At 57.4% G+C, this 56,168-nt stretch carries 57 protein-coding genes and 1 riboswitch (2 of these 58 running past the window's edge); of the genes, 8 read left to right on the forward strand and 49 right to left on the reverse strand.

Going from position 1 to position 56,168, the window contains the following annotated elements; genetic code table 11:
* From ACFPPD_RS03740 to ACFPPD_RS03830, 19 genes are all read right to left on the reverse strand, one after another.
* Positions 1-522, reverse strand: the 5' portion of a protein-coding gene (locus ACFPPD_RS03740; protein ID WP_209743258.1) for a nucleoside recognition domain-containing protein. Its footprint begins 114 nt before the window's first position; 522 of the gene's 636 nt are visible here — the first part of the coding sequence; the start codon lies at positions 520-522; the stop codon falls past the left edge of the window.
* 4 nt (positions 523-526) lie between these two features.
* On the reverse strand, positions 527-1,765 hold the full coding sequence (locus tag ACFPPD_RS03745) for a D-alanyl-D-alanine carboxypeptidase family protein (protein WP_378081263.1): 1,239 nt from the start codon (positions 1,763-1,765) through the stop codon (positions 527-529).
* Between the two features lie 117 nt (positions 1,766-1,882).
* Positions 1,883-2,362, reverse strand: a complete 480-nt coding sequence (ytfJ, locus tag ACFPPD_RS03750) for a GerW family sporulation protein (RefSeq protein ID WP_209743260.1) — start codon at positions 2,360-2,362, stop codon at positions 1,883-1,885.
* 126 nt (positions 2,363-2,488) lie between these two features.
* Positions 2,489-3,178 carry a DUF2953 domain-containing protein gene (locus ACFPPD_RS03755; RefSeq protein ID WP_209743262.1) on the reverse strand — a complete coding sequence of 230 codons (690 nt, stop codon included), beginning with the start codon at positions 3,176-3,178 and terminating at the stop codon, positions 2,489-2,491.
* 46 nt (positions 3,179-3,224) lie between these two features.
* Positions 3,225-3,842 (reverse strand): SMC-Scp complex subunit ScpB, encoded by a 618-nt coding sequence (gene scpB, locus ACFPPD_RS03760; RefSeq protein WP_209743264.1) that lies wholly within the window; start codon positions 3,840-3,842, stop codon positions 3,225-3,227.
* Positions 3,811-4,596, reverse strand: coding sequence for a segregation and condensation protein A (locus tag ACFPPD_RS03765; protein ID WP_209743684.1), 786 nt, complete (start codon positions 4,594-4,596; stop codon positions 3,811-3,813). The genes scpB and ACFPPD_RS03765 overlap by 32 nt, the downstream gene beginning before the upstream one ends.
* A gap of 52 nt (positions 4,597-4,648) precedes the next feature.
* The gene (ribH, locus tag ACFPPD_RS03770; RefSeq protein WP_209743267.1) at positions 4,649-5,119 is read right to left on the reverse strand and encodes a 6,7-dimethyl-8-ribityllumazine synthase; all 471 of its coding nucleotides are present in this window, start codon (positions 5,117-5,119) and stop codon (positions 4,649-4,651) included.
* A 68-nt stretch (positions 5,120-5,187) separates the two neighbouring features.
* Entirely contained in the window at positions 5,188-6,408 is a 1,221-nt protein-coding gene (locus ACFPPD_RS03775) for a bifunctional 3,4-dihydroxy-2-butanone-4-phosphate synthase/GTP cyclohydrolase II (RefSeq protein ID WP_378081266.1), read from the reverse strand.
* A 14-nt stretch (positions 6,409-6,422) separates the two neighbouring features.
* Positions 6,423-7,094, reverse strand: a complete 672-nt coding sequence (ribE, locus tag ACFPPD_RS03780) for a riboflavin synthase (protein WP_209743269.1) — start codon at positions 7,092-7,094, stop codon at positions 6,423-6,425.
* Positions 7,095-8,195 (reverse strand): bifunctional diaminohydroxyphosphoribosylaminopyrimidine deaminase/5-amino-6-(5-phosphoribosylamino)uracil reductase RibD, encoded by a 1,101-nt coding sequence (gene ribD, locus ACFPPD_RS03785; protein ID WP_209743271.1) that lies wholly within the window; start codon positions 8,193-8,195, stop codon positions 7,095-7,097.
* Between the two features lie 262 nt (positions 8,196-8,457).
* Positions 8,458-8,650, reverse strand: a riboswitch (FMN riboswitch).
* Between the two features lie 330 nt (positions 8,651-8,980).
* Complete coding sequence (locus ACFPPD_RS03790; RefSeq protein ID WP_209743273.1) at positions 8,981-9,406, reverse strand: peptidylprolyl isomerase; 426 nt, start codon at positions 9,404-9,406, stop codon at positions 8,981-8,983.
* Positions 9,407-9,436: 30 nt separating this feature from the next.
* Positions 9,437-10,768: a diaminopimelate decarboxylase gene (lysA, locus tag ACFPPD_RS03795; RefSeq protein WP_209743275.1), complete on the reverse strand. Its 1,332-nt coding sequence runs from the start codon at positions 10,766-10,768 to the stop codon at positions 9,437-9,439.
* 155 nt (positions 10,769-10,923) lie between these two features.
* Positions 10,924-12,432 (reverse strand): spore germination protein, encoded by a 1,509-nt coding sequence (locus ACFPPD_RS03800; protein WP_209743689.1) that lies wholly within the window; start codon positions 12,430-12,432, stop codon positions 10,924-10,926.
* A 335-nt stretch (positions 12,433-12,767) separates the two neighbouring features.
* Positions 12,768-13,193, reverse strand: a complete 426-nt coding sequence (locus tag ACFPPD_RS03805) for a stage V sporulation protein AB (RefSeq protein ID WP_209743277.1) — start codon at positions 13,191-13,193, stop codon at positions 12,768-12,770.
* Positions 13,186-13,842, reverse strand: coding sequence for a stage V sporulation protein AA (locus ACFPPD_RS03810; protein WP_378081269.1), 657 nt, complete (start codon positions 13,840-13,842; stop codon positions 13,186-13,188). Before ACFPPD_RS03810 ends, ACFPPD_RS03805 begins: the two co-directional genes overlap by 8 nt.
* 146 nt (positions 13,843-13,988) lie before the next feature.
* Positions 13,989-14,747, reverse strand: coding sequence for an RNA polymerase sporulation sigma factor SigF (sigF, locus tag ACFPPD_RS03815; RefSeq protein WP_209743279.1), 759 nt, complete (start codon positions 14,745-14,747; stop codon positions 13,989-13,991).
* Positions 14,748-14,772: 25 nt separating this feature from the next.
* Positions 14,773-15,219: an anti-sigma F factor gene (gene spoIIAB, locus ACFPPD_RS03820; RefSeq protein ID WP_209743281.1), complete on the reverse strand. Its 447-nt coding sequence runs from the start codon at positions 15,217-15,219 to the stop codon at positions 14,773-14,775.
* On the reverse strand, positions 15,216-15,569 hold the full coding sequence (spoIIAA, locus tag ACFPPD_RS03825; protein WP_209743283.1) for an anti-sigma F factor antagonist: 354 nt from the start codon (positions 15,567-15,569) through the stop codon (positions 15,216-15,218). The genes spoIIAB and spoIIAA overlap by 4 nt, the downstream gene beginning before the upstream one ends.
* 166 nt (positions 15,570-15,735) lie before the next feature.
* Positions 15,736-16,896: a D-alanyl-D-alanine carboxypeptidase family protein gene (locus tag ACFPPD_RS03830; protein ID WP_378081361.1), complete on the reverse strand. Its 1,161-nt coding sequence runs from the start codon at positions 16,894-16,896 to the stop codon at positions 15,736-15,738.
* Between the two features lie 222 nt (positions 16,897-17,118).
* Between ACFPPD_RS03830 and ACFPPD_RS03835 the strand changes: the two genes are divergently transcribed.
* Entirely contained in the window at positions 17,119-17,355 is a 237-nt protein-coding gene (locus tag ACFPPD_RS03835) for a hypothetical protein (protein ID WP_209743287.1), read from the forward strand.
* A gap of 57 nt (positions 17,356-17,412) precedes the next feature.
* Here the strand turns inward: ACFPPD_RS03835 and ACFPPD_RS03840 are convergent, their stop codons facing one another.
* The 5 genes from ACFPPD_RS03840 to ald all read right to left on the reverse strand — a co-directional run bounded on the left by ACFPPD_RS03840 (position 17,413) and on the right by ald (position 21,891).
* Entirely contained in the window at positions 17,413-18,240 is an 828-nt protein-coding gene (locus ACFPPD_RS03840) for a purine-nucleoside phosphorylase (protein ID WP_209743289.1), read from the reverse strand.
* Positions 18,241-18,268: 28 nt separating this feature from the next.
* Positions 18,269-19,444, reverse strand: coding sequence for a phosphopentomutase (locus ACFPPD_RS03845; protein WP_209743291.1), 1,176 nt, complete (start codon positions 19,442-19,444; stop codon positions 18,269-18,271).
* Positions 19,445-19,496: 52 nt separating this feature from the next.
* Positions 19,497-20,420, reverse strand: a complete 924-nt coding sequence (locus ACFPPD_RS03850) for a tyrosine recombinase (RefSeq protein ID WP_209743293.1) — start codon at positions 20,418-20,420, stop codon at positions 19,497-19,499.
* A gap of 57 nt (positions 20,421-20,477) precedes the next feature.
* Positions 20,478-20,711: a DUF4227 family protein gene (locus tag ACFPPD_RS03855; RefSeq protein WP_209743295.1), complete on the reverse strand. Its 234-nt coding sequence runs from the start codon at positions 20,709-20,711 to the stop codon at positions 20,478-20,480.
* A 64-nt stretch (positions 20,712-20,775) separates the two neighbouring features.
* A complete protein-coding gene (ald, locus tag ACFPPD_RS03860) occupies positions 20,776-21,891 on the reverse strand; it encodes an alanine dehydrogenase (protein ID WP_209743297.1) in 1,116 nt (371 codons plus the stop codon).
* A 154-nt stretch (positions 21,892-22,045) separates the two neighbouring features.
* Between ald and ACFPPD_RS03865 the strand changes: the two genes are divergently transcribed.
* Positions 22,046-23,161 (forward strand): S8 family peptidase, encoded by a 1,116-nt coding sequence (locus ACFPPD_RS03865; protein WP_209743299.1) that lies wholly within the window; start codon positions 22,046-22,048, stop codon positions 23,159-23,161.
* 72 nt (positions 23,162-23,233) lie between these two features.
* Here ACFPPD_RS03865 and ACFPPD_RS03870 read toward each other — a convergent pair whose 3' ends face one another.
* Both ACFPPD_RS03870 and ACFPPD_RS03875 read right to left on the reverse strand, forming a co-directional pair.
* On the reverse strand, positions 23,234-23,698 hold the full coding sequence (locus tag ACFPPD_RS03870; protein ID WP_209743301.1) for a glutathione peroxidase: 465 nt from the start codon (positions 23,696-23,698) through the stop codon (positions 23,234-23,236).
* Between the two features lie 19 nt (positions 23,699-23,717).
* Positions 23,718-24,164, reverse strand: a complete 447-nt coding sequence (locus ACFPPD_RS03875; RefSeq protein ID WP_209743303.1) for a MarR family winged helix-turn-helix transcriptional regulator — start codon at positions 24,162-24,164, stop codon at positions 23,718-23,720.
* Positions 24,165-24,326: 162 nt separating this feature from the next.
* On the opposite strand from ACFPPD_RS03875, the gene ACFPPD_RS03880 reads away from it, so the two are divergent.
* Positions 24,327-24,809, forward strand: a complete 483-nt coding sequence (locus tag ACFPPD_RS03880; protein WP_209743305.1) for a glutathione peroxidase — start codon at positions 24,327-24,329, stop codon at positions 24,807-24,809.
* Positions 24,810-24,899: 90 nt separating this feature from the next.
* Here ACFPPD_RS03880 and fur read toward each other — a convergent pair whose 3' ends face one another.
* From fur to ACFPPD_RS03900, 4 genes are all read right to left on the reverse strand, one after another.
* Positions 24,900-25,370, reverse strand: coding sequence for a ferric iron uptake transcriptional regulator (fur, locus tag ACFPPD_RS03885; RefSeq protein WP_209743307.1), 471 nt, complete (start codon positions 25,368-25,370; stop codon positions 24,900-24,902).
* 67 nt (positions 25,371-25,437) lie between these two features.
* Positions 25,438-26,103, reverse strand: a complete 666-nt coding sequence (gene spoIIM / locus ACFPPD_RS03890; protein ID WP_209743309.1) for a stage II sporulation protein M — start codon at positions 26,101-26,103, stop codon at positions 25,438-25,440.
* Between the two features lie 67 nt (positions 26,104-26,170).
* Entirely contained in the window at positions 26,171-27,385 is a 1,215-nt protein-coding gene (locus ACFPPD_RS03895; RefSeq protein ID WP_209743311.1) for an endonuclease Q family protein, read from the reverse strand.
* Entirely contained in the window at positions 27,385-27,954 is a 570-nt protein-coding gene (locus tag ACFPPD_RS03900) for an NUDIX domain-containing protein (RefSeq protein ID WP_209743312.1), read from the reverse strand. Before ACFPPD_RS03900 ends, ACFPPD_RS03895 begins: the two co-directional genes overlap by 1 nt.
* 102 nt (positions 27,955-28,056) lie before the next feature.
* Here ACFPPD_RS03900 and mciZ point away from each other — a divergent pair, with 102 nt between their 5' ends.
* On the forward strand, positions 28,057-28,215 hold the full coding sequence (gene mciZ / locus ACFPPD_RS03905) for a Z-ring formation inhibitor MciZ (RefSeq protein ID WP_209743692.1): 159 nt from the start codon (positions 28,057-28,059) through the stop codon (positions 28,213-28,215).
* A gap of 54 nt (positions 28,216-28,269) precedes the next feature.
* Here mciZ and ACFPPD_RS03910 read toward each other — a convergent pair whose 3' ends face one another.
* Positions 28,270-29,400 carry a M20/M25/M40 family metallo-hydrolase gene (locus ACFPPD_RS03910; RefSeq protein ID WP_209743314.1) on the reverse strand — a complete coding sequence of 377 codons (1,131 nt, stop codon included), beginning with the start codon at positions 29,398-29,400 and terminating at the stop codon, positions 28,270-28,272.
* A gap of 75 nt (positions 29,401-29,475) precedes the next feature.
* Here ACFPPD_RS03910 and prli42 point away from each other — a divergent pair, with 75 nt between their 5' ends.
* Positions 29,476-29,571, forward strand: coding sequence for a stressosome-associated protein Prli42 (gene prli42, locus ACFPPD_RS03915; protein WP_209743316.1), 96 nt, complete (start codon positions 29,476-29,478; stop codon positions 29,569-29,571).
* Here prli42 and lipB read toward each other — a convergent pair.
* The 5 genes from lipB to lpdA form a co-directional block, all read right to left on the reverse strand.
* The gene (gene lipB / locus ACFPPD_RS03920; protein ID WP_209743318.1) at positions 29,543-30,235 is read right to left on the reverse strand and encodes a lipoyl(octanoyl) transferase LipB; all 693 of its coding nucleotides are present in this window, start codon (positions 30,233-30,235) and stop codon (positions 29,543-29,545) included. The two genes, prli42 and lipB, sit on opposite strands and share 29 nt — an antisense overlap.
* A 110-nt stretch (positions 30,236-30,345) precedes the next feature.
* A complete protein-coding gene (locus ACFPPD_RS03925) occupies positions 30,346-31,671 on the reverse strand; it encodes a dihydrolipoamide acetyltransferase family protein (protein WP_209743320.1) in 1,326 nt (441 codons plus the stop codon).
* A 39-nt stretch (positions 31,672-31,710) separates the two neighbouring features.
* Complete coding sequence (locus ACFPPD_RS03930) at positions 31,711-32,697, reverse strand: alpha-ketoacid dehydrogenase subunit beta (RefSeq protein ID WP_209743322.1); 987 nt, start codon at positions 32,695-32,697, stop codon at positions 31,711-31,713.
* Positions 32,698-33,726: a thiamine pyrophosphate-dependent dehydrogenase E1 component subunit alpha gene (locus ACFPPD_RS03935; RefSeq protein WP_209743324.1), complete on the reverse strand. Its 1,029-nt coding sequence runs from the start codon at positions 33,724-33,726 to the stop codon at positions 32,698-32,700.
* Positions 33,727-33,913: 187 nt separating this feature from the next.
* Positions 33,914-35,344: a dihydrolipoyl dehydrogenase gene (lpdA, locus tag ACFPPD_RS03940; protein WP_209743326.1), complete on the reverse strand. Its 1,431-nt coding sequence runs from the start codon at positions 35,342-35,344 to the stop codon at positions 33,914-33,916.
* Positions 35,345-35,842: 498 nt separating this feature from the next.
* Between lpdA and ACFPPD_RS03945 the strand changes: the two genes are divergently transcribed.
* Both ACFPPD_RS03945 and ACFPPD_RS03950 read left to right on the forward strand, forming a co-directional pair.
* Positions 35,843-36,772, forward strand: coding sequence for a transposase (locus ACFPPD_RS03945; RefSeq protein ID WP_209743328.1), 930 nt, complete (start codon positions 35,843-35,845; stop codon positions 36,770-36,772).
* Between the two features lie 510 nt (positions 36,773-37,282).
* Positions 37,283-37,615 carry a DUF2627 family protein gene (locus ACFPPD_RS03950; protein ID WP_209743330.1) on the forward strand — a complete coding sequence of 111 codons (333 nt, stop codon included), beginning with the start codon at positions 37,283-37,285 and terminating at the stop codon, positions 37,613-37,615.
* Between the two features lie 114 nt (positions 37,616-37,729).
* Here the strand turns inward: ACFPPD_RS03950 and ACFPPD_RS03955 are convergent, their stop codons facing one another.
* The 3 genes from ACFPPD_RS03955 to ACFPPD_RS03965 all read right to left on the reverse strand — a co-directional run bounded on the left by ACFPPD_RS03955 (position 37,730) and on the right by ACFPPD_RS03965 (position 40,242).
* On the reverse strand, positions 37,730-37,987 hold the full coding sequence (locus tag ACFPPD_RS03955; RefSeq protein ID WP_209743332.1) for a D-alanyl-D-alanine carboxypeptidase family protein: 258 nt from the start codon (positions 37,985-37,987) through the stop codon (positions 37,730-37,732).
* Positions 37,988-38,101: 114 nt separating this feature from the next.
* Positions 38,102-39,289, reverse strand: coding sequence for a peptidylprolyl isomerase (locus ACFPPD_RS03960; RefSeq protein ID WP_209743334.1), 1,188 nt, complete (start codon positions 39,287-39,289; stop codon positions 38,102-38,104).
* 71 nt (positions 39,290-39,360) lie between these two features.
* Positions 39,361-40,242 (reverse strand): helix-turn-helix domain-containing protein, encoded by an 882-nt coding sequence (locus ACFPPD_RS03965; protein WP_209743336.1) that lies wholly within the window; start codon positions 40,240-40,242, stop codon positions 39,361-39,363.
* Positions 40,243-40,373: 131 nt separating this feature from the next.
* Between ACFPPD_RS03965 and yicI the strand changes: the two genes are divergently transcribed.
* Positions 40,374-42,707, forward strand: a complete 2,334-nt coding sequence (gene yicI, locus ACFPPD_RS03970; protein WP_209743338.1) for an alpha-xylosidase — start codon at positions 40,374-40,376, stop codon at positions 42,705-42,707.
* A gap of 71 nt (positions 42,708-42,778) precedes the next feature.
* Here the strand turns inward: yicI and ACFPPD_RS03975 are convergent, their stop codons facing one another.
* The 10 genes from ACFPPD_RS03975 to ahrC form a co-directional block, all read right to left on the reverse strand.
* Positions 42,779-44,488 (reverse strand): extracellular solute-binding protein, encoded by a 1,710-nt coding sequence (locus ACFPPD_RS03975; RefSeq protein ID WP_209743340.1) that lies wholly within the window; start codon positions 44,486-44,488, stop codon positions 42,779-42,781.
* A complete protein-coding gene (locus ACFPPD_RS03980; RefSeq protein WP_209743342.1) occupies positions 44,485-45,885 on the reverse strand; it encodes a response regulator transcription factor in 1,401 nt (466 codons plus the stop codon). The genes ACFPPD_RS03975 and ACFPPD_RS03980 overlap by 4 nt, the downstream gene beginning before the upstream one ends.
* Positions 45,878-47,635 (reverse strand): sensor histidine kinase, encoded by a 1,758-nt coding sequence (locus ACFPPD_RS03985; RefSeq protein WP_209743344.1) that lies wholly within the window; start codon positions 47,633-47,635, stop codon positions 45,878-45,880. Before ACFPPD_RS03985 ends, ACFPPD_RS03980 begins: the two co-directional genes overlap by 8 nt.
* Positions 47,636-47,775: 140 nt before the next feature.
* Entirely contained in the window at positions 47,776-49,623 is a 1,848-nt protein-coding gene (locus tag ACFPPD_RS03990) for a type 2 periplasmic-binding domain-containing protein (protein WP_209743346.1), read from the reverse strand.
* A gap of 67 nt (positions 49,624-49,690) precedes the next feature.
* Positions 49,691-50,587 carry a carbohydrate ABC transporter permease gene (locus tag ACFPPD_RS03995; protein WP_209743348.1) on the reverse strand — a complete coding sequence of 299 codons (897 nt, stop codon included), beginning with the start codon at positions 50,585-50,587 and terminating at the stop codon, positions 49,691-49,693.
* A 12-nt stretch (positions 50,588-50,599) separates the two neighbouring features.
* Positions 50,600-51,559, reverse strand: a complete 960-nt coding sequence (locus ACFPPD_RS04000; protein ID WP_209743350.1) for an ABC transporter permease — start codon at positions 51,557-51,559, stop codon at positions 50,600-50,602.
* Positions 51,560-51,815: 256 nt separating this feature from the next.
* A complete protein-coding gene (gene spo0A / locus ACFPPD_RS04005) occupies positions 51,816-52,625 on the reverse strand; it encodes a sporulation transcription factor Spo0A (protein ID WP_209743352.1) in 810 nt (269 codons plus the stop codon).
* Positions 52,626-52,882: 257 nt separating this feature from the next.
* The gene (spoIVB, locus tag ACFPPD_RS04010; protein ID WP_209743354.1) at positions 52,883-54,211 is read right to left on the reverse strand and encodes a SpoIVB peptidase; all 1,329 of its coding nucleotides are present in this window, start codon (positions 54,209-54,211) and stop codon (positions 52,883-52,885) included.
* A gap of 124 nt (positions 54,212-54,335) precedes the next feature.
* The gene (gene recN, locus ACFPPD_RS04015; protein ID WP_209743356.1) at positions 54,336-56,021 is read right to left on the reverse strand and encodes a DNA repair protein RecN; all 1,686 of its coding nucleotides are present in this window, start codon (positions 56,019-56,021) and stop codon (positions 54,336-54,338) included.
* A gap of 38 nt (positions 56,022-56,059) precedes the next feature.
* On the reverse strand, positions 56,060-56,168 hold the final stretch of the coding sequence (gene ahrC, locus ACFPPD_RS04020; RefSeq protein ID WP_209743358.1) for a transcriptional regulator AhrC/ArgR. The gene runs 341 nt beyond the window's last position; 109 of the gene's 450 nt are visible here — the last part of the coding sequence; its start codon lies beyond the right edge, outside the window; it ends in the stop codon at positions 56,060-56,062.

Genomic DNA, 56,168 nt, shown 5'->3' on the forward strand with positions numbered 1-56,168 from the left:
CGCCGTCGCCAGCAGCGTCGGCGCGACGATATCCGCGGGATGCAGCGACCCGAAATTCATTCGGATCGCGATTATCGTCGTCGGGACGATCGTAATGCTCGCCGTGTTAAGCGCCAGCAGCGTACACATGGCGGGCGTCGCCACCGTCTTGTCGGGGTTCAGCTTCTGAAGCTCCTGCATCGCCTTGATGCCCATCGGCGTCGCGGCGTTGCCGAGGCCGAGCAGGTTAGCGCTCATGTTGGACAGAATGTATCCCATCGCCGGATGCTCCCGGGGTACGTCCGGGAACAACCGGCGAACGATGGGCGCGAGCAGCTTCGCCAGCTTGCCCACGAGTCCGGCCGCTTCGGCGATGCGCATGAGCCCCATCCAGAAGACGAGGACGCTGATCAAACCGAGACAGACGGTCACCCCCGTCTGCGCGCCTCCGAACGCCGCCTCGGCGACTTTCTCCATCTTGCCGTTTGCCGCTCCGAATAGGACGCTGAATACGATCATGCCGAGCCATATCCAGTTGACCATCCGATCACCCTCCTCCTGGCAAGAACAGCGCTTTAACCGCGGTTCGGAACGACTCCGCAAACGAGCGGCCCGCGGTTGCGGTCGCTGGCATCATCCGGCTTGCCGCGTCGCCCGAACTTCCCTCTGCCTCGGCCCCCGCCGCCGGAGCGGCTTCGACGAGCGGCACCGAGCCGATTCTTTTGCCGTCCAGAACGAATCGGATTTGGCCGCGGTAGCCGAGCTTGAAATCCGCTGTTCCTTCGATCAGAGGCGCCAATCTCAACTCGAGCCGTTCCCTCTCGCCCTTTGCGAACGGATAGACGAATTTACCGGCGACTTTATACGGATAGCCGTTCACCGTCTGGCCGGATTCGGCGACCGTCTCCAATGGGTAATTCGCGAACCCGTAGTCGAGCAGCCTGCGATGGTCGATCCAATCGTCCCTGTCGTTCAACGTGACCGCGACGAGCTGTTGGCCTTCCCTGGTCGCCGAGCTGACGAGCGTGCGGAGAGCTTGCTTCGTATAGCCGGTTTTCACGCCGTCCGCTCCGTCGTACATGTTCAGCATTTTGTTTTTGTTTACCCATTCGTAGTCCCAATTATCGTGCGGGTTAGGCGCTTTCTTCACTTTCGTCGCCACGATTTGCTTGAACGTCGGATTGCGAAGGGCGTATACCGTCAGCTTGGCGAGATCGTTCGCGGACGAATAGTGGCCCTGCTCGTCCAACCCGCTCGGATTCATGAAATGGCTGTTCGATAGCCCGATTTCTTCGGCTTTCTTGTTCATGAGAAAAACAAACCCTTCGACCGAACCCCCGACGTGCTCCGCGATCGCCGTCGCCGCGTCGTTCCCGGAACGAAGCATAAGCCCATAAAGGGCGTTGCGAAGCTTCATCCGCTCGCCGGCTTTCAAATAGATCGACGAACCTTCCATTTTCGACGCCTTGTCGCTTACTTTAAGCGTGCCGTCCAGGTTCGCGTGTTCGATCGCGACGATGGCGGTCATGATTTTCGTCAGGCTCGCGATTTTCATGCGTTCGTCCCCCCGTTCGTTAAACAGGATGCGGCCGGAGACGACGTCCGCGAGCGCAGCCGCGCGGGCGGAATTGCCCGGAGGCGACGGGAGCGCCTGAACTGCCGCCTTGGCGGATAGAGCAGCCGCATGAGAGCCCGAAGCCGGGAACGCGAATAACGCCGCCATGACGCAAACGGCCACGCTCGTCCATCTCGCGCGGGCGCGGCGGGAACAGACCCATTTCAACATGCGCGAATTTCCTCCTCGGAGAATGACTTGTACCATTTTATGTCCAACCGGCGGAAAGTATGTAAACGGGAAACGGCCGCGCGGGCGGATGCCTGCGCGGCCGTTTCGGGGCTTGCGTCACATGATCGTGTTGGAGTCGGAAGGTACGGTTTTCACCGAGTGCTCGCTCTCTTGCGGCCTTTGGAACACGCCCTTCAGTTTGTCCACCCAGCCTGGCGCGGCGTCGATCAATCGTTCCATCAGATGGGTTTGATTGTCGAGCGGCACGACTTTCACGCCGTGGGCGCCCACGACCAAGAAAGCGATCGGCGTAATCGAGACGCCGCCGCCGCTGCCGCCGCCGAACGGAAGCGAGACGGAGGCATTGTGGGCGTCCTGCCCTCCCTGCTTCTGAGCGGAGCCGGATCCCGAGCCGTCTTCCATGGCGGCGTATTCGCTCCCCCCTGCCGCGAAGCCGAAGCCGACTTTGCTGATCGGAAGAATGACGCTGCCGTCAGGACACTGGACAGGTTCTCCGACTATCGTAGAAACGTCCACCATGTCCTTGATGTTTTCCATGGCGGTTTGCATAAGGCCGTTAATCGGATGCTGTGACATGTATACTCCTCCTTTCGTGTACCTAATGTTCCCGAGCGGGCGGCGTGTTTATTCGTGCCAACGGCGAACAACTTTGTCGGCGACGCTCCTCGGCAACTACGCTAAGTAGCCCAGCCTATACGGACTTCATACTTGCTCCGGCGGAGACAGCCAGCTTCGCCAAGCCCGGATCGCCCGACCGATCCTTACCGTCCTGAACCCGAGCTTCATGACGGCGGCGATCGCCGTGCCGAACCGTATGCCGAAATCGGCTTCCCATACGACCGCGAATTCGGAAGATGCGTAATTCGGAACGACTTCGCCGCGAGGGGGCGCCTTCAGCCGAAGGAAATGGCTCGCCGCGCCGGTCGCGCAACCCGAAGCCGCCCATAACAAACCGACGACGACCGCCGTTGACGCCGCGTTTCCGGTGCCGACGCGGAAGTCGAGTCGCCAACGGGTGCATTCGATTTTCTTGAGCGCGTAAACGACCCATCGCTTGAATCGGACCGTGGAGCGCAGCAACGCCTTTGCCGCTTTTCGGTTGCGCCGAAGCTTGCCGAATCCGAACATCCTTTTCTTCGGGAATTCTTTGCCTTTAATTCCGGGGATGCCTCCCTGAGGCTTCTCGGCGTAGACGACTCCGCTTTTCTCTAGTTTGATCGTCGGAATGACGATCTGGCGAGAGACGATCCCGTACAGCGCCTGAACGACGACGACGAGCTGGTCGAGCTTGCCGCTGCGGGAGTAACGGACGCGGACGCGAATGCGGGAGACACACGCCAAGACGATGAGGGCGACGACGACAGCGCATGCGTACAAAAGCCAGAAGGCCATTCTTCCCCCGCCTTTCCTAGGGGTAGTATGACCTTCTGGCAAATGTTCATTCCGTATCCAATTGTTTGTCGAGATCCTCCATCGAAAGCTGGCGGCCTTCGATCCGATCGAACAGCAGCTTCGTTCTTTCTTCCAATTCCTCGTCGGCGTCGAGCGCGGAGGGCTCGGGCAAACTCGTAATGGAAGGCAAACCGAAGTAATCGAGGAACGCTTTCGTCGTGCCGTACAGAATCGGACGTCCGAGCGCTTCGGCGCGGCCCTTCTCCTCGATCAAGTCTTTATTGACCAAGTTATGCAACGGGCGATCCGCCTTGACCCCGCGAATTTCCTCGATCTCGACCCGCGTAATCGGCTGCCGGTACGCGATGATCGCGAGCGTCTCGAGCGCCGCCTGCGACAACGAGGAACGCGACGGCGAATAGGCCAGCTTCTCGAAATACGGCGCATGCTCGATGACCGTCGTCAGCCGGTACCCGCCCGCGACTTCCGCGATCCGGATGCCCCGGTTTTTCTTGGAGAGCTCCTTCTGCAAATCCTTCAGCACGTCCTTGACGACGTCCACGTCCGTCTCGACGACTTCCGCGGCCGTCTTGGCGCTGATGCCCTCGTCGCCGGATACGAACAGAAGGCCTTCAAGTACCGATTTCAATGTCGAGTAATCCATCGTTATCCTCTCTCCCCGTCCACGTCAACACGATCTCGTCGAACAAAGCGCTCTGGTGGCAAGACACCCACCTGCGCTTCATCAATTCGAGGATGGCGAGGAAAGTGACGACGATTTCCTCCCGTTCGTCCCCGTCGCCCAGCAACTGGGAAAACAACAGCCGGCCTTCGTTCGATCGGCGCTTCAGCGTATCGACGATGTCGCGGATCCGGTCCTTTACAGAAATTTCATCCTTGCGGATCGACGATACCCGATTTCGCCCGGCAAGCCGTCTCATCGCTTTCCGGAAGGCGTTCACCAAGTCGTCCACGTGCAAGCCTTCGACCGGATTGACGTCCGGCTTCTTCTCGAACGGCGTCAGATCGGTCGGCTCGCGCGTATACACCTGGCTGCGGTCCCATTCCTTCTCCCTTAGCTGTCCGGCGACCGACTTGAACTTCCGGTACTCGATCAGCTTGCGGATCAATTCCTCGCGCGGATCTAATTCGTCGTCCTCGTCGACGGTCAGCCACGGCTCGTCGGTTACGGGCGGCTTCGGCAGAAGGCCGCGGCTCTTGATCGACAGCAGCGTCGCGGCCATGACGAGAAATTCGCTCGTGATGTCGAGCTCAAGCTCTTGCATCGCCCCGAGATATTCCATGTACTGTTCGGTAATCTCGTTGACCGAAATATCCTGAATATCGATCTCCGCTTTATCGATCAAGTGCAACAGCAAATCGAGCGGCCCTTCGAACGTCTCCAGCTTGTACGACATCGTCGCCAATCGAATTTCTCCCCTTGCTTCCCCGTTTGCTATCGAGAACGTATTATCCGATGATCGCTCTCGTCAAATTCGCCATCTCGATCGCCGTCGCGGCCGCTTCCCAGCCTTTGTTGCCGGCTTTCGTGCCCGCGCGTTCGACCGCTTGCTCGATGCTATCCGTCGTCAGCACGCCGAAAATCGTCGGAACGCCCGTTTTCAGATTGATCGCGCTAACGCCCTTGGCCACTTCGCTGCACACGTAGTCGAAATGCGGCGTGGAGCCGCGAATGACCGCGCCGAGCGTAATGACCGCGTCGTATTTGCCGCTTTCCGCCATCTTCTGCGCGATAAGGGGAAGTTCGAAGGCGCCCGGCACCCAAGCGACTTCGACTTCGTGATCTTCGGCGCCGTGGCGCTTAAGCGCGTCAAGAGCGCCTCCGAGCAGCTTGGACGTGATGAATTCGTTAAACCTACCGACGACGATCCCGTATTTGAACCCATGCGAAATTAAATTTCCTTCGTAAACGACTGCCATGTCTTTTATCCTCCCGATGTTGCGCGAACGAATCGCGATATTTGGATTTCGTGACTTCTTTCTATCGATCAGCTAAGCTCGCCTTCGAATTGGAGCATATGGCCGAGCTTCGCTTTTTTCGTATGAAGGTAACCGGCATTGTCTTCGTTCTCCGACATTTGAATCGGCACGCGCTCGACGACGTTCAGACCGTAGCCTTCCAACCCTTTGATTTTTCTCGGATTGTTCGTGAGCAAGCGGATTTCCCGGATGCCGATGTCTTTCAAGATTTGCGCGCCGATGCCGTAATCGCGAAGATCTGGCGCGAAGCCGAGCTTCGCGTTCGCTTCGACCGTGTCCAGTCCTTGTTCTTGCAGGTGGTAGGCGCGAAGCTTGTTGATCAAGCCGATGCCGCGTCCTTCCTGACGCATGTAGAGCAGCACGCCGTTGCCTTCCGCCTCGATCTGTCTGAGCGCCGCTTCGAGCTGCGGACCGCAGTCGCAGCGGTGGGAGTGGAACACGTCCCCGGTCAAGCATTCCGAATGGACGCGGACGAGAACGGGCTTGGAGCCGTCGATGTCGCCCTTGACGAACGCGACGTGTTCCTTGCGGTCGACGTCGTTCGTATAGGCGATCGCATTGAACGTGCCGAAGTCGGTCGGCAAGCGAACTTCGACTTCTCGTTTGACAAGCTTTTCTTTCTCGTTGCGGTAATGGATCAGATCTTTGATCGTGATTAGCTTCAGGGCGTGTTGTTCCGCGAACTGCTGCAAGTCGGGCAACCGGGCCATCGTGCCGTCTTCCTTGATCACTTCGCAGATGACGGCCGCTTCCGCGGAATCGCACATCCGGGCCAGATCGACCGCCGCCTCCGTATGTCCGGTGCGTCTAAGGACGCCGCCTTTCTTGGCGATAAGCGGGAAAATATGGCCGGGCCGGCGAAAGTCGGACGGCTTGGCGTCCGGATCGATCAGCGCCTGCACCGTCAGCGAACGCTCGTGCGCGGAAATGCCGGTCGTCGTCGACACGTGGTCGACGGAGACGGTAAACGCCGTACCGTGATAATCCGTATTGTGACTGACCATCGGCGGCAGGTCAAGAGCTTCGGCTCTTTCCGGCGTAATCGGCACGCACAGAAGCCCTCTCGCTTCCCTGATCATGAAGTTGATGACGTCGGGCGTCGCTTTGTCGGCGAGCGCGATCAGATCGCCTTCGTTCTCGCGGTCCTCGTCGTCGACGACGATGATGACCTTGCCGGCTTTCAAATCCTCTATCGCTTCTTCGATTCGGTCGAACAATGGTTGCGTCATTGCGAATGCCTCCTTCACATGAATCCGTTGTCGCGCAGGAACGATTCCGTCAGCTTGCCGGCGCCGCCCGCGGCTTCCTTGCGATTATCCCTTTGGTTCAGCAGATGATCGATATACTTGCCTAATATGTCGCATTCGATGTTGATCGTGTCGCCGGGATGCTTAAGCTGCAGCACCGTCTCCCGAAGCGTAAGCGGAATGATCGACACCGAGAATCTGCCCGCTTCCCGGTCGACCGCAACGATCGTCAAGCTGATGCCGTCCAGCGTGATCGAGCCCTGCTTCACGACGTGCCGCATCAAATCTTCATCGTCCGGTTCGATCTCGAACACGACGGCGTTCGCTTCGGACGTTCGGCCTCTGATCGTGCCTGTGCCGTCGACGTGCCCTTGAACGATATGGCCGCCGAATCTCCCGCTCGCCGGCATGGCCCGCTCCAAGTTGAGCGGACTGCCCGCGCGGATCGCGCTCAAGTTCGTATGCCGGTACGTTTCCGGCATGACGTCTACGGAGAAGGAGCCGCGGTCGTACGAGACGACCGTCAAGCAGACGCCGTTCACGGCGATGCTGTCGCCGAGCTTCACGTCGTCCATGATCTTGCTCGCCCCGATATCCAAGATCATCGCTTCGCCCCGTCTTTGGGCGGAGCGGAGCACGCCCATTTCTTCGATTAGTCCCGTGAACATTCAATTCCCCTCCGGATATCCCGTCATGCACCAATCGTCCCCGAATCGTTCCATCGACACGCGATTCAGCCTGAGCGCTTCCGACATTTTCTCGGGCCCTTCGAAAGCGAACGCGGAAGGCGCCCCTTCGCCGCCGACGATGATCGGCGCGTAGAACAGCATCATCTTGTCGACGAGTCCGGCTTTCAGCATGGCGCCGTTCAGGACGCCGCCGCCTTCGAGCAGAATCGAACCGATGCCCATTTCCCCGAGCAACGCCATCGCCTTCGTCAGATCGACCCTATCGCCGTCGCCGCATCGCAGTACTTTGGCGCCTTTCGCTTCGAGCCGATCGGCTTTGCCGGCGTCCGCACGCTCCGACGCGAGCAAAATCGTATCGGCTTCCCCGTTCAACACTCTGGCGTCTTCGGGGATCGCGAGCTTGGCGTCGACGACGATTCGCGCCGGATGAAGCCCCGGCACGCTTAACCGCGTCGTCAGCTCCGGATCGTCGGCCTTAATCGTCCCGATGCCGACCATGATCCCTTGGTGCTTATGGCGAAGCGTGTGAACGGCTTCTCTCGACTGTTCGCCGGTAATCCATCGGCTATGGCCGGTTCGCGTGGCGATTCGTCCGTCCATCGTCATCGCCGTCTTCAGCGTGACGAAAGGAACTCCATGGACGATATACTTGTTGAACTTCTCGTTCAGAGCCGTCGATTCGCTCTCCAACAAGCCCGTATCGACTTGAATGCCCGCTTGGCGAAGTCTCTCGATGCCCCGTCCCGACACGCGCGGATTCGGGTCAGTCGCGGCGACGACGACTCGCGAGACGCCTTCCGCGATGAGGCGCTCGCAGCAAGGCGGCGTCAGCTTGCCGGTATGGCTGCAAGGCTCCAGCGTCACGTACGCGGTGGCGCCCTTGGCATGTGCCCCGGCCATATTCAGCGCGTTCACTTCGGCATGCCCTTCGCCGCGCCTCAGATGCGCGCCGAGACCGACGACGCGCCCCTCGTTCACGACGACGCAGCCGACGACGGGGTTCACGCCGGTTTGCCCGGATGCGCCTCCCGCCATGTTCAGCGCAAGCCTCATATACGTTTCGTCGTTCAACAGATCCATTCTTTCGCTCCTCTCCCGGACGCGCGCCGCGAACGCGACGCCGCCGTCTATTGGCCTTGCGGTCAGTTACTACAAAAAAACCCCGAGGGCTTCGGCCCCGGGGGTTGAAGAAACACAGCGCGAAAAAACAAGCGTCCATGGAGATGCAGAAATAGACCGTCGCGTCGATGGCATGTGAAAAAAAGAACAATCGTCTGCGATGAATTCTTCTTTCACGCGCCGAACGCACGAATGCCTGCATATGGACAGTAAACTGCCGCTGCGCTTCCTTCTCCCATCCAGACTGTAACTGTCGGTCCCGGAATTGCACCGGGTCCACCGAAACCGCGCCGCCGGGTTACCGGAAGAGACGATTGCGGGTCACGGACTGACGGCCGCCGCGCCCGGCGCAAGGCCGGAACGTTGGCAAGCCGATCACCGCCGGTGGGGAATTACGCCCCGCCCCGAAGGTAAGCAACTGATTGTATGAAAGTGTAACATCCTGCCTCTTAAATTGCAAGCAACCGACTTGGAATTCATTACCTGCAACAACGCTTCGACTACCCGGGCGAAATTAGAGGTCTGCCGGGACGTTATTTCGGCGAATCAAGGGAATCCGAGACTGTTAGCGGTCTGGCAGGACGTTATTTCGGCGATCTCGGGCTGTTCGGCTGGATTTAGCGGCTTGGTGAGGCAATACCATGTGCCAACGGGGAAAAGCCCCTCAACGCGATCCTGTCGGATTGCATTGAGGGGCTAAGATTCTCGCGCGACTTCTCGCTTAAGGCGACTGCCGTTTTATGAAATTAGCTTACGCGGATCGATTCCATTTTTTCTTGGCCTTTCAGCGCTTCCACGTGCTCCATGCCGGACGTCACTTTGCCGAAGACGGTATGGACGCCGTCCAGATGCGGCTGCGGGTTATACGCGATGTAGAACTGGCTGCCGCCCGTGTTCGGGCCGCGGTGCGCCATTGCCAGGCTGCCTCGCTCGTGCTTATTTTTGTTGTGCTCGCACTTGATCGAGTAACCGGGTCCTCCGGTTCCGTTGCCGTTCGGGCATCCGCCTTGCGCGACGAATCCCGGAATGACGCGGTGGAACGGAATGCCGTCGTAAAATCCTTCGTTCGCGAGCTTCTCGAAGTTCGCGACCGTGTTCGGCGCGTCTTCGTCGAACAATTCCAGCTCGACTTCTTGACCGGTAGCCAATTTGATGACCGCTTGCTTAGACATGTAGGGATTCCTCCTATCGTTATGTGCCGATTAGTTCGATACGGTTTGCTTCTGCAACCGGGCCGGAATCAAGTCGTTGCCGACGATGTTGCCGTACGTTTCGCGGGCGACGACGAGATCCGCTTGGCCGTCTTTCACGAAGACGACGGCCGGACGGCGGATGCGGTTGTAATTGCTCGCCATGGCGTAGTTATATGCTCCCGTGCAGAATACGGCAAGCAAATCGCCGGTTTGCACTTCCGGAAGCTTCAAGTCCCAGATTAACATGTCGCCGCTTTCGCAGCATTTGCCGGCCACGGATACGACTTCTTCGAGGGCGTCGTTCGCGCGGTTCGCGAGCACCGCCTCGTATTTGGACTCGTACAGCGCGGGACGCGGATTATCCGTCATGCCGCCGTCGACGGCGACGTATTTGCGCACGCCGGGAATGTCTTTGCTTGTCCCGACCGTGTACAGCGTCGTGCCCGCGTCGCCGATAATGCTGCGGCCCGGTTCGATCCATACTTCCGGCAGCGGGAAATTCGCGTTCTCGCAAGTCGTGCGCACGGCGCCGGCGATCGCTTCGACGTAAACGCCGAGCGGAAGAGGTTGGTCGCCGTCCACGTAACGGATGCCGAAGCCGCCGCCGAGATTCAGCACGGTGAACGTGTGATTCAGCTTGTCGCGAATTTCGACCGCGAACGCGGACACTTTCTCCACCGCCATGCGGAAGCCTTCGACTTCGAAAATCTGCGAGCCGATGTGGGAGTGAACGCCGAGAACCTTCAAATTCGGCAAGCCGATAGCCGTCTCGATCGCCTTGAACGCCGTTCCGTTGCCCAAGTCGAAGCCGAACTTCGAATCTTGTTGGCCGGTGGAAATGTAGTCGTGCGTATGCGCTTCGACCCCCGGCGTGATGCGGAGCAGCACGTTGACGCGCTTGCCTTTGTCCGCAGCCAGAGCGTTAAGCAGATGAAGCTCGACGAAGTTGTCGACGACGAAGCAGCCGATGTTGGCGTCGAGCGCCATGTTGATTTCTTCCGGCGTCTTGTTGTTGCCGTGGAAGTGGATGCGCTCGGCGGGGAAACCCGCTTGAAGCGCCGTATACAGCTCTCCGTCGGACACGACGTCGAGGCTCATTCCTTCTTCTTCCGCGACGCGGCACATCGCCATGACGCAGAACGCTTTGGACGCGTACGCCACTTGGTGGCGAAGGCCCGTGGCGCGGAACGCTTCCATGAATTCGCGTGCGCGTTGGCGCACGAGCGCCTCGTCCACGATATAGAGCGGAGTGCCGAATTCTTTGGCCAGATCCGTAACGTCGCAACCGCCGATTTCGAGATGACCTTTGGCGTTTATTTTACTCGTACCATGCAAGAACATTAATGATTTCCCCTTTAGCGAAATTCGGGCGGCGACATTCGACCGTTCTCCCGGCGTTTGCACTTATAGCATGAGTATAGCCGAATTTCGCCGGCGGGGAAATGGAGGAATCGCCACATCATTTGCATTTTTGCCGCTTGCCTCGCGACGTCAAGCTACACGGGCTGTTTCCTGTTTTTCTTCGTCCGGTAGATCGACAGCCGCTTTTTGTTCGCGAACAACGGCTTTCGGATCAGAATGTCGCGAAAAGCGGCTGCGTTGAACGGGAGGAAAGGCCACAAATACGGCGCATTGAAGGAACGCTCGAACGCCAAGTATAGGAAGACGAGCGTTATGCCGACGACAAAGCCGATTTCGTGGAAGACGGACACCGCGACGAGCAAGCCAAGCCTGACGATCCGGTTGGCCAGCCCCAGCTCGTAGCTCGGCGTCGCGAACATGCCGACCGCCGACACGGACATATACAGAATGACCTCGTTGATGAATAGGCCGGTTTTGACCGCGATGTCCCCGATCAGGATAGCCGACAACAGCGTCATCGCCGTGACGAGCGGCGCGGGCGTATGGACGGCCGCGAGCCTCATCAAGTCGACGCCGACCTCCGCGATGATGAATTGCAGGATAATCGGGATTTGCCCGGACTTGTCCGCGCCGACGAAGCTGAGCCATTCCGGGCGCAAATAGCGCTCCTGGTTAAAAAGAAACCACAGCGGCATCAAGAACAGCGATACGGAAATGCCGAAGTACCTCACCCATCTCATGTACGTGCCCATGAACGGATTTTGGCGGTTCTCCTCCGCGTGCTGGACGAGATCGAAATAAGTCGTCGGCAGCAAAATCGCGCTCGGGGACGTGTCCACGATGACCGTCACGCTGCCGTCGAGCAACTGCGCCGCGACGACGTCCGGCCTTTCCGTGTACCGGACAAGAGGAAACGGGCTCCATCTGCTCCCGACCGTCATCTCCTCCAATTGCTTGTCCGCGAGCGGAAGGCCGTCGATGTCGATCGCTTTCACTTTGTCCCGAATCGATTCGACGAGATCCGTGTTCGCGATGTCGTCGATATATCCGATACAGACATCCGTTTGCGTACGTCGGCCGACTTTCATAATTTCGAAGCGCAGGTTCGGATCCCTCAGCCTGCGTCTGACGAGCGCAACGTTGACGAGAAGCGTTTCCGTGAAGCCGTCCTGGCTGCCCCTGACGACTTTCTCGAGCGAAGGTTGCTCCGGATTCCTGCTTGGATAACTCTTGGCGTCGATCAGCAGCACCGCCGGTTCCCCATCCACGTAGAAAGCGGTATTGCCCATTAGCACCTCGTCGATCATCAGCGGGAAGGAATCCGTCTTCTTGACTTGAACGGCCGGAACGTAATTCTCCAGGAACATGTGCATCGCGTCGTGATCAAGGCTGCTGTTCGGCTCCAAGTACGTCAGACGCTTAATGATCTCGGTAAGCGCCGTGTCCTTCGCGAACACGCTGAGGAACAACAAGGCGACGCGCCTTCCGCCGAACACCATCTCCCGGACTTGCACCTCGAAGCTTTTATCGAGCCCAATCGTAACGGCGAGCAACTTTTTCCAGGATTCCATATCGTCCGGAATTCGCTTCTGCGGCTTGCGGGACTGCTCGGAATCCGACGGCGCGGGCCCTTTCGCCTTCATGCCTTCTTCCTCCGGCGCTTCTTGGCCTCCCGTTCCGTCGTCTTTCCTATTGCCCTCCCTCTCGCCCTCGTGCTCTCCCTCGCTCCCGCCCGAAGCCGAAGCCGAGAAGTCGTCGAGATCCCGTTTCTCCTCTCCGCGTCTATCCCGCCTTCTCCTTCTTTTCCGTTCGCCTTCGCTTTTCTCGCCGTCCCCGTTTTTCCCCGGCTCTTCTCCGTTAGCAAGCAAGTCCGGGTGACCGGCATGCTCCAGATCCATGCTGCCGTGCTCGGTTCGTTCCACCGCTATCACGCTCCTCCGTAAAAAGTCTCATCCGATTCCGATATAGCGAATAACGATTACGGCTGCAGCCAAAGCCAATCGACGAGCGACCCCGTCACCTTCCCGAGCACGAGCGCGATCAGCAGCGAGAATAGATTCGGCTTGAGGCGGAATCTCTTCGCGACGATCGGCAGCACGTTCAACACTTCCGTAAGCGCCGCGGCGAACATGCCGACGAACAGCCCTTGGAAGACGGCGGGCACCAGCAGCGTCCACCCGGGAAGCCGGACGCCCCAGCCGAATTGATCCGCGCACACCCAATATAAAGAACCGCTCAGGATGGCCGACTCGAAGACGCCGGATAGCCGATGGGCCCGCGTCAACTGCACGAGGCGGGGAATAAGGTCGAGCACGATGAGGAGGGCGACGTAGGCGCTGCCGACCGCGAAACCTCCCGCCAAGCCTATTGTGCCGAGCAGAACGCCGCGAGCGATATCAAACACCCGCTCCTCCCTCCCTTTCTTCGTGTTTCTTGCGGTACTCCTCCGTTATGACGTAGTGGTTGACGTTTTCCTGGTACATGAACATCTCGACCTCGAGAGGGTTCGGCTCGTCGTTGAGCCGCTTGCGCAGCACGCGGTTGAAGAAAAGCAACATGCCCAAGCCGACGCCGAGCGAATAGGGAACCTGGAACAACCACGGGTGAGGCCCGGCGCCCCCGGTAATCAGCTCCGTGATTCTGCGCTGAACGGCGGGCATGTTCACGTCGGCGTGAAAGTTCATCATGGCCATGCCCGAGCCGAAGAAGAGCAATAACCACGCAAGCCCGAGTATGCCTTTTCTCGGCTTCACCTCTCCGGCCGGCGCGATCTCGAGCAACGCGTGCGGCTCCCCGAACGTCTCGATCATCGTTCCCGGCGAATGTTCGCGGATCGCCTTGACGACCTGAAGCATGTCGATCAGCAATAGATTGCCGTCTTTGTCGGTCACCTTATGCAACGGAATGCCTTTCAATCGCTCAAGAAGTCCCGGTTCCGTCACGAGCCTCGCGACGTCGCCGAGCAGAACGACCGAACCCGGACGGACGACGGCCCTTCTGCGCATGCGGACGTAGACGACCTTCGAATCGTCGGTCTCCGTCGTCGATGCCACTGTCGTTCCCCTCCCTTTGCCAGCATTTCGCTTAGTATGGTTCGAACGGAAGCGCAATAGTCCGCGCGGACGCAAAAAAGCGGTCCGCCTCCCGCCAAGGTTCGCGAACCGCTTTTTTATCGTAGACCGCCAGCCGCGCGTTTCGGCTACTGGGCGATTTGTTCTTTGATGCTCTGCAATATTTTTTTCTCCAGGCGGCTAACCTGCACTTGAGAGATGCCGAGCCTGCCCGCGACTTCCGATTGGGTCTGGTCCCGGAAGTAGCGTAAGTAGACGATCAACCGTTCGCGATCGCTCAAACCTTGGATCGCTTCCGTCAGCGCGAGCTTGTCGAACCACCGTTCCTGGGAGTCGTCGGCGATCTGATCCATTAACGTGATCGGATCCCCGTCGTTCTCGAACACCGTTTCGTGAATCGACGACGGCGGTTTATTCGCTTCTTGGGCGAACACGATTTCTTCCGGCGTCACGCCGATTTCCTCGGCTACCTCGCCGATCGTCGGCGCGCGGCCCAATCTTTTCGAAAGCTCGTCCTTGACCTTGCGCACTTTGTTGGCCATTTCCTTCAGCGAACGGCTCACCTTCAGCGTGCCGTCGTCGCGCAGGAAACGCTGGATTTCGCCGATGATCATCGGCACCGCGTAAGTCGAGAACTTGACGTCGTAGCTCAGATCGAACTTGTCCACGGACTTAAGAAGCCCGATGCAGCCGATCTGAAAAAGGTCGTCGCTGTCGTAGCCGCGGTTCGAGAACCGTTGCACGACGGACCAGACGAGCCGGATGTTGCTGCTGACGAGCGTGTCCCGCGCGGTCGTATCCCCGGACTGGCTCAGCGCGATAAGTCTTTTCACTTCGCTGTCATCCAGGTAAGCCGGCGGAGACGAACGTTTCCACTCTGATTCCATGCCTCCAACCCCTGCCGCGCGTCGATTAGTTGAACAGCGCTTTTTTCGATTCGATCCGTTTTCTCATCCGCAGAGAAGTACCGCCGTTTTCCGAGCTGACGACGTCGAATTCGTCCATGAAATTTTCCATGATCGTGAACCCCATGCCCGACCGTTCGAGCTCCGGCCTTGACGTGTACAGAGGCTGCCGGGCGAGTTCCAAATCCTCGATACCCTTGCCCTCGTCGCTGACCGAGATTTGCACCATGTCCCCTTCGATCGTCGCTTCGACCGTTACGACGCCGTCCGTCCCGCCGTCATAGCCGTGGATGATCGCATTCGTCACCGCTTCGGATACGACCGTCTTGATTTCGTCCAACTGTTCCAGCGTCGGGTCCAGCTGCGAGATGAAAGCGGCGACGGCGATCCGCGCGAACGATTCGTTCTCGGAACGGCTGGAGAAGCTCAGACTCATTCGGTTGCTTCCGCTCATGACACGACCTCCAGACTGGAGACCGCTAACCGCTCGGTGTCGTAGAATGATAGAATCTTGAACAAGCCCGATAGCTCGAACAACCGCCTGACGCCCGTTTGCACGTCGCACACGACCATTTTGCCCCCGCGGCTCTTCACGAGCTTATAGCGGCCGAGAATGACGCCCAGACCCGAGCTGTCCATGAAATGCAAATCTCTCAAACTCAGGACGACGTGGTCGCACCTGCCCCTCAATATCGCGTCCTCCATCTTAAAACGGACGACGTCGGCCGTATGGTGGTCCAACTCGCCTCTCAGGCGGACGATCAACACGTTGCGTTGCTGCTCCAGCTCGACTTGCAAGCTCATCCCCATTTCCCCTTCCCCATGTGCGCGTCTTCTTTGCCCCTGTCCATTTCTACGGGGGTCTCTCCCATTCCTGCCCTCCGACAAAACTAGAAGAAACGTCGGCCCGTTCGACAAAAAATCCCGAAAAGGCGGCGACGCGAAACCCGTCCAACCGCCTTTTTGCGCCTTATCCGGCGAAGAACAAATGACCCGTCGCCCTGCGCAGCAGGGTCCACCAACCGGCGCGGTCGACGGCGAGCGGCGACTCGACCGGAAACTCCGACAGCACCTCGTTCCCCCGGTACACGACAAGCTTGCCGACCGACTGCCCGATCTCGACCGGCGCCTTGACTTTAGGCTCGAGCACGAGCTCGTGGCGAATGCCTTTGCCCGCGTCCCCTTTCTTCAAGAGCACGCTGTAGGAATGCTTCGCGGTCAACGGAATTTTGCCGACTTCGCCTTTCTCGACTTCCAGCGTCCCGATCGCGTCGCCTTTCTTGTAGATCGGCACGTTCGTATATTGAGCGAAAGCGTAATCGAACAGATGGGACACTTCCGCGTTGCGCGTCTTCGTGTTCGGCTCGCCCATGACGACGGCGATGAGACGCAGGTTGTCCCGGCGTGCGGTCGCCGACAGGCAGAACTTCGCCTCGCTCGTGAAACCCGTCTTCAACCCGTCCGCGCCGCTGTAGAACCGAACGAGCTTGTTCGTGTTCACGAGCCAGAACGGCTTCGGGCTACTCTTGCGTAAGTAATCCTGGTACAGGCCCGTGTATTTCGTGATGCCTTCGTACTTGAGCAGCTCCCTCGACATGATGGCGATGTCGCGCGCCGAGCTCATATGGCCTGCCGCCGGCAGTCCGTTGCAATTGACGAACTTCGTGTTTTTCATGCCGAGCTGCTGCGCTTTCTCGTTCATCATCGCGACGAATTGCCGTTCGCTGCCGCCGAGCTTCTCGGCCAAAGCGACGGACGCGTCGTTGCCGGACGCGAGGGCGATGCCCTTCAGCAGCTCTTCGACGCTCATCTCCTCGCCGGGCTCGAGAAAGATTTGCGACCCGCCCATCGACGAGGCGTATTCGCTTGCTTGAACTTTGTCGGTCAGCTTCAGCTTCCCTTCGTCCAAGGCTTCCATGACTAACAGCATCGTCATGATCTTCGTGATGCTCGCGGGAGGCAACTGAACGTCGCTGTTTTTCTGATAGATGACCGTCCCGCTGTCGGCGTCCATCAGAATGGCCGACTTGGCGCTTGCGGCCATGTCGGTAACGGCTCCGCCCGAAGCGGGTTCTTTCGCGAGCGCGACGTTCGGAAGCGCGAGCGCGACGGCCAAACCGAGCGCAAGCAAACACGCTAGCGGTTGGAAACGGAATGTGATGCGGTTATCGTTACAGGCCAAAGATGGCTCCCCCTCCTGCGGCCGCAAGCGGCCATGGTTTGTTTCTTCCCCACAGTGTTCCCTGCTCGCATGGAAAATATTCCAAAGACAAAGATTGGAAGCCCGAATCCACATTGACGCACGAACGTTTGTTTGCTAAAATCAGACAAGAACCATCAAGGAGGAATTCCGATGTCCGAAGAGCGTTTCGATCGGCTGGATAACATGATGGGGCAGCTCATCGGCATGGTCGGCAAGGTGCTCGCGGAGCAACAGGACATGAAGAGCGACATCAAGGAAATCAATCAGAGACTCGAACGGGTAGAAACCGAGCAAGTCCGCTTTAATGACTCCATCACCTACTTATTGGACAAAACCGCGCAACACGATCATGACATTCACGTGTTCAAGACTCGCATATTCAAATAAAAAGAGCGGCACCTTTAACCGGTGCTCGCTCTTTTTTTTTAGTCTTTTCAAGCTTGATTACATTTTCGGAATGACGGCGAGCACGAGGGAAATGAACTGCTCTTTCACGAGCTCCGTCGTCTCCATGACCTCTTCGTGGGAAAGCGGCTGCGGCAAGATGCCCGCCGCCATGTTGCTGATGCAGGAAATGCCGAGCACTTCGATGCCGGAATGCCGCGCCACGATCACTTCCGATACGGTCGACATGCCGACCGCGTCCGCGCCGATCGTACGGAGCATCCGTATTTCCGCCGGCGTCTCGTAGTTCGGTCCGAGCAAGCCCGCGTAGACGCCTTCCTGCACGGAGAACCCAAGGGTAGCCGCCGATTCCTTGGCGACGGCGCGCAGCCGCGCGCTATACGCGTCGGACATGTCCGGGAAACGGACGCCGAGCGCGTTGTCGTTAGATCCGATCAACGGATTGCGCCCCGTCAAGTTCAGATGATCGGAGATGAGCATGAGGTTGCCGGGGTTGTACGTCAAATTAACGCCGCCTGCCGCGTTCGTAACGAGCAGCGTCTTGACGCCGAGCGCTTTCATGACGCGGACCGGAAGCGCCGTCCGCTCGGGCTCGTAGCCTTCGTACATGTGGAATCTGCCGCGCATGAGCAGAACGCTGCGTCCTTGCAGCTTGCCGATAAGCAGCTCGCCGGCATGTCCTTCGACCGTCGATACCGGGAAATGCGGGATGTCTTCGTAAGGAATCGTGACCGCGTCCTCCAATTCGTCTCCCAGAACGCCCAAGCCGGAGCCGAGAATGAGTCCGACTTCCGGACGGATGTCGGTCGTCGTGCGAATGAACGCCGCCGCTTCATCGATGATCGCTTTCGTGATCGCGTATGCCATGGTTTAATCTCTCCCTGTTCTCTATGGATTATTTCAGAAGCGCTAGAAAGCTATTGCCGTGCGTCGCGTAACCCGCTCCGAAGTTGTCGGAGATCGTGGCGGCAAGATCGGCGAACGTCGTCCGGTCTTCGATGCGGCCGGTGCCGGAAAAGCCGGGACTCCATGCGAGGATCGGCACGTACTCCCGCGTATGGTCCGTTCCCGCGTGAATCGGGTCGTTGCCGTGGTCGGCCGTGACGAGAAGCAGATCGTTGTCCCCCATCGCCGCCATCAGGTCCGGCAGCGAACGGTCGAATTCCTCGAGCGCCCGGCCATAACCTTCCGGATCGCGCCTATGGCCGTACAGCGAATCGAAATCGACGAGATTCGTGAACAGCAAGCCTTGGAAGTCCGCCGCCATTTCCTTGGCGGTGACGGCGATGCCGTCCGCGTTGCTCTTCGTCGGAATCGCCCGCGAAATGCCTTCCCCGCTGAAAATATCGTTGATCTTGCCGACCGCGACGACCTCCAGCCCTTTGTTCTTCAGCGCGTCGAGCACCGTCTGGCGCGGCGGCTTTACCGCGTAGTCGTGCCGGTTGCTCGTCCGTTTGAACGCGCCGGGACTGCCGACGTAAGGCCTGGCGATGACCCGGCCGACCGAGAATTCGTCCTTCATCGTCAAGCGCCGCGCGATGCGGCACCCTTCGTACAGCTCTTCGAGCGGGATGACGTCCTCGTGGGCGGCCAGCTGGAAGACGCTATCTGCGGACGTATAAACGATCCACGCGCCCGTCTTCATCTGTTCTTCGCCGAGCTCGTCCAAGATTTCCGTGCCGGATGCCGGCTTGTTGCCGATGACGCGGCGGCCGGTCAGCTCTTCGAACTGGCGTAGCAGCTCCGCCGGGAAGCCGTCGGGGAACGTGCGGAACGGCGTATCGATACGCAGTCCCATGAGCTCCCAATGACCGGTCATCGTGTCTTTGCCGACCGATACTTCGGCCATCTTGCCGTAATACCCCGTCGGGGACGATTCCGGCTCCCAATCCGCCAATCGCGCGATATTGCCGAGACCGAGCTTTCTCAAATGGGGCAATTCGAGCGGATGGACGCGCTCCGCGATATGTCCGAGCGTATGCGCGCCCAGGTCCCCGTAATCGGCCGCGTCCGGCATTTCTCCGATGCCGACGCTGTCCAGCACGATCACGGTCACTTTTCGATAGGCCATTGCGATTCCTCTTTTCGTCTGTCGCCATCGCGCGGCCCGAACGGCTGAATGATCAGCTTCGGGCACGCGGATGATTGCGCTCGTAGGTTTCTTTGATTTTGGGCTTGGCGCCCGATAAGTACATCTGGGTCGTCGCGAGCTCCGTATGGCCGAGCATTTCCTGCACCGCCCGGACGTCGGCCCCGTTCTGAAGCAAATGGGAAGCGAACGAATGCCTGAGCGTATGCGGGCTCGCTCTCATGCCGAGCTTGTCCGCGTATTGCTTCAGTATCTTCCAGAAGCCTTGTCGCGTTAATCGACTGCCTCCCCGGTTCAGGAATAAGGCGTTCGTCGGCTTGTCCGCCTTCTCCAATTCCGGACGAACCTCTTTCAAATATCGATCGACCCAACCAGATGCTTGGGCGCCGACCGGCACCATTCTTTCCCTTCCCCCGGAACCCAAGCATAGCAAAAATCCCATGTCGAGTCTAACGTCGGCGACGTCGAGCGAGACGAGCTCCGTCGCCCGCAGCCCCGTCGCGTACGACAATTCCAGCATCGCCCTGTCGCGTACGCCGTTTCCTTCGGTCACGTCCGGAAGCGCGAGCAGAGACTCGAGCTCCGCTTGATCGACCGTCGCGGGAGGCTTGCGTTCGGCCCTCGGCGATTCGAGCTGCATCGACGGGTCGTAATCGACCGCCCGCCGAATGGCGAGATATTTGCAGAACGCGCGAATCGCGACCGCGCGGCGCCTGGCCGTCGCGGCGGACTTCCCTTCCTGCCGAAGACCGTTCAAGTAGGCCGTCAGGTGATGGGGCCGCAAGTCGCGCGGGAACCGCACTGCCAAGGCATCCAAGCTTCGCCTGACATGCTCCAGGTCGGCGGCGTAGCCGAGCACCGTATTCGCGGATTTGCCGCGTTGTTCCTTGACGTATTCGATATAGCGACGGATCCAATCGCCGAGCGGAACGTTAGGTTCCGCGTAGTTGTCTTCCATTGTAGGCAAACTCCTTCCGGGCACGTATGTTGTATTCCACGCGCGCCCGGCCGTTTCCTACTCGCCCAGCCAATAAAATAATCGTAGCCGGTCTCCCGGCGAACCGTCCGGGTCCCCGCCTTCGCCGGAGTGGAACACCTTGGCGGCTTTGCCTTCCGGCACCTTGTACGGATCGGAAGGCTTGAGCCAGCCGTGGAACCAGCCGAAGAACCCGTGCGCGAATACCGCCAGCGCGAGAAAAAGGAGCGTGAACTGCAGACGCTCCCACCATTTTTCGTAAGGTCGCTCCATCGCTCGAACTCCCCTTCTTGTCCGGACTCTTATTCATCCGTATGAAGAGGAGGCCGAAATCATGTCACCAGAGGCTCTCGAGCGGCGTATAAGGCTGCTCGACGGCCGCCGCCACTTGCGAATGCGTAATCGCCCCCCGATAAGCGTTAACGCCTAGCGCGAGCATCGAATTGCTCTTGATCGTTTCTTGGAACCCTTTGGCCGCGAGCTGCAGCACGTAATCGATCGTCACGTTCGTCAGCGCGAGCGTCGATGTGCGAGGCACTGCTCCGGGCATGTTGGCAACGGCGTAATGGATGACGCCGTGTTTCTCGTACACCGGATTCTCATGGGTCGTCGCCCGGTCGATCGTCTCGATCGAGCCCCCCTGATCGACGGCGACGTCGACGATGACGGCGCCTTTCTTCATCGTCTTGACCATCTCCTCGCTGACGAGCCTCGGCGCGCGGGCGCCCGGGACGAGTACGGCGCCGATGAGCAGGTCGGCTTTGCGAACCGCCTGCGCGATGTTGTACGGATTGCTCATCAACGTCCGAAGACGGCCTTGAAACACGTCGTCCAAGTAGCGCATCCGGTCTCCGCTCTTCTCCAGCACGACGACTTCCGCGCCGAGCCCGAGCGCCATCTTCGCGGCGTTCGTGCCGACGATGCCGCCGCCGACGATGATGACATCGGCCGGAGGCACGCCCGGCACGCCGCCTAGCAAGACGCCGCGGCCGCCTTGGAACGCCTCCAAATACTTGGCGCCCTCTTGCACCGACATGCGGCCGGCCACTTCGCTCATCGGCGTCAGGAGCGGCAAACTTCCGTTCGGCGCCTGGATCGTCTCGTAAGCGATCGCCGTTACGCGCTTCTCCGTCAGCGCCTTCGCAAGCCCGGGCGCAGCGGCGAGATGCAAATAAGTGAACAGAAGCTGATCCTCGCGGAAAAATCCGAATTCCTCGGGTAACGGCTCCTTCACCTTGACGATCATGTTCGCTTCGGCCCACACTTCGGCCGCTTCCGCTACGAGCTTCGCGCCGGCTTTCCCGTATTCGTCGTCCGCGAAGCCGCTTCCCTCTCCCGCTCCCGCCTGCACGATGACGGTTTGCCCTTGGCGCACGATCATTTCGCAACCCGCAGGCGTAAGCGCGACGCGATATTCCTGCTTCTTGATTTCTTTTGGCAAGCCGATGATCATTTCTGAATTCCTCCCGCCCTTTGGCTTCGGTAGACATCCTTAGAATTGCTTCGTTCCGCCGTCGCTATGCCCTCCGCGCCATGCACCATATCCCCGGGTTCCCCATATTTTACAAACAGTAATAGGCGTTGAAATGCCGACGGGAGGGATCGCCTTGAATGCGCTAGCGAAAACGATCGGTCAATCGGTCAAGCCGCGTCCGTCCGCGCGAACGGAACGCAAAAACATCGTCTTCCATCGGGATGCCGATTATAGGCGTTGCCTGAAGCAATTGGCGGCGGCCGGCATCGTGCCGGTCAAGAAAGTCGACGCGTTCCGCTTGATTTGCTGCCATGCGGACAAGAGCAGCGACTGGAAAGCGTTGAACGCCCATCCCCGCGTTGCCTTCGCCGAGCGCGACCGCAAAGCGAAAGCGCACGATGTCGTCATTCCGAGTCGCATTCCATGGAACGTGAAGCGAGTAAAAGCGCCGCCGCAATGGAACACTTCCGGTTTCGGCGCAGGCGCGAAGATCGGAATCCTCGACACGGGCATCGCCCGTTCGCCGGACTTGACAATCGCGGGCGGCGTGAACACGATCGGGGGCAAGTCGTTCGCGGACGACAACGGTCACGGCACGCATGTCGCAGGCATCGCGGCCGCAACCGGCAGACAGCGCATCTACGGCGTCGCGCCCAAAGCGAAGCTGTTCGCGGTAAAAGTGCTCGACGCCTCCGGCAGCGGCTTCATTTCCGACATCGTGGAAGGCATCGATTGGTGTTTGTCCCGCGGCATCCGAATCATGAACATGAGCTTCGGCTTGACCGGCGATAGCGCGATACTGAAGGCCGCAATCGTTAAAGCGAGAAGGCGGGGCGCGGTCATTGTCGCGTCCCCCGGCAACAGCGGCACGGCGCTGAGGCGCATCGACGCCCCGGCTAGATATCCGCAGACGATCGCGGTCGCGGCCACGACGCGGGCGAACCGGGTCGCGTTTTTCTCCAGCAGAGGGAAGGGCATCGATATCGCCGCTCCCGGCGTCAACATTTTGTCGACGTGGCTCGGAGGGACGTACCGGCGGGAATCCGGCACGTCGATGTCGGCTCCGCACGTGACGGGAGCGGCGGCGCTTCTGAGGGCGATCCGTCCGAAGCTGACCGCGACCGAGGTCGCGCGCCGGATCAAGAAAGCGGCTTTGCCGATTCCCGGAGGAGCGAATGCCGTCGGCAGCGGTCTCCTTCAAGCGGCCCCCGCCGCCGCGGGATTAAAAAGGCTGAAGCGAACCCCCTAACAATATATGTTCGCAAGGCGAAAAAGGGAGGCCCATCCGACGGAGGGCCTCCCTTTCCTTCCCATCATTCATTCAGCCGAGCAACTTCTCGATTTCCGGTTTCAATTCGAGCGGTTTCGCCGTCGGCTCGAAATGTTTCACGACTTTGCCGCGGCCGTCGACGAGAAACTTGGCGAAATTCCAAGTGATCTCCGCTCCCGTGCTTTCCGTCAAATAGGCGAACAGCGGGTCGGCGTCCGGCCCTTTCACGTCCAGCTTCTCGAACATCGGGAAAGTCACGCCGTAGTTGAGGCTGCAGAACGCCTCCGCTTCCGCCGCCGTTCCCGGCTCCTGGCCTCCGAACTGGTTGCACGGGAAGCCGAGAACGGCCAAGCCCCGATCTTTGTATGTCTCGTGAAGCTCTTGGAGCTCCTTGAATTGCGGTGTCAACCCGCATTCGCTGGCAGTGTTGACGATCAGCAGCGCTTTGCCTTCGTATGCGCCGAGATTGACGGCTTCTCCGTTCGCCTTACGCGGCGAGAACGAGTATATGGACATGGATAGTTGCCTCCTCTGACTAGTCGTCATGCTGGGGTTGGATTCGATTCATCAAGCTTGCGAGCTGTGCGCGCAGCTCTTCCGCCGCGACGGGAGAGAACCCGGCTTGGCACAGCATTTTCTCCGGGATGAGCCTCGCCTCTTCTTTCAGGGCGATCCCTTTCTCCGTCAAAGCGATAATGACGCTTCGTTCGTCGGATTTATCTCTGATTCTCGACAGCAAGCCCATCTGCTCCAGCTTCTTCAGCAACGGGGTCAACGTTCCGGAATCCAAGTACAGCCTTTGGCCGAGACGCTTCACCGTTATCCCGTCCTCTTCCCACAGCGCCAGCATCGTCACGTATTGCGTGTAAGTCAGGCCGAGCTCTTTCAACAGGGGGTGATACAGCTTCGTGATTTCCCTCGAGAACGCGTACGCGGCGAAACAGAGCTGGTTGTTCAGCTTCATCGCGGAGTCGGTATCCATCCGATTCTCCTTTCTTCCCGCGCTTCGCGGGTTGAATGATTGCATGCAATTTAATCGACCCTACTATACCATTAGCGTTCCCCGGCTGTCAAAGCCTTGACATCTCCTATTTAGATTGTATACAATTGAATTAATCAAGAGCGACTAGAGGAGGAATACCCGATGTCTATTTACGACATTCCCTTAAGCACGTCCCGCGGCGACAATACGAACTTGGAGCCGTATCGCGGTAAAGTGATGCTGATCGTCAACACCGCGAGCAAGTGCGGTTTCGCCCCGCAGTTTAAAGGCTTGCAGAAGCTGCACGAGAACTACGCGGGCGAAGGCTTGGCCGTACTCGGTTTTCCGAGCAACCAATTCGCGAACCAGGAGCCGCTCGAGGGCGAGGGGCTTGCGGAGCACTGCCAGATCAACCATGGCGTCACTTTCCCTCTCTATGCCAAGATCGACGTGAAGGGACGTACTGCGCATCCGCTCTATCGGCATTTGACGAAAGCCGCGCCGGGCTTCCTCGGACTGAAAGGCATCAAGTGGAACTTCACCAAGTTTCTCGTCGACCGCAACGGCAAAGTCGTCAAGCGCTTCTCCCCTACCGATACGCCGGAGAAAATCGAAGAGCAAATTCGGCGGTTATTGAACGATTAAACGTTAACGCCCCCTTCGTCGGCATGCAAAAAGGCTACCCTCGGGAGGGTAGCCTTATTCTATGTTCGCGTAAATACGTCGGATATTCGTTCACTTCGGCTCCTCTAGCGAGCCCTCCGATTCTTTCGCTTTGCACTTCGCGCATATGCCCTGGAAATCCAAACGGTGATCGAGAACGGCGAAGCCGTACTCCCGTTCCAATCTTTCTTCCAGAGGTCCGAGCCAGTCTTCCATGATCTCGGTCATGGAACCGCACTTAACGCAGATCAAGTGATGGTGATGATGCTTGTTGCTGTCCGTACGCAGATCGTATCGCGCGACGCCGTCGCCGAAATTCATCTTCTCCACGACGTGCATTTCGCTGAGGAGTTCGAGCGTACGGTATACGGTCGCCAGACCGATCTCGGGGGCCTTGTCCTTGACGAGCATGAATACGTCTTCCGCGCTCAGGTGGTCTTCCTCGTTCTCGAGTAGCACCCGGACGGTCGCTTCCCTTTGCGGGGTCAGCTTGTAGCCCTGAGACTGCAACTGCTGTTTGATTTTTTCGATGCGGGCTTCCATGTTTTCCCCCTCCGGTCGCTACTGCACTTCCTTTCATTATAGGACGAGCCTATTCGAATAGTCAAACCTATCGTAAGAAATTAGCATGAATGGTAGACGTCGTCGACGAAACGGAAGGCGGCGCCGTCCGCGAAACTAAGTACGGAGACACATACGCCTCGAACAAGGAAGCGACGACGAGCGCGACCAGCATCAATCCCGTTACGGCCGTATGGGCCAAGAACGGAGGCAACAGCTGGCCTTTACGGCGGAACAACCGCTCGCGCACGACGAAATAAGCGAATCTGGCCGCCGAGATGCTGGCGATCATGAGCGCGGGGACGACGATGGCGTTCTGCGGCGCGGTCGCGACCAAGAAAAACCAAACGCCCTTCCATTCGAATTGTTGCGCGAGCAAGGCGATAGCGAAGCCGACGAGGACGCCTTTCAGGAAATCGAGGGCGAACACGAACGGCAGACCGATGACCGACAATCCGAGCAGCCAGATCAATAGCAGCCATTTGGCGTAAAAGCGGAAATTGCTCCAAAACGCGTCGGAAGCCGACAACTGGTCCGGATGTTCTAACGTCGTTAAATAAGCGCCCAGATGATCGGCCAGCTCCTGTTGCTGCTCGAGCGTCAGCGCATGCACGAGCATGCCGCCGAAGATCGCCCCGACGATAACGAGAACGCCCACGAATACGTAAAGATTGACATTGTCGCGGGCCGACAGGTTCCATAATCTCAATTGCATCGAAGCAACCTCCTTGTCCGCCGTGCGTACAGGCTTCGTGCCTATTCGTATGCGGGACGAGCCGAGATTATGATAGAACGATCGCGCCGTACGTGCCTCCGTTGCCAGCGGCGAAATCGAGCTTACCTTCCCTCGCGGCGATAATCAAAGACGCCGCTTTGCTTCCGGCTACGGCCGCGATCGACGCTTCGGGCAAGCGGTGCAACACGTCCATTTCCGTGCCCGCTTCCGCGAACAGCTTCTCCCTCGTCGCCGGCCCGACGCCCGGGAAGAAGGATAGCGGCACCTGGGCGCGATAAGGCGGCCTGGGGACTTCCGGCGGCGCGACGTTGCGGTCCGCCAATTGCGCGATGCGCCCTTCCACGCCCCGGACGAGCTTGAGACTGCCGCAGAACGGGCAGCCTCCGGTCGACGCTTCCGCGCCCGGCACAGCCTTGCCGCAGACTCGGCAATACGTCGTATGATATTTGCCGAGCCGCGGATGCAAACCGAAGTTGGCAACGATGCGCCTTCCTTCCGCGCCCATAAGCGCCTTGGCGAGCTCTTCGAATGTCGGTTCCGCGAGCAGCAGCTCGTTGCACTCCCGGCCGATCATGCCGGCGGAGTGAGCGTCGGAATTGGTCAGGAACGGGTAGACGTCGAGTTCGGACAACGTGCCCGCCATCTCCGTATCCGCGCTCAAGCCGAGCTCGACGGCTGCGATGCCGTCCGGGTCTAGCCTATCCGACAACCGATCCGCGGAGCAGCCGAGAAGGCCTCTGTGCGGCGTGAAGACGTGAGCCGGCACGAGCAACCCTCCACGATCCAGCAATTCTCTCTGCAACTCCCGAGCGCTTGCCCGGACCCGCTGAGAGCTGAGCGAGACGTTCGTTACCCTCGGCTTCATCCATTCCGTCCACTCTTTCATCGCCTCGAGCGTTGGCAAATAGCCGAGCAGATGGAAAGGCCCACCGCCCTCCTCCTTCACTTCCATCTCGATGCCTGGCAAGATCGTCGTCCGGCGGTAGCGGATGCCTCCCCCTTCGACCTCTTGCATGTCGCCGGCATCCAGACACGCTTCCATCTCCGCCTGAACGGCCGGAGAATGGCAATCGATAACGCCAACGAGCTCGATCCCTTTGCGTTCCGAAGCTTCGCGCGCGATGTTGCGGAACGTCAAATCCTTGCTGCCGCTGATCTTGACGGGCTTGCCGTCTTGGCTGCGCCCGATATGCACGTGGAGATCGGCGAACACGGGCGCAAGCGCTCGATCCGCGTTCGCCGATAGTTTTTCCGGGCTCATCAGAACGAGCCCGTCAACGCGTGCATGCGCCAAGCGTACACGGCCAGCAGCGTCTTCGCGTCGCAGATTTTGCCTTCTTCGATATACCTCTGCGCCTGTTCGAGCGATATCGCCTCGCAGGTGAGGAATTCTTCGTCGTCGAGGTGGACTTCGCCCTGCTCCAGGTCGTCCGTGTAATACAGATGGACGATCTCTTCGGCGAAGCCGGGAGACGTCGAGAACGAGCTCAAGTGGCGGATGCTTCTCGCCCGATAGCCCGTCTCCTCTTCCAGCTCGCGCCTAGCCGCCGCTTCCGGTTCCTCTCCCGCGTCCAGCTTGCCCGCCGGGATTTCGACCTGCGCTTTATCGAGCGGCTTGCGGAACTGCTCGACGACGAGCATCTTGCCGTCTACGATCGCCACGACCGCGACAGCTCCCGGATGCCTCACGATTTCCCTCGTCGCCGTCTCGCCGTTCGGCAAGCGGACCGTGTCCACCTGCAAAGAGATCATGCGGCCCTCGAATACGGATTCGGTACGGATCGTTTCCTCGTAAAACGGGTGTCTTGCCTTTTCCTTTTGCTTGTTCATCTTCCGATGGCCTCCAGTCATGAATGAAGAAGTAAACGCATATGTTCAACATATAAGCTTGTCCGTCCTATTGCAAGACGATTAAGGAGGTCGAACGGAATGTTGAAGAAATACGCCGAACCGGACCGGCTCCGCCTCGTAGGCAAAGCCTGGGAAATCCGCCACGCGCTTCGCCAGGAGAAAAAAAACCGGGACTGCCGGTTGCCCGTATCGGAGCTCTTGGCCGACTTATTGAAAAAGCAGCGCAACGGCGAAGGTTAACCGCCGGTGCGCTGCTTTCTTGTCGGGGCGCTTTCGTCCCCCCGGATCGCTGCTTTACTTCTTCAATGTTTCGTTCACGATCGCGAGAACGAGCTCCGTCACCTTGAAGATGTCGTCCGCTTTGATCCTCTCGCTCGTCGTATGGATGTGCTCGTAACCGACGGCCAAGTTCACTGTCGGCACGCCGTTGCCGTTGAACATGTTCGCGTCGCTTCCACCGCCGCTAGGGAATTGTCGCGGCGTCAGGCCGATCGCTTGAATGGCGGCTTTCGCGACCTCGACGACTTCGTCCCCGTCGCCGTATGAATAAGCCGGATAAATCGTCGTGCTGACGAATTCGAACTCCGCCCCGTACTCCTCGCATGCGCTTCTGACCGCTTCGCGCATCGTTTCCACTTGGCGGTCCATTTTCTCTTGGACCTGGCTGCGCGCTTCCGCGTAAATCTTGATCGTATCGGTCACGATGTTCACTTCGCCGCCGCCCTCGAACCGGCCGATGTTCGACGTCGTCTCGCTGTCGATCCGGCCGAGTTTCATGCGCGATACCGCTTTGGATGCGACTTGGATGGCGCTGATGCCGTCTTCCGGATTCACGCCGGCATGCGCCGCCTTGCCCCGGATCGTAATGAACTGCCTGGAGTTCGTCGGCGCGGCGACCGCGATCGCCCCGACTTCTCCGTTAGAGTCGAGCGCGTAGCCGAATTTGGCGCGCAGACGGGTGCCGTCCATGTGACGGGAGCCGAGGAGGCCGGACTCTTCGCCCGTCGCGATGACGAACTGAATGCCCCCGTGCGGCAGATCGTTCTCTTTCATGACGCGAAGCGCTTCGAACATCGCGGCCAAGCCGGCTTTGTCGTCGGCACCGAGAATCGTCGTGCCGTCGCTATAAATATATCCATCGTCTTTAAGCGTCGGCTTAATGCCTTTGCCGGGCATGACGGTGTCCATATGGGACGTGAACAGAATCGCCGGCAATCCTTCCCGTCCGGGAGTGGCGGGCAGCCATGCGAACAGATTGCCTGCGCCGTGGCCGATTTGAGGTCCGACGTCGTCCTCGGTGACCTCGAGTCCGAGCTCTTCGAATTTCTTCTTGAGCACCTTGCTGATTTCCGTTTCGAATTTCGTTTCGCTGTCGATGCGCACGAGTTCCATGAATTCGTCGATCAATCGTTGTTTTTGTACCATAACGGCTTTCCTCCTGACGAAGCTTTCGTTAAAATAGATTCATGGACAAGCCCAAGTAGAAAGGATGTTCGGCTAATGAACAGAAAATGGTTCAAAATCGTCGTTTACGTCACGTTGCTCGTCATGATCGTTTCCACGTTGCTTATGAGCTTAGGGTCTCTAATGGAGTAACCGTCCCGTAGCCGAACACTTCGGAGAAATACGGCAGCACGCGGCGTCCGATTTCCTCGGGCTCGTAACGTTGCCCCGTGAGCGCTTCGAGAGAGGTTACCCCGTATTCCGTAATGCCGCAAGGGATAATACCCTGGAAGCCGTCCCGCCCGACGTTATCGCGAACGTTGAAGGCGAATCCATGGCTCGTGACGAAACCTCTTCTCGTCCGGGCCTTGTTGAATTTCACCCCGATCGCGGCGATCTTCTCTTCCCCTACCCATACGCCGGTATATTCCGGCTTCCGGCCGCCTTCGATGCCGAAGTCCGCCAACATCCGGATGAGAACCTCTTCCAAATTCCTTAAGTACCGATGCAGGTCCAAGCCGACCGCATCCAAATAGATCAAAGGATAGCCGACCAGTTGGCCGGGTCCGTGATACGTAATGTCTCCGCCCCTGTCGATTTCGTACAGGGCGATGCCTCTGCGGGCCAGTTCGTCTTTGCCGTAAAGCAAATGCTCCGGATGGCGATCAGAACCGATCGTATAGGTCGGGCTATGCTCGAGCAGAAGCAGCGTGTCCGGCCGTTCCTCGCGGTCGATTTCCTTCACGAGCCGTTTCTGCAGCTCCCAACCTTCGCCGTAGTCGATCGTGGACAGCCAATCGGTCGTCAACAAACCCATGCCGTACGCCTCCTTCCGCGTTTCCTTTTCCATTGTAGCCGATAGCTTTCCATTCCGCAAAAGAGAAGCCCGGCGCTGCGCGACTTCGCGACGGCGTCCAGGCTTCGCTATTAAAACAGCTTCGTATCGGAATTGTAGCTCTCCAAGTTCTCTTTGATGCGCTGATGGAACTTGCCGCAGATGACGCCGTCCAGGATGCGGTGGTCGAACGACAAGCAAAGGTTGACCATCGAGCGGACGCCGATCATGTCCCCGATGACGACCGGACGTTTGACGATCGCTTCGAACGTCAGAATGGCCGCCTGAGGATAGTTGATGATCGGATACGACAGCACGGATCCGAACGTCCCCGTGTTGTTCAGCGTGAACGTGCCGCCTTGCAGGTCCGACAGCTTCAGCTTGCCTTCGCGGGTCCGCTTCGCCAGATCGTTGATCTCATGGGCGAGGCCGACGATGTTTTTCTGATCGGCGTTACGGATGACCGGCGTGAGCACCGAGCCTTCCGTGCCGACGGCCAGGGAAATGTTGATGTCCCGCTTCACGATGATTTTGTCGTTGCCCCATAAGGAGTTCATGATCGGGAATTCCTTGATCGCGCCGACGACCGCCTTCACCATGAACGGCATGAACGTCAGATTGACGCCTTCGTCTCTCAGGAAATCGTCCTTCAGCTTGGAACGCAATTGCACGAGGTTGGTCAAATCGACTTCGACCATCGTCCAGGCGTGGGGAATTTCGTTCACGCTTTGGCGCATGTTCTTGGCGATCGTATTCCGGATCGGCGTGACGTCGATGTAATACTCGCGTCCCGGTCCGTTCTGTCCTTCGACCTCGACCGTCGGGATGACCGCGGTTTCGGGAGTCGGCCTGGAGAGCGCCCCGGTAGCCGATTGAACGGCGGGCGCGGCGGAGGCTGGATCGAATTCGAGTACGTCCTTGCGCGTAATCCGTCCGCCATCGCCCGTGCCGCGAACGTGGCTCAGGTCGATGTTCAGTTCCGAGGCCAGCCGCTGAACGGCCGGAGAGAACCGGTGACGCATCGGCGCGGAGGCGTCTATCGCGACGGCGGCTGCCGGCGCCCGGCGCGGAGTGGACCCGGAGGTTTCGAACGCCTGGGATTGCGTTGCCGCAGACTCTAGCGAGGTTGCGGACGGAGCGGACGACCCGCTAATCGCCGATTCGCCGGAAACCTCGACCTCGACGAGGCAGATCGCCGCGCCGACTTCGACCGTTTCGCCCGCGCCGACGAGATGCTTGACGATCTTCCCGCTTACGGTGGCGGGCAATTCCGCGTTTACTTTATCCGTGATGAGCTCGCAGATGGGTTCGTATTTGTCGATCGTATCGCCGGGCTCCTTCAGCCAACGGTCGACCGTCGCGGACACGAGAGACTCCGCCAGCTGCGGCATCGTGATTTCGATAATCTGTTTCGCCATTCGTACGTTCTCCTCCCTGGGCCGGACGAGCGACGCGGCTTAGTACCGCGCGAGCTCCAGCATCGCCGTTTTGAGTTTGTCTTTGTTCAACAGGAAATGCTTCTCTCCCGGCGGATTGATCGGCATCGCGGGCACGTCCGGCCCGCAAAGCCGGCGAATCGGCGCATCCAGTTCGTACAGAAGCTCTTCCGCGATGATCGCGGCCACTTCGGCGCCGACGCCGCCCGTTTTGTTATCTTCGTGGACGATAAGGACTTTTCCGGTCTTCGCGACCGCTTCGAGAATGCCTTCGCGATCAAGCGGTTGGATCGTGCGCAAATCGAGAATGTGAGCTTCGATACCGTGCTCGCGGGACAATTCCTCCGCCGCTTGCTTCGCGAAATGAAGTGGCATGCTGTAGCCGATGACCGTCAGGTCGGCGCCTTCCCGCATGACGTTCGCCTTGCCGATCGGCACGACGTAATCGTCGTCCGACACTTCGTCGGTGATCAACCTGTAGCATTTTTTGTTCTCGAAGAAAATGACCGGATCGGGATCGCGGATAGCCGCTTTCAACAGCCCTTTCGCGTCGTACGCGGTCGCCGGAGCAACGATCTTGAGACCGGGCGTGCCGAAGAACACCGATTCCGGGCACTGGGAGTGGTACAAGCCGCCGAATACGCCGCCGCCGATCGGGGCGCGGATGACGACCGGACAGTCCCAGTCGTTATTGGAACGATAACGGATTTTGGCCGCTTCGCTGATGATCTGGTTCGTCGCCGGGAACATAAAATCCGAATACTGCATTTCCGCGATCGGTCTCATGCCCGCCATCGCCGCGCCGATCGCGACGCCCGCGATCGCGGATTCGGCAAGGGGAGCGTCAAGCGAACGCATTTCGCCGAACTGCTGCTGCAATCCTTTCGTCGTTCCGAACACGCCGCCCTTCAAGCCGACGTCCTCGCCCATGACGAATACGTTCGGATCCTTCTCCATCTCTTCTTTCATCGCAAGCCGGATCGCTTCGATATATTCGATGACCGCCATTTACCGTCCCTCCCCGTCTTGCTCCGCGTACACGTACCGGAACGAGTCTTCGACCGCTTGGAACGGCGCGTTCTCTCCGTATTCCGTCGCTTCGTCGATGATTTTGCGATGCTCGGCGAGCAGCTCGGCTTCTTTCTCGTCGTTCCACAAGCCCGCGTCGGTTAAATATTGCTTGTACACCGGCAAGGAGTCTTTCCCCTTGTGCAGATCGACTTCTTCCTTCGTCCGGTAAGCCAAGTCGTTATCGGACGTCGAATGCGCGGTGACGCGATAGGTCATGATTTCGACCAACGTCGGCCCCTCGCCGGCAATCGCGCGATCGCGCGCTTCCTTCACGACGCGGTACACTTCGAGCGGGTCGTTGCCGTCCACGCGGATGCCCGGGAAGCCGTAACCGAGAGCGCGGTCGCAGATGCGGCCTCTCGTCTGCTTCGCAAGCGGTATGGAGATGGCGTATTGGTTGTTCTCGCACACGAAAATGACCGGAAGCTTATGAACCCCGGCGAAGTTGCATCCTTCGTGGAAATCCCCCTGGTTGCTCGAGCCGTCGCCGAAGGAGACGATCGCGACCGAAGGCTCTCCGCGCATTTTCGCGGCGAGCGCGAAACCCGTCGCGTGGGGTACTTGCGTCGTCACCGGACTGGAGCCCGTCACGATGCGCAGTTTCTTGCTCCCGAAGTGGCCCGGCATTTGCCGCCCCGCGCTGTTAGGATCTTCGGCTTTCGCGAAGACCGACAGCATCAGGTCTTTAACGGTCATGCCCAAGCTCAACACGACGCCGTAATCTCTGTAATAGGGCAGGAACCAGTCCCGCTCGCGGTCCATCGCGTAAGTCATCGCGACTTGCGAAGGCTCCTGGGTGATTCCCGAAATGTGAAAGTTGACTTTGCCCGCGCGTTGCAGCAATTGGCCCCGTTCGTCGAATCGACGGGCAAGCAGCATCGTCTTGAGCATGTCGACCGCGCGTTCGTCCGAAAGGCCGATCTCCGCGTGGCGAAGGTTTTGTTGGACGGAACCTGTTGGCTTCATGGGCGCGTCCTCCTGCTTTTAGGATGTATTTTATAACCTGGTCTTAATACTTGAACTTAATACCTATTATACTCTCCCCGCCTGCAAAAAGAAACGCCCAACCCAGCGTCCCGGAACATTTGCCTCGAACTTTTCATTCGACCGGCCGTTAAGTTCCGTTTCACTGGATTGAGCTTATGATGATGAATTAGTGGCCGGATGCGCCTTCGAGCGCGAGCATCGCTTCCTGCATCGCCTCGGAGAGGGTCGGATGCGGATGGATCGCTCGCCCGATTTCCCAAGGAATCGCGTCCAGCAGCTTCGCCAGCGCCGCTTCCGCGATCAGTTCCGTTGCATGCGCGCCCACGAGATGCACGCCCAGCAGATCGCCGGTCGTCTTGTCGGCGACCACTTTCGCGAAGCCTTCGCTTTCGCCGTACACGAGCGCTTTGCCGAGCACCCGAAGCGGAAGTTTGGCCGTCTTCACATCGAACCCTTGCGCCTTCGCGTCGTGTTCCGTCCAGCCGATCGATGCCGCTTCCGGCCGCGAGTAAATGCAGCGCGGGATGTCCCTATCCGCGGAACGGCTCGGTTTATGGCCGGTCATGTGCTCGACCGCCGCGTTTCCTTCGTGCATCGCCGCGTGCGCGAGCTGCACGCCTCCGATGCAATCGCCGATCGCGTAGATGTGCGATTCGCCGGTTTGCAACGTCGCCGGATCGACTTTTACGAAGCCTTTTTCCGTTTTCACGTCCGTGTTTTCCAAGCCGAGGTTATCGACGTTGCCGATTCGGCCTACCGACACGAGCATTCTCTCCGCGTCGATCGCGACCGTCTCTCCCTTGACCTCGATCTCCGCCCGAACGCCGTCGCCCGAAGCGTTGACGCTCTCGGAACGCAATGTCGCGGAGACGAACGTCGTTACGCCTTTCTTCTTTAGCGCTTTGGCGATTTCGGAGCTCACGTCTTTATCCTCTCCGGGCAACAGGCGGTCCGCGGTTTCCACAATCGTCACCCGCGTGCCGAAATCGCTTAGCATCGAAGCCCATTCCACTCCGATGACGCCGCCGCCGACAATTAGTATGGAAGATGGCCGGGATGCCCAATCCAGCGCTTCGTCGCTCGTGACGATCCGTTCTCCATCGTAGGGAATGCCTTCAAGCTTTCTCGGACGCGAGCCCGTCGCGATAATGACGTTTTTCGGCACGACCGTTTCCGACTCGCCGCCCGCCAGTTCCACCGCGATTGCCCCGCTCTTAGGCGAGAAAATCGATGGGCCGATGATTCTGCCCTTTCCGTTAATCACTTGAATGCGATTTTGCGCCATCAAAGCTTGCACGCCTTTATGCAATTGCTCGACGATGCCGTTTTTCCGCGTCATGACCGCCTTCCAATCGACGGAGACGCTTGTCCCCTCCGAGATGGCGACGCCATAAGCCGCGGCTTCGTTAACCGTAGCAAACACTTCCGCGCTTCTAAGCAAAGACTTGCTCGGAATGCAGCCCCTATGCAGGCACGTTCCGCCCAATTGATCCATTTCCACGATCGCGACGCTACGTCCGGCTCTCGCTGCTTTCACGGCTGCCGTATAACCTCCAGGCCCGCCGCCTAAGATGGCGACATCGACTTCGATTGGCATGGTTTCCCCTCCGTATGTAAACTGACCCTACCATTGTACCTTTTTTTCCTTCGCGGAACAAAAAGTCTTCAACCTCCGTTCAAGTTCCGCTCTTGGAGTCGCACGCTCAGCCCCTTTCCCCGGTATCCCGTTCGCTCAGATCGCACTTGGTCATCCCCGCCGCAACCCCGTCTTCTCGCAAACCACTCCTTCTTCCCTTTTCCCGGTATCCCCATCGCTCAGGTCACGCCGCTCAGGTCACGCCGCTCCGGCTGCGCCGCCTCCCCTATGTCGATTTCCCCTTTGTCGATATCCCATTAACTCAGATTCCGTACCTTTGCACCTTTAATGCTCTCTCGCGATATCCCTTCGGCTCAGACTACGCACCCTATAGCCTTTACTTTATCCCCTTCAAAGGCGCCCCCGATCGAAATTGAAATTATTTGTAAATAAATCTTCCAACAGGAACATATGTTTGGTATAATAAAAGTATAAATCAGGGATAGGGGAACTGCCGAGATGAGCATTCGCGAAGCCCAAGCTTCTTTCGAGGAGTTCTGCAACCGCTACTCTACGGAAGATTCGTGTATCGAATCGCTTTTCCGCTCCAAGTGGCCTAACGGTTTCCTGTGCCCTCGTTGCGGCTTTACCGAATGCTATCTCATCTCCACCCGGAGATTGCCTTTATACGAGTGCCGCTCATGCCGAGCGCAAACTTCGCTCATTGCCGGCACGATCATGGAGGGCAGCCGAACTCCGTTGCGGCTCTGGTTTCAAGCGATCTATTTGCATACTCGGCCGCAATGCGTCAATGCGCTTCAATTATCGAACAGCATCGGCGTAACTTACAAAACGGCTTGGCTGATGTGCCACAAAATCCGTCACGCGATGAGTCGGGCTGAATCAGGCAACCTACTGAGTGGTATCGTTCGAGTCTCCGACTCCGTTTATTGCAAAAGGCTGACCCCCTATTTCGATTGGCACCCCCAGGAACAGGCCCTTCTCATCGGCTCGTCCGTGACCAAGAAAGGCAACATCGACCAACTCAAAATCAAGGTGCAATCGAAATCGCTACTCAAAGATAAATACGACTGCCCGGATCCTAAGCCTTTCATTCATCAGAACGTAGAACCTTCCAGCAAGAAGAGCGTCGTATTCGCCAGGAAAATACATAAGAACAAATTCAAAGAGCTCATATGGATGGGTTACCATGTCACTTGGTGGATTGCCGGACTGTTCAGGGGCATCGGCCCCAAGCATCTTCAATCCTACTTGGATCAATATTGTTATTTTTATAATCGGCCGCAACGATCGATGTTCGATCTTCTTCTGACGGATTGCGCTAACGCTTCATCTTTAACGTATCCGGTACTCACGCGAAGCGAACGAAGTTATAGGACCGCACGGCAACCTAGAACCGCTTCGTTGGAACCAGCATCAATCGGTTAGATCCAGCTCCTCTCCTCGTCTATTAAGATTGCATTTGGCTTAACCAGTGGGCACCGCGTCGGCGCTTTAGTGTATGTACGTGGTGCCGGACAACCTCGTGTTTATTACTCATGAACACTTCTGCGTCTTGACTTTCCTGAGCGGCGGGGATAACGCAATGGCATGGGAAATGAGAATGGATACTACTTTCTGAGCGAACGGGATTCAGGCAAAAGGAAAAGAAATCTACTGCGGCTGCGAAAGTTCTGAGCGGTGGGGATACCGGCAAAGAGATCTGCAATGAGCTATTGGTGCGAGTTTCCTGAGCGATTGGGATACCGTCAGACGGATGCGGAATCAGCAGCGGGCGTGAATTTCCTGAGCGAAGGGGATGCCGTCGAATGGGAGGTGCGAGGAGGTAGAATGTCGGTCTCCGACGATGAACAAAAAATAGGGAGTTATCGACATTCGTGGACAAAACTACGCGTAATCGTTATGATTAGGAGGTTGGAAGGAGGACCTAATCTTACGATGAAACTACTTATACAGCGCCTCATCGCCATATTGATACTCGTTATACCGGGCATTGCGGCCGCTTACGGCTTCTTGCTCATGAAAGATTCCTTATTCGATTATTTTGCCTATATGGGCGGCGCGGACGCGAGGACACCCGACTTCGCTTGGGGGAAATTCATCGGCGGCGCGATCCTTTTCTTGATCGGCATCGGATTTATCGGCGGATGGATCTTTTTCCGCGATCGCAAACACAATTACTTGTCGTCTCGATTCCGTCCGAAGACGCCGCGCCCTCCTCGCCCCGAGCGCAGGGAACAAAGCGAGCGCTCCGACAACGGAACGTCGTAAACGAGAGACGCCGACGGATATGAGCCCTGTCACCCCAACGAGGTGACGGGGCTTTTTCGTTCGCCGCTTCGAGCCGAGACCTTCAAGGAAATCGCGATGGATCGTTTCTTGGCTTTATGAATCCGCTATCTCCTGCGCATAGTCTAGAAGTTTTTGCGTCTCCTCGAATCTGCCCTCGTCCGTCGCCGAGCCCATGACGACCTTGATGTAGCGGCGACCGTCGATGACGGTAACGCCCGTGAAGCAGTATCCCGCGTTTTTTGCATACCCCGTCTTCAGCCCTTCGTTCCCTTTCGTGCCGAATCTCTGTCCGGGCAGCATTTCGTTCGTCGTCGCGAGAGACTCTCCTCCGCTGACGTTAACGGCCGGCATCTTCACTTTCGGGCGGTGCGGACCTTAACGAAAAAAACAGCTTGTCCGTATTCGCCACGAGGCGGATACGGCAAGCTGTTCGGTTCGGGTAATCAAGTGGCAACGAACGGATTCTTATTGGGCAGCCGCCGACGCGCTTGGAGATGCCGCCGGGGACGCCGATGGCGATGCGGATGGAGAAGCTCCCGGTTTTTCCTCGAGAAGATTCTCGTAGTTACGGTCTTCTTTGAGCTTCGTCAACCATGCTTCGCCTTCGGTCGTGTACTTCTCTTCCGCGTAAGCTTGTTTCACTTCTTCTTTCACTTCGTCGTAAGGCTTCACGACCGCTTCTTTGATGTCCGTCACTTTAATGATGTGGAAGCCGAATTGCGATTGAACGACGTCGCTCATCTCGCCTTTCTTTAATGCGAACGCGGCCGTCTCGAATTCCGCAACCATTTGGCCGGAACCGAAGAAACCTAAGTCTCCTCCTTGTTCTTTGGAGCCGTCGGTCGACTTTTCCTTCGCGAGCGTCGCGAAATCTTTACCCGCCTTCAATTCCGCGAGAATCGCGTCCGCTTCTTCTTGAGTCGCCACCAAAATATGGGAAGCTCTGACTTCCTTAGGCGTCGATGCGAACTTCGATTCTTTATACTGCTCGTAGTAGGCTTTCAAATCTTTTTCGGAAGCCGGATTCAAGTGCTCGAACAACACCTTTTGTTTCAATTGCGGTAGGAGAATGCTTTCCTTGTAAGTGTCCAGCGTCAATCCCGATTGCTCCAACGCCGCTTGAAAGTCTTCGTCGGTCGCGAAACCGTTGCTGGCCTTCACGCTCTCGATCGCTTTGTTGATTTCGTCGTCGCTCACGACGAGCTTCGCTTTATCGAACTCCGTATCGACGAGCTTCGCTTCCGCGGTTTTGTCGACGAACGTTTTCAATTGCTCTTGTCCCATTTGAAGCGAAATAAAATCCAGAACGTCCGAGTTCTTGACGGTAACGCCGTCCATTTTCGCGACCGTCTTGTTCATATCGTCGGAAGTGCCGCGCAGCAGCACGAAGACGAGAGCGACGACGGCGATGACCGCGATGATCCATGGCGCGATGATCGCCGCGGAGCCTTTGCTCGCAGCCGCGGATTGAGACGCGGACGAGACGGACGCGGGAGCGTTGTCCTGCTCGTCATCCGGCTCGTCGTTCGAAAGAACATCGAACGATTCCGGTTGACCGTCGGATTCCCCGGTGCTATTTTCCAATTCTTTTTCGATTTCTTCGTTAGCGGTTAAGTCCTTATCGTTCAATTCATTCTCGTTGCGTTCGGTCATCTCTTAACTTCCCCCTTAAAATGTTCAATCGGCTCGACTCATTTACTATAGCAGAATTTCGGAAAGTTACCTTAAAGACTGTTAAATTTTTTGCGGAAAACCGTCGGCGTGCAGTCGTAAACGTCTTTGAATCTTTTGCTGAAATAGCTGAAGTTGTCGATTCCGACTTCGAGCGCGATAACCGCCACGGGTCGATCTGTGTTCTGAAGCAGGTGTGCCGCTTGGCGAATTCGGTAATAATTGACGTAGTCCATCGGCGATTTGCGCATGAACGCCTTGAACACGCGACTGAAGTGGCCGGCGCTCATTCCCGCGACCGCCGCAAGACGGTCGACGTTAAGAGCTTGTCCGCTATATTGCTCGATATACGCCACGACGCCCTTCAATCGTCCGATCGTCTGCAAATCTACCGGATTCGCCGGCGCCTTACGTTGCCATTTCCCGCAAGAAACGAGATCCGCGAACAACGATAACAGCTCGGATTTGACGCGAAGTTCCTTGGCCGCGTCTTCGGACTCGACGTAATCCGCGATAGAGGCCAGTCGCTTCAATGTAGACGCTCCCCATTCCGTATCGCCGTCGTAACGCGCCGGAATCATTGCTTCCCCTCTCTGCAGCGGCTCGACGTAACGGCTCGCGATCCCGTCTTTCGCCGATGCGAACCAATCCAAATGAAAGACGACGGCCTTATAGACGCAAGGGGAATCGTCGAGCGGGTAACCGCCGTGAAGTTCGCCGCACGGCACGAACATCCCTTCCCCGGCACGGAGCTCGAACGAGGTCAAGCCGACCTGGAACTCGGCCCGGCCGGATACGATCCACAGAAACTCGGCTTCGTCATGCCAATGGCTGTCCAGTATCGTCTCGCGTGCGTTCCGTTCGATCTCATACGCGGCAATCGGAAAAGCCGGCGAACCGTGCCGACGATCCTCTCGCAAATGTCCTCGATCCATCATATCCCGCCATTCGATCATAATCGTGTTAGTAATAAGCACTATTATGCAAGAAAACGGATATCATTATCAATATAATGTTATTAGATGAAGATTTATAATCCATTACCGTCAGAAGGGACGATTCGCTCATGAAATTCACGGATGGCTACTGGATGACCCGCAAAGGGTATCAACTATTCAGCCCTTACGAAATCCACGACGTCAATAAAGGCACGGACAAAATTACCGTGTACGCGACTTTCCGCCACCTCGAAAACCGCGGAAACACGCTGAACGAAGGACTGATGACGATGGAGTTTTCCTCCCCGCTCCCCGACGTCATCAAAGCGAAATTTTATCATCATAAAGGAACTGTCCGGCAAGGACCTTCTTCCTTCGACCTGCTTCCCCAGGGCCAATCGCCGGTCGTTATCGAGGATAACGACGAGTTCGTCAGCTTGACGAGCGGACATACGACGGTGACGATCACGAAGCAAAATCCGGTCAAAATCTCTTATACGCACAAAGGCAAAAAGCTGACCGGGAGCGGCACCCGTTCTACCGCCTACGTCAAAGCGGAAGACGGCCGGCACCATTTCCGCGAACAGCTGTCCTTGGCGGTCGGCGAAACGGTATACGGCCTCGGCGAAAGGTTCACGCCGTTCGTCAAGAACGGCCAGACCGTCGATATTTGGAACGAAGACGGCGGAACCGCCTCCGAGCAAGCGTACAAAAACATTCCTTTCTACGTCACGAACCGCGGCTATGGCGTGTTCGTCAATCATCCGGAGCTCGTCTCGTTCGAGGTCGGCTCCGAAATCGTGTCCAAAGCCCAGTTCAGCGTGCAAGGCGAGAGCTTGGAGTATTTCCTGATCGGCGGGGATACGCTCAAGGACGTGCTTTCCAATTACACGTCGCTGACCGGCAAGCCGGCGCTCCCTCCAGCTTGGTCGTACGGCTTATGGCTCACGACGTCGTTCACGACGAACTACGACGAAGCGACCGTCACGAGCTTTGTCGAAGGAATGGCCGAAAGGGATTTGCCGCTCGCCGTGTTCCACTTCGACTGCTTCTGGATGAAGGAATACGAATGGTGCAATTTCGAATGGGACGAGCGCGTCTTCCCCGATCCGGTCGGCATGCTGTCTCGCCTGAAAGCGAAAGGCTTGCACATTTGCGTCTGGATCAACCCGTATATCGCCCAACGGTCTTCGCTGTTCGACGAAGCGATGGCCAACGGCTATCTCCTGAAACGAGCCGACGGAAGCGTATGGCAATGGGACCTGTGGCAATACGGCATGGGCATCGTCGACTTCACGAATCCGGCCGCTTGCCAATGGTTCAAAGACAAATTGGGCGCCTTGCTCGACATGGGCGTCGACAGCTTCAAAACCGATTTCGGCGAGCGCATTCCGACGGACGTCGTCTATCATGACGGATCCGATCCGCAGCAAATGCACAATTATTACACGCAGTTATACAACAAAGTCGTGTTCGAGTTGTTAGAAGAAAAACGCGGCAAAGGAGAGGCGGCTCTCTTCGCCCGCTCCGCGACGGCCGGCGGCCAGCAATTCCCGGTTCACTGGGGCGGCGACTGCGAAGCGACGTACGAATCGATGGCGGAAAGCCTGCGCGGCGGCTTGTCGCTCGGCTTATCCGGCTTCGGCTACTGGAGCCACGACATCGGCGGCTTCGAGCAAAGCTCACCTCCGGACCTCTACAAGCGTTGGGTCCAGTTCGGACTGCTGTCCAGCCATAGCCGCCTGCACGGAAGCACGTCCTATCGGGTGCCTTGGCTTTACGACGAGGAAGCGGTCGACGTCCTTCGCTTCTTCACGAAGCTCAAGCTGAGCCTGATGCCGTATTTGTTCGGCAAGTCGGTCGAATCGTCCGCCGTCGGCATTCCGCTCATGAGGGCGATGGTTATGGAGTTCGGCGAAGATCCGACGAGCGATTATCTCGACCGCCAATATATGCTGGGCGATAACTTGCTCGTGGCGCCGATCTTTAATCCGGAAGGCGAATCGACGTATTACTTGCCTCGCGGAACTTGGACGCATTTCCTGACTGGCGAACAAGTCCAAGGCGGCGCATGGCGCACCGAAACTTACGACTACTTCGGACTTCCGCTGTTCGCGAAGGAAAACAGCCTAATCCCGGTAGGCTCCGAAGAAGATCGTCCGGACTACGACTACGCGAACGGCGCGACGCTGCACTTGTTCGCCCTGCAAGACGGCGCTTCCGCATCGGCGGTTATCCCGACCGTTCAGGGCCAACCGCAGCTGACCGTCACGGCAACCCGCGCCGGCGGCACGATTACGATCGCAGCCAAGGGTGCCGCGGCTGACGGCAACTGGAGCCTGCTGCTTCGCGGCATCGCGTCCGTAGCCGGCGTAGACAACGGCCAAGCGTCCGTTCACGCGCAAGGAACGCTCGTGAAGCCGTCCGCCGGAGGCACATCATTCACGATCCAATTAGCATAAGCTCCCGCAAAAAAGCAAGCTGCCTTACGGTCAAGGTTCTTTGACCGCAAGGCAGCTTTTTTAAGCATAAGTTACTCCCGATTGCCGTTCACGATGCTCGCGACTTCCTCGGTAATCCGGTCCCCGCCTTCGCGTTTCCAATTCGCGACGAAATCGTCGAATGCCTCGATCGGCTCGTCTCCGACTATGATCTTCAAGAACGTCTCGTTTTCCAGCTTCTGAAGCGCCGCCCACTTCGTCTCCATCGTCTTCGTCGTCCCGTAGAAAATGCCTCTCACTTGAACCATGTCCGTCGTATACAGCGCGCCGCCGCCGTACTCGTAAGCGTTCGCCGCCTTCCAGCCGTCCATATTCTTCTTCGGGTTCTCTTTCTCGGCGACCGATTGCTCGTAGATCTTCTTCGTATCGGGATCCAGCGACGAAGGATCGATTTCCCCGCGCAACGCCTTCTGGACGTTAACGTACCGCTGCGTTATCGCATCCGCGTAATCGAGCAGCAGGTCGAACGGGTAATAACTACGAGGCTGAATGCCCGTCTCGGAGGCGAAAGCGTCCAATTTCTTCACTTCGGCGACGTTCGGATCTTGCCTGCGCTCCAATCGGGTAAAAGCGTTCAGCATCCTCACGACGGCTTCCGGATGCTCGTAGCCTTTGCGGACGACGAGAAAACGATCCGTCGTCGGCGACATGTGGGTCACGAACTTCCCGTCCGCGTCCAGCGGAGATGCGTACGCCCTCCACTCCGCCTTCGTATCGTTCGCGATCGCTTCCGCGAGCGGCCAAAAAGGCGCCCACCACGGCCCGAAAAACAAGCCCGCCGTATGATTGGCGATCGGCTCCGACGCTTCCCGGTATAACACGAACTCGTTGTCGATCACGCCGCGTTTGTACCAGTCCGCCAGCATCGCTAGCGCTTCCCTGTTCTCCGGCGCGATCGAGCCGTATTCGACTTGTCCGCTCGCGCCTTTGATCCAATTTCTCGGATAGGCGTGATACGCGCTGAATAACGTATCGAAGTCGTTCAATCCGGCCTTCTCTTGCCCGTGCACGACTTTCTTGTCGCCCGGCAACCCGATCGTATCCCGTTTTCCGTTGCCGTCCGGATCGCGGTTCGCGAACGCCAGCGCGACCTTCGCGATATCGTCGAACGTCCGCGGCGGATCGAGGCCTAGTTTCTCCAGCCAGTCCTGTCGAACCCATAGCAACGAAGGCGCGTCAGCGTCGATCGCGATGTTCGGAAGACCGTACAGCTTCCCGCCGAACGAAGCGTCTTGCAGGGCGATTCCTTTCGTCGAATCGTACATCGCCTTGATCAAGTCCGACGCATAACGCTCGTACGCGTCGGACAGGTCCGCGATCATATCGTTCTCGATCAGCTTGCGCAGTTGATTGCGGTCGACGACCATCGCGTCGGGCAAATCTCCGCTGTCGATCGCGAGATTAACCTTCTGCTCGAACGCGTCGTCCCTCTTCGCTTCCCACGAATGCGACACTTTGATGTTCGTGATCTTCTCGAAATAGCGCGTGACCGGATTGTTGTCGTTCGTCTCCCCCGCCGCGTTTTTCTCGTCCGGTATTTTGAATCCGATATTGATCGTCACCGGCTCGTCGTATTTCCCATAGACGGGATCTTCCTCGAACGACGGTATCGCCAAGACGGCATCGTCCTCTCCGGCCGCTCCCGACGGTTTGCCGCCTCCGGAAGAACAAGAGGCGATAGCGGAAGCCAGCAACAGCGCCGTCGTCGTTCTCCATAACGGTTTTATCGCTTTCCCGTTCATGGAATTCCCCCTTTGGCTTTCTCCGCCCGGTATTCGGAAGGGAGCTTTCCGACTTGTTCGCGAAACAGCTTGCTGAAATATTTGTCGTCTTCGAATCCCGCCATCGAGGCGATCTCGTACACGGGCGCTTCCGATTCGGCGAGCAACGTCTTCGCCTTTTCCAGCCGCATATTCCGAAGCACGACGCCGAATGCCTCCCCCGCCAACCTGGCGAAACATTGACTGAAATAACTTCTGCTCATGTTCGCGTAGGCCGCGACGTCCGCTTGGTTGATCTTGTCTCCCGCGTTGTCTTTCATGTAGCGAATCGCGCGTATTAAGCACAGCATCACTTCCTTGGAAAAGGAAAGCTCCACCATGCGCAGTTGAACGAGATCGGCGAACCGTCTGAACCACGCGCTCCAATCCGACCAACTGCGGATCGTTTTCTTCGCCGTGCGCATCGCCGCGGCGTCCGCCGCCGGGAGAAGCGTGCCTTCCCAGTCTTCGCATAGGCTAGCGGCCAGCCGGGCAATCTCGGCAGGATCCGGCTTCGCTCGTAACGCCTCCCGTTGGAAAACCTCCCATTCGTTGGCATGCAACGTCCAGCGCAAGCTTCGGCCCCATTCCATCGCGACTTCGGAATCTATCCGTTCATCCCTTGCCAATTGCTCGAAAGCGATTCTCGGCAATCCGTCCTTCCCGCTAACATAGAACAGTATCGAAGGAAGCTTGCGCTCGAAAACGTCTCGTACTTCCTCCCACGACCGCTCCTCCAGGCCGGTTACGACGGCGACCTGCCATTTGCGAAGCAGCTCGGGACCGAACTCCTTCTCCAATTCGTCCCGCGTCGGCGGATGCACGAGCTGCGTCATCCATACGCCGTCTAGCTCTTCGGTCGGATTGCGGCGAACGAGGCCGAGCCGATAAAGAGCCGCGCCGTCCTCGTCGTCCGACAGCGGGCGGAATACCAATGCCGTAGGCGCAAGCTCGCGCTTGCGATCCGCGTTCGCGAGCATGGACGCGCGCGAGCCGATTTCCCACTCGTACCTTTCGACGATCCGGCGGATCGCGTCGTCCGCGCTGTCCATTTCGAGCAGCGTCTTGACGATATAGTCGATCGCCCCGAGGCGAAGCGCCTCCTGGGCGAACTCGAATTCATGGTGGCAAGTCAAGACGACGGATTGCAACCGGGGAAACCGGTGCCGAGCCTGCTTGATCAGCTCGAAGCCGGACATAGCCGGCATCGTAATGTCGGTGAACAGCAGATCCGCGTCGACTTTATCCAACAGATCGAGCGCGCTGCGGCCGTCCGCCGCTTCGCCGACGATGACGATGCCGAATCGCGACCAATCGATCAAGGAAATGAAGCCTTTGCGCACGAGTTTCTCGTCATCGACGACGACGGCTCTAATCATGGAACTCCTCCTTCCCTTTCCGCGGGATGACGATCGTAACCGTCGTCCCCTTGCCCGGCTTGCTTGCGATATCGAAGTCGACTTGATCGCCGAAATAATGCTTCAGCATCCGGTTCACGTATGACAACCCGATGCCGAGCCCCCTGCGTTTGCTGCCTTCGTCGTCCTCCAGCAGCTTCCCGAGAGCCTCGTCGTCGATGCCCGATCCGTTATCCTCGACTTTGAACATCACCCTGTCGCGCGCCTCGCCCAACGAACGAACGACGACTTCGACTTTGCCGCTGCTCTCGCTGAAGCCGTGATAGATCGCGTTCTCCACGATCGGTTGGAGCAGAAATCTCGGAACGGCTGCGGATACGGCGTCCTCGTCCGCGTCGACCTTGAATTCGAATTCGTAGTCGTAGCGGATCCGTTGCAGCTCCATGTAATTTTGCAGCGCTTCGAGCTCCTCTCCCGCCGTGACGATCAAGCTTTGCTTGCCGAGATTGTAGTGGAGCACCTTGACGAGCAAGGTGACCAATTTATCGATTTCCTTCTGCCCGTTCAAGCGAGCGAGCCATTGGACGGTATTCAGCGTATTGTGCAGAAAATGCGGATTGATCTGGCTGAGCAGCTTCTCGATCTCGAATTGGCTTTTCTGCTTTTCCTCCCGGGCGACCGCGTCGATGAGCTCGTTGACCTGCGTCTTCATGCCCTGGAAGTTGTTCAGAACGAGGTCGAACTCCTCCACGTTCGTGAAGGACACCGGCGTCGTTCGGTTCGTCGCCATTCGCACGATTTCCACGTTCACTTTACGTAGCGGTTTGTACACTTGCCGCCATATCACGTAAGCGAGCACGCCCGCGAACAACAACGTCGCTAAGGCCAACACGATCATTTTCGCGAACCACGAATAGATTTCGCTGTTAAACGTCGACTTCTTCACCGCGGCGATCAACTGCCAGCCTTGCTGGCTTTCGTAGCGAAACAAATGATAGCCTTTGTATTCCTTATGAATATCCGTCGATTCGTTCCACTTTAGCGAAGCGATACCCTCCGGAACGTCGTTGTCTTCCATATAAGTCAGCTTCCCCTGCTCGTTGACGAGTAGGTGGTTTACTTTCATGCCGTAGGACTGCTGGTTGAGAATTTTACGAAACAGGTTGTAGTTCGTCTCCAGGTAAATGTATACTTTCCGATCGCCTTCCGTCCGGACGACCCGAATACCGGAAATGACGACGTTCGTGCTGTCCTCGTATAACGTCTTGTGCGGGCCGAAATACTGCGCGCCGTTATACGACGCGAAATTCGGCAGCTTCGCGAGATCGAACGACGAGCCCATGCTCAAGTTCGTGAACAAAATCGGATCGTCGGCGCCCGGCAGTACGTAAGCGGTTAGACCGAGATACGGATTCGTGAAGTTCACCAGATTCATTTTCTCGTTGATCGAGGCCATGATTTGAGACTTCCGGTAAATCTGCTTCTCTTGAAGGAAAGCGGACACCTCGTCGACGATCTGCCCGTCGAGCGCGAATTGTTTCGAAGCGAAATCCAGATTGTTGATCGTATTCTCGAGACTGGCCGACTCTTGGTGAAGGCTGGCGCTGATGCCGCTTTGGATTTTGCCGGTCAGAATGGAATAGATAGATGAATAGGTGAGCGCGCACACGAAAGCGAGCGGAAGCAAACATCCGATCATCAAGTAAACGACGAGCGTCCTTCTCAAAGATCGGGAGGCGAACCGTCGGCGCGCGGCAAGACGTTGTAACATCCCGTTCGTCTACTTCCTCTCGTCCGTTAGTTAGCTTCAATTATACCACAGGGTTCGTTCTTTGAACGCGCTTACGCGAAGCTGGCAGAAGGGGGGGCCCCTCTGCCAGCCTTTGTCGCGCCTTATGATAGGATCGTTAATTACTTCACGCTTTTGCGAGCTTCGTAGAGCTCCTCCGCTTTCTTGACGGAGAACGCCTTCACTTCCTCGAAGCCCAAACCGTTCACTTTATCAAGCATTTCCTTTTTCAGCTTGTTAAAATGATCTTCATTTTTAGCGAATACCAATTTCCAAGAGTACTGTTGAATAACCGTGCCGATGAGTTTGTTTTTCTGTTCGAGCGATTTGTCCATCGTGAGCGGCGCTTTACCCGTGAAGCCTTGCGGAGCTACCGCGATTTTGTTGTTCTTGACAAAATATTCTTTCGCCGTCAGAGCGCCGTACTTCGCGCGCCATTCGCTTTCGATCGGGTTCGGGTTGAGTTTGAGCTGCGATTCCCACAGGTTGTGATCGTAAGGCTCGTTCGTTTCCGGATTGACTTCCGCCGGAATGACGAATGAGAAGTTCATTTGGTTCGAGCCATAGTAGTAATCGCCGCCGCCGAACTCTTCCGGAACTTTCGTGTTTTGCTGGTCTTTATACGCGTTTTGACCGAAATCCGTCACGAACGGTTTGCCGTCCGCGCCGATATCCCACGTCAACCCTTTCGGCCCGTTCGGAACCGCCGTTCCCCCGCCCGCGGACAGCATCGCGCCTTCCGGCGTATACATCCAGTTGATGAATTCCATGATGCGCTTCGGATCTTTCGCTTTCGCGCCGATCGAGATGATGCCGTTGCCGCCGTACACGTTGAAACCCGTAGAGTACATCACTTCTTCTTTGAACGGTACGGTCATGAACGCTTTGCCTGCGGCAATGTTCTCCGCGGTATTGTAGTTCGCCGCGCCTTGCCACGGGAACCAAGAGAACAGCAAGCGTCCTTCTTTGTACTTCGCTTGGACGTCGTCGAACTTCTGCGTGATCGAGTCCGGATCGACGAGACCCATTTGGTTCGCATCGAAGTACAGCTTGAGGGACTTCATGTACCAGCTGTCGTCGGACAGGAAGTCGTAATACTTCTCTTCGTCCGCTTTCGTATACAGCGCGGTGTCGACGATCTCGTCGTAGCCGTACATATTCGCGAATTGCTTCGCAAGCGTCATCTTATAGTTGCCGTCCCAATCGGACCAAAGCGAGAACGCGTACGTCTTCTTGCCTTGCGCGTTCTTCGGCTCCAACTCTTGCATTTTCTTCAGCACGGGCAAGTAATCTTGCGGACTGTTAATGTCCGGCGCTCCAACCTTCTGGTACAGATCCCATCGCAAGTCCGGTCCCCACGTCATGTCTTTGCCTTCGGAAGGGCCGCTCGGGTTGCTCGCGACGTTGTTGCCGATACCCCATACGGAATTGCCGTCGCCGAACGAGATTTTCGCTTTCTCGATCGCTTTCGGGTATTTAGCAAAAATGTCTTTGCCGTACGTGTCGAGCAAGCCGTCCTTCGTCAGATCGAGTAGAAGTCCGCCCTTGATCGCGTTCGGATAGTTGTTCTTGTCGTCGCCCCAGATGACGATGTCGCCGAGATCGCCGGACGCCATCATCGCCGCGATTTTCGTATCGCCGCCGCTCAGGTTGGACGCCACGATGTCGAGCTCGATGTTGAATTTGTCTTTGATCGCCTTGGCGAACCAGCCGATTTGCGGACCCGCGTAGTTCGCGGTCGTCGAGAATACGGAAAGCTTCAGCGTTTCGGAGTGGTCGAGGCCGCCGCTATCGGACGGACTTGCCGAATCCGACGGCGACGGTTCCGCGGACGCCGACGAGGCCGAGGTCGGGCTTGCCGAAGCCGGCGACGACGCATCCCCGTTGTTGTTGTTGTTTTTGCTGCACGCGGCCATGACGAACACGATCGCGAATGCCAGCATGAGAATAAGCGATTTTCTGAATTTCATCGTTCCAAGTGCCTCCCTTGTTTTTGCTTTCTATTAGTTCAACCCCCGGTAATGGGGTTCAAACCCGTTAGCCTTTAACCGCGCCGATCAGAATACCCTTAACGAAGAAGCGCTGGAAGAACGGATAGACGATCAAGATCGGAAATACGACGATCATCGTGACGGTCATCCTCACCGAATTCGGCGTCTGCATGTGCTGCACGCTCGCCGCCATGTCTTGCGAATTGCGGATGAGCGCCGCCAGCGAGGTCGACTCGTTCAAGTAACGCCAGAGCAGGAATTGCAGCGTGTAATACTTCTGCTCCGTCATCAGGAACGCGGTGTCGATGAAGGAGTTCCACTGCGTGACCGCGGAGAATATCGTAATCGTCGCCAGAATGGGCGTCACCAGGGGCACGATGATGCTTCCGAATATTTTCATGTACCCCGCTCCGTCGATCGCCGCCGATTCTTCCAATGAAGGTGGAATCGCCTCGATGAACGTTTTGACGAGGATTATGTTGAAAGGAGTAATGATCGTCGGCAGCACGTACGCCAAATAGTTGTTCGTCAGCCCGAGGTTGTTCATCGTGATGTACCATGGAATGAGTCCCGCGCTGAAATACATCGTGACGATCAGCATCCGGTACCACACTTTGCGCAACCACATTTCCTTCTTCGTGAACAAATAGCCGAGGAAAGCGGAAGCGCCGACAGTCAGCAGCGTGCCGACGACCGTCCGGTAGATGGAGACGTATGCCGCCTCCGCCAATCCCGGAATTTTGAGCACGTTCGCGTAGTTGTCGAAATGAACCTGCTTCGGATAGAACGTGACGTAGCCGGCCGCGCTCAGATCGTTCGAGCTGATCGTATTGATGAACAAATAGTAGAACGGGTAAATGCAGGACAAGGTGAACAAGCCGAACAGCGCGTAATTGATCGAATGAAAGGCGATGTCTTTCGGCGATCGTTTTTTCTTCCTCATACGTTCCCTCCGCTAGATGATGGATTCGCCTCTGACGAGCTTGGACATGGCGTTCGCGGTGAACAGCAGGAACACGCTGACGACCGATTTCAACATGCTGACCGCCGTCGCGAACGGAAAATTGTTGGCGAAGGCGATATTGTACACGTACAGGTCGAGCACTTCGATCGTGTCTTTGTTCATCGCGTTCTGGAAAGCGAAATATTGGTCCACGCCGTTGTTGACGAAATTGCCTATCGACAGGAGCAGCAGCACGAAAAACGTCGGGACGATGCCCGGCACCGTGATGTGCCAGATTTTGCGAAACCGGCTTGCCCCGTCTACGTCCGCCGCTTCGTACAGCTCTTGGTCGATGCCGGTAATGGCGGCCAAATACAGAATCGCGCCCCAGCCGAGCGATTTCCACCAATACCACCCGATCATCGTCAACCATATGTTGTTGCTCGAAGCGAGGAAGTTGATGCCTTCGTCGATAAAGCCGAGCTTGATCAGCAGCGTGTTCACGATTCCGTTGTCGACCGAGAACAGCGTAAACGCCAGCGCGTACACGAGAATCCAACTGATAAAGTTCGGTATCGTCGTCAGCGTCTGCACGAGCTTGCGGTACCACGAAGTTCGGACTTCGGACAGCAATATCGCGAAAATAACCGGAAAAACCGAGGTAAGGATGCCTAGCACGCTCATCGCCACCGTGTTCTTCAACACCCTGACGACTTCTTCGAGCTGGGTCGGATTCGAGGCGATCGACCGGAACCACTTCAACCCCACGTAAGGCGTGTCGGATAACGGTATGCCCGGCGTAAAATCGTAAAAAGCGTAAATCCATCCGGTAATCGGCAAGTAAAAGAAGATGAACGTCGTCACGAGGAACGGGAACGCCATGAGAAACAATTTGTACTTGTTCGGTATGCCGCCCGGTCGTTTCCATACGGCGTTATCCGGCTTGCTCGTCTCGACGGAAGCTGATGTCATCGTCCATGTCTCCTATCTGCGATATCTATATCTGTCTCGGTTGTTCACGCTTTCATTGTAAGGGACTTCAAGGCGTCTCCGGGAGCGAAAAGGAAACGCAACGGTCGGACAACAGTCGCCTGCGTCCACACCGTTTTCTACCCCTTGCGAACCGTTTTCTCTCCTTGAACGCAAAAAAACCGCCGTTCGATCGGAGATTACCCTCCAACGAACGACGATTTGATTGCATAATCCCTAAAACCTAACTCCAAGCCTCCTAGCTTACCTTGTGCTCAATGCGCAGTTTGTCGGCGACCATCGCGATGAACTCGCTGTTCGTCGGTTTCGACTTCGCGATGTTGATCGTATAGCCGAACAGGTGACTGATGCTGTCGATGTTGCCGCGGGTCCAGGCGACTTCGATCGCGTGGCGGATGGCGCGTTCGACGCGAGAAGGCGTCGTTTTGAATTTTTCGGCGATCGCGGGATACAGCGTCTTCGTGATCGCGCCGAGAATTTCGATGTTGTTGTACACCATCGTGATCGCTTCGCGCAAATATTGGTACCCTTTAATATGCGCGGGAACGCCGATCTCGTGGATAATGCTCGTGATATTCGCGTCCAAGTTTTTCGGCTTGCCGATCTGAACGATGTTCGAACGGCTGTTCGACGAGGAGGACGACGACGTCACCGACGAAGCGGTCGGGCTGCCGGCCAACTGACGGATCCGGTTCGCCAATACGTCCATGTCGAACGGTTTCAGTATGTAGTACGATGCGCCGAGCTGCACCGCTCTCTGCGTGATGTTTTCTTGCCCGAACGCCGTCAGCATGATGATCTTAGGCATCGATGATAAGTTCATATCCCGCAGTTTCTCGAGAACGCCCAGGCCGTCCAAGTGCGGCATAATAATATCGAGGATCATGACATCCGGTACTCTGCGTGTTTCCTCTAATTGACGAATGACCTCTTCTCCGTTGTACGCCACTCCGATGACCGTCATATCATCCTGCTCTTGGATGTACTCTGATAATAAGTTCGTAAACTCTCGGTTGTCGTCTGCTAGAAACACTTCAATCCGTGGCAATGTCTGGTCCTCCCTTTCTCTGTCCGAGATTTAATGGATGAAAAACGCATATCGTTTCTCTGTTTATCCGTTTTCGACATCGCGGTTCGCGATTCCTTCTCGATTAGAAAATTTTTCTTTCTTTCTTTATTAAAATCGAATATAATATTTAATTTACGTCATAACATGCCAAATGCCGATTCTTTTCAATCATTTTCGACAAATGTTCGTGTTTTGGCGACTCGCATATCCGAAGGGTAAAAGCAAAATCTAAGGCGTTAAACCGCCTTAGACGTTGCCTGCTCCGGGTTCAGCATAATGCCCGCGTCTTGAAGCATCCATTCGATGAAGCAGCCATATCCGGACGAGGGGTCGTTCACGAACACGTGGGTTACCGCTCCGACCAATTTGCCGTTCTGGATAATCGGACTGCCGCTCATTCCTTGCACGATGCCGCCCGTTCTTTCGAGCAGTTGCTTGTCGGTAATCTTAATGACCATGCCTTTCGTGGCCGGGGCCGATTGCTTGGCGACATGGACGATCTCGATGTCGAAGCGTTCGACTTTCTGCTTCTCTACGACGGTCAGCATTTGCGCGGGACCTTCTTTCACTTCTTCCGCGAAAGCGACGGAAATCGGTTCCGGCTGGTACGCATGATCGGGAAGTTGCTTCATTTGGCCGAAAATGCCGAACGGCGTATTCCTCTCCACGTTGCCTAACGTTTTGCCGCCCTTCAAGAAACTCGCCCTCTTCTCGCCGGGTTCGCCGCTTTGGCTTTTCGAGATCGAATTGACGTTCGATTGCACGATTTCGCCGCTGCCGACGACGATCGGCGATTGCGTGTCCATATCCGTGATGACGTGGCCAAGGGCGCCGTATACCCCTTGGTCGGGCGCGTAGAACGTCAGCGTGCCGACGCCGGCGGCGGAATCCCTAATGTACAAGCCTAGCCGCCACGCCTTGTCCTCTTCGTCGTAAGCCGGCTTCAGCGTCGTCTTGAACCTGTCTTTGCCTCTTTGAACGAGCAGGCGTAGCGCTTCGCCTGTACGACCGGCGCTTTCCGCGTAAGGCGCGATTTTCGAAATATCGTTGCACGTTTCCCCGTTGATCTCGACGATCAAGTCCCCGAGCTTCAGCTTCGCGTCTTCTCCGGGCGATACTTTCGAACGGTTTTTCGTCTGCACGAGGTGATGTCCGACGACCATGATGCCCGCCGCTTTGACTTTAACCCCGATCGTCTGGCCTCCGGGAATGACTTTCAAATTCGGAATGACCTGAAGCCGTACCGTCTTGAACGGAATTCTGCCGAATAACTTAAGCTTAAGATCGGTAATGCCGCTATGCTTCGGTTGAATGGATAAAGGCCGGCTCAGATCCACTCGCATGGAAGAACCGTTGCTTCCGTTGATCTCGGCCACTTGCGGGTTTACGCTGCCTTCGGCGTGAACGGGCATCGCGTAGTGCAGCGAGACCGCTTGTCCCTGAAACAGCCTGAGCTGGCTTGGGAATGCCGCGAAATGCTGAAACGGCGCGGAGGATACGGCAAAACACAGCATAAGAACGACTACGAGACCGATGCGGCGTTTTCTGGAGTGCTTCTGGTACAAGTTCTCACGCTCCCTTACAGTCTAGACCGACGCGAATGCCGCCGATAACGTAACTATAAGGTAACCGCGAGCCCCTTCTTTTATGTTCCCAAAATGCTTCCTACGCCTTTGATTTTTCGCGTCGTTACGCGTTTTTTCGTTGCTCCGCCAGACTAAGCATTTCTTGCGCGTGATGGCGGGTTTTTTCCGTCACTTCCACTCCGCCGAGCATTCTGGCCAGTTCCTCGACGCGTTGCTCGTGCGCGAGTTCGAGGACGGACGTGCGCGTGCGGTCCTGTTCCGTCACTTGCTTGCGGATCTCGTATTGATGGTCGGCCATGCAGGCGACCTGCGGCAAATGCGTAATCGCGAACACTTGGCAATGTCGCGACAATAGCGACAGCTTCTCGGCGATCGCTTGGGCCGCGCGCCCGCTGACGCCGGTATCGACTTCGTCGAAGACGAGCACCGGAATTTCGTCGATCCGAGCGAAAATCGCCTTGAGCGCCAGCATGACGCGGGACATCTCGCCGCCGGACGCGATCTTGGATAGCGGTTTCGGCGGTTCCCCCGGGTTCGTCGACAGCAGGAACTCGGCCGTATCCGCTCCCGTCGCCGTAAGCGCCGACGGCGCGAGCTTCACCTCGAACACCGAACGCTCCATTTGCAAATCCGCAAGCTCTCGTTCGATCTGGCGGGAAAGGGTCCTGGACGCCGTCTTGCGGATTTCCGTCAGCTTCTCCGCTTTGGCGGTAAGCTCGCGATGAAGCGTATCCTCGCGCGCGGCCAGCTTCTGAAGAAGTTCGTCCCGGTTGTCGAGCTGCTCGGTTTCCGATTGAATTTTAGCTTTGTAGCCGAGGATGTCTTCGACCGTTTCCCCGTATTTGCGCTTGAGCCCGTGAAGCAAATCCAATCTCTGCTCGATCTGGGCAAGACGCTGCGGATTAAACTCGATTCCTTCTTTATAGTCGCGCAATTGATACGCGCTGTCTTCGACCGCGTAGTACGCGGATTGCAATTGTTCGACGAGAGGCTGAAGGATGGCGGGATCGACCTTGGAGATGTCCTGCAAGCGCGTTAACGCTCGGGACAACGCGGCCAATCCTTTCGTGCCGTACAGCAAATCGTATGCTTCCGTAACGGCGTCGGTCAGTTTCTCCGCATGGGATAGTTTGCGTCGCTCGTCGGAAAGGGATTCGTCTTCGCCCGGTTTCAGCTTGGCCGCCGCGATTTCCTCCAATTGGAACCGGTACAGATCCAGCATCTGCATGCCTTGACGGGACTTCTCGTCGAGTTCGCGACGCTCCCTGTGAACGGCCTGGTATTCGGCGAACAGCTTGCGATAATCCGCCTTATGCCCTTCCATATCGTCCTCGGCGAACGAGTCCAACCACTCCAGATGCTTGTCGGTACGCAGCAACGATTGATGCTCGTGCTGGCCATGAATATTGACGAGATGCTCGCCGACTTCGCGCAGCATCGACAACGTCACGCTTTGTCCGTTGATTCGGGCAGTCGCTTTGCCTTGGGCGAGCAGTTCCCTCCGAACGAGCAGCGTTTCCTCGGGATCGGCTTCGATGCCCAAGCGACGAAGCGTCTCCCACACCGGATGTTCCCGCGGCAGATCGAATACCGCTTCGACTTTCGCTCTTTCCTGGCCGTGACGGATCATATCCGCCTGGCCTCTACCGCCCGCCGCGAGCGTCAACGCGTCGATGACGATCGACTTGCCCGCGCCCGTCTCCCCGGTCAATACATGGAAACCGCCGTGGAATCGGACGGATACGTTCTCGATGACTGCCAAGTTGTTTATGGATAATTCCCGAAGCATGAGAAGCCTCCTTCGACTCGTCGAATGCAATGCCAAGCTTACTGCATCATGCCGTATATCCGGTTCAGCACGTCTTCGCCGTGCGTTTTGGACTTGCAAATGAGCAGCGTCGTGTCGTCGCCGCCGATCGTGCCGATGATCTCGCCC

Source organism: Cohnella suwonensis (genome assembly GCF_042655365.1).
GTDB lineage: Bacteria > Bacillota > Bacilli > Paenibacillales > Paenibacillaceae > Cohnella > Cohnella suwonensis.

Bases quoted from the DNA above. Each gene is read 5' to 3' on its own strand.
- ACFPPD_RS03835 (WP_209743287.1), top strand. From the start codon at position 17,119: ATGTCCGAAGAGCGTTTCGATCGGCTGGATAACATGATGGGGCAGCTC.
- scpB (WP_209743264.1), bottom strand. From the start codon at position 3,842: ATGGATTACTCGACATTGAAATCGGTACTTGAAGGCCTTCTGTTCGTA.
- ACFPPD_RS03855 (WP_209743295.1), bottom strand. From the start codon at position 20,711: ATGGAGCGACCTTACGAAAAATGGTGGGAGCGTCTGCAGTTCACGCTC.
- yicI (WP_209743338.1), top strand. From the start codon at position 40,374: ATGAAATTCACGGATGGCTACTGGATGACCCGCAAAGGGTATCAACTA.
- ACFPPD_RS03935 (WP_209743324.1), bottom strand. From the start codon at position 33,726: ATGAAGCCAACAGGTTCCGTCCAACAAAACCTTCGCCACGCGGAGATC.
- ACFPPD_RS03990 (WP_209743346.1), bottom strand. From the start codon at position 49,623: ATGAAATTCAGAAAATCGCTTATTCTCATGCTGGCATTCGCGATCGTG.
- ACFPPD_RS03880 (WP_209743305.1), top strand. From the start codon at position 24,327: ATGTCTATTTACGACATTCCCTTAAGCACGTCCCGCGGCGACAATACG.
- ribE (WP_209743269.1), bottom strand. From the start codon at position 7,094: ATGTTCACGGGACTAATCGAAGAAATGGGCGTGCTCCGCTCCGCCCAA.
- ACFPPD_RS03985 (WP_209743344.1), bottom strand. From the start codon at position 47,635: ATGTTACAACGTCTTGCCGCGCGCCGACGGTTCGCCTCCCGATCTTTG.
- ACFPPD_RS03945 (WP_209743328.1), top strand. From the start codon at position 35,843: ATGAGCATTCGCGAAGCCCAAGCTTCTTTCGAGGAGTTCTGCAACCGC.
- ACFPPD_RS03800 (WP_209743689.1), bottom strand. From the start codon at position 12,432: ATGAAGGCGAAAGGGCCCGCGCCGTCGGATTCCGAGCAGTCCCGCAAG.
- ACFPPD_RS03980 (WP_209743342.1), bottom strand. From the start codon at position 45,885: ATGATTAGAGCCGTCGTCGTCGATGACGAGAAACTCGTGCGCAAAGGC.
- ACFPPD_RS03845 (WP_209743291.1), bottom strand. From the start codon at position 19,444: ATGGCCTATCGAAAAGTGACCGTGATCGTGCTGGACAGCGTCGGCATC.
- ACFPPD_RS03870 (WP_209743301.1), bottom strand. From the start codon at position 23,698: ATGTCCATATACTCGTTCTCGCCGCGTAAGGCGAACGGAGAAGCCGTC.
- ACFPPD_RS03840 (WP_209743289.1), bottom strand. From the start codon at position 18,240: ATGGCATACGCGATCACGAAAGCGATCATCGATGAAGCGGCGGCGTTC.
- lpdA (WP_209743326.1), bottom strand. From the start codon at position 35,344: ATGCCAATCGAAGTCGATGTCGCCATCTTAGGCGGCGGGCCTGGAGGT.
- ACFPPD_RS03955 (WP_209743332.1), bottom strand. From the start codon at position 37,987: ATGCCGGCCGTTAACGTCAGCGGAGGAGAGTCTCTCGCGACGACGAAC.
- ACFPPD_RS03875 (WP_209743303.1), bottom strand. From the start codon at position 24,164: ATGGATACCGACTCCGCGATGAAGCTGAACAACCAGCTCTGTTTCGCC.
- ribD (WP_209743271.1), bottom strand. From the start codon at position 8,195: ATGGATCTGTTGAACGACGAAACGTATATGAGGCTTGCGCTGAACATG.
- ACFPPD_RS03975 (WP_209743340.1), bottom strand. From the start codon at position 44,488: ATGAACGGGAAAGCGATAAAACCGTTATGGAGAACGACGACGGCGCTG.
- ACFPPD_RS03850 (WP_209743293.1), bottom strand. From the start codon at position 20,420: ATGGAAGACAACTACGCGGAACCTAACGTTCCGCTCGGCGATTGGATC.
- ACFPPD_RS03765 (WP_209743684.1), bottom strand. From the start codon at position 4,596: ATGTCGTACAAGCTGGAGACGTTCGAAGGGCCGCTCGATTTGCTGTTG.
- prli42 (WP_209743316.1), top strand. From the start codon at position 29,476: ATGAACAGAAAATGGTTCAAAATCGTCGTTTACGTCACGTTGCTCGTC.
- ACFPPD_RS03950 (WP_209743330.1), top strand. From the start codon at position 37,283: ATGAAACTACTTATACAGCGCCTCATCGCCATATTGATACTCGTTATA.
- ACFPPD_RS03775 (WP_378081266.1), bottom strand. From the start codon at position 6,408: ATGACGCAACCATTGTTCGACCGAATCGAAGAAGCGATAGAGGATTTG.
- ACFPPD_RS03960 (WP_209743334.1), bottom strand. From the start codon at position 39,289: ATGACCGAACGCAACGAGAATGAATTGAACGATAAGGACTTAACCGCT.
- ACFPPD_RS03965 (WP_209743336.1), bottom strand. From the start codon at position 40,242: ATGGATCGAGGACATTTGCGAGAGGATCGTCGGCACGGTTCGCCGGCT.
- lysA (WP_209743275.1), bottom strand. From the start codon at position 10,768: ATGTTCTTGCATGGTACGAGTAAAATAAACGCCAAAGGTCATCTCGAA.
- ACFPPD_RS03900 (WP_209743312.1), bottom strand. From the start codon at position 27,954: ATGAACAAGCAAAAGGAAAAGGCAAGACACCCGTTTTACGAGGAAACG.
- spoIIM (WP_209743309.1), bottom strand. From the start codon at position 26,103: ATGCAATTGAGATTATGGAACCTGTCGGCCCGCGACAATGTCAATCTT.
- ACFPPD_RS03930 (WP_209743322.1), bottom strand. From the start codon at position 32,697: ATGGCGGTCATCGAATATATCGAAGCGATCCGGCTTGCGATGAAAGAA.
- ald (WP_209743297.1), bottom strand. From the start codon at position 21,891: ATGATCATCGGCTTGCCAAAAGAAATCAAGAAGCAGGAATATCGCGTC.
- ACFPPD_RS03745 (WP_378081263.1), bottom strand. From the start codon at position 1,765: ATGTTGAAATGGGTCTGTTCCCGCCGCGCCCGCGCGAGATGGACGAGC.
- ACFPPD_RS03895 (WP_209743311.1), bottom strand. From the start codon at position 27,385: ATGAGCCCGGAAAAACTATCGGCGAACGCGGATCGAGCGCTTGCGCCC.
- ACFPPD_RS03995 (WP_209743348.1), bottom strand. From the start codon at position 50,587: ATGAGGAAGAAAAAACGATCGCCGAAAGACATCGCCTTTCATTCGATC.
- spoIIAA (WP_209743283.1), bottom strand. From the start codon at position 15,569: ATGAGCTTGCAAGTCGAGCTGGAGCAGCAACGCAACGTGTTGATCGTC.
- ACFPPD_RS03910 (WP_209743314.1), bottom strand. From the start codon at position 29,400: ATGGTACAAAAACAACGATTGATCGACGAATTCATGGAACTCGTGCGC.
- spoIIAB (WP_209743281.1), bottom strand. From the start codon at position 15,219: ATGAGCGGAAGCAACCGAATGAGTCTGAGCTTCTCCAGCCGTTCCGAG.
- ytfJ (WP_209743260.1), bottom strand. From the start codon at position 2,362: ATGTCACAGCATCCGATTAACGGCCTTATGCAAACCGCCATGGAAAAC.
- ACFPPD_RS04000 (WP_209743350.1), bottom strand. From the start codon at position 51,559: ATGACATCAGCTTCCGTCGAGACGAGCAAGCCGGATAACGCCGTATGG.
- ACFPPD_RS03790 (WP_209743273.1), bottom strand. From the start codon at position 9,406: ATGTCTAAGCAAGCGGTCATCAAATTGGCTACCGGTCAAGAAGTCGAG.
- ACFPPD_RS03755 (WP_209743262.1), bottom strand. From the start codon at position 3,178: ATGGCCTTCTGGCTTTTGTACGCATGCGCTGTCGTCGTCGCCCTCATC.
- ribH (WP_209743267.1), bottom strand. From the start codon at position 5,119: ATGGCAGTCGTTTACGAAGGAAATTTAATTTCGCATGGGTTCAAATAC.
- ACFPPD_RS03925 (WP_209743320.1), bottom strand. From the start codon at position 31,671: ATGGCGAAACAGATTATCGAAATCACGATGCCGCAGCTGGCGGAGTCT.
- lipB (WP_209743318.1), bottom strand. From the start codon at position 30,235: ATGGGTTTGTTGACGACCGATTGGCTGTCCACGATCGACTACGGCGAA.
- sigF (WP_209743279.1), bottom strand. From the start codon at position 14,747: ATGGAATCAGAGTGGAAACGTTCGTCTCCGCCGGCTTACCTGGATGAC.
- recN (WP_209743356.1), bottom strand. From the start codon at position 56,021: ATGCTTCGGGAATTATCCATAAACAACTTGGCAGTCATCGAGAACGTA.
- fur (WP_209743307.1), bottom strand. From the start codon at position 25,370: ATGGAAGCCCGCATCGAAAAAATCAAACAGCAGTTGCAGTCTCAGGGC.